The sequence below is a fragment of the Bordetella tumulicola genome, from assembly GCF_054779135.1.
Map to the genome: position 1 here is coordinate 1 of NZ_BAAGYU010000005.1, position 57,671 is coordinate 57,671.

General features: G+C 60.4%; 50 protein-coding genes (1 of these 50 running past the window's edge). 29 read left to right on the forward strand and 21 right to left on the reverse strand.

Going from position 1 to position 57,671, the window contains the following annotated elements; genetic code table 11:
- Positions 1–245: 245 nt before the first annotated feature.
- From ACYVDM_RS03285 to mpl, 8 genes are all read right to left on the reverse strand, one after another.
- Positions 246–1,088 carry a symmetrical bis(5'-nucleosyl)-tetraphosphatase gene (locus ACYVDM_RS03285; RefSeq protein WP_415792232.1) on the reverse strand — a complete coding sequence of 281 codons (843 nt, stop codon included), beginning with the start codon at positions 1,086–1,088 and terminating at the stop codon, positions 246–248.
- Positions 1,085–2,263, reverse strand: a complete 1,179-nt coding sequence (gene lptG / locus ACYVDM_RS03290; protein ID WP_415792304.1) for an LPS export ABC transporter permease LptG — start codon at positions 2,261–2,263, stop codon at positions 1,085–1,087. The genes ACYVDM_RS03285 and lptG overlap by 4 nt, the downstream gene beginning before the upstream one ends.
- 109 nt (positions 2,264–2,372) lie before the next feature.
- Positions 2,373–3,107, reverse strand: a complete 735-nt coding sequence (gene mtgA / locus ACYVDM_RS03295) for a monofunctional biosynthetic peptidoglycan transglycosylase (RefSeq protein WP_415792231.1) — start codon at positions 3,105–3,107, stop codon at positions 2,373–2,375.
- Positions 3,108–3,112: 5 nt separating this feature from the next.
- A complete protein-coding gene (gene aroE / locus ACYVDM_RS03300; protein WP_415792230.1) occupies positions 3,113–3,976 on the reverse strand; it encodes a shikimate dehydrogenase in 864 nt (287 codons plus the stop codon).
- A complete protein-coding gene (locus tag ACYVDM_RS03305; RefSeq protein WP_415792229.1) occupies positions 3,973–4,875 on the reverse strand; it encodes an energy transducer TonB in 903 nt (300 codons plus the stop codon). Before ACYVDM_RS03305 ends, aroE begins: the two co-directional genes overlap by 4 nt.
- Before the next feature lie 102 nt (positions 4,876–4,977).
- Complete coding sequence (locus ACYVDM_RS03310) at positions 4,978–6,873, reverse strand: ribonuclease catalytic domain-containing protein (protein ID WP_415792228.1); 1,896 nt, start codon at positions 6,871–6,873, stop codon at positions 4,978–4,980.
- A gap of 51 nt (positions 6,874–6,924) precedes the next feature.
- Entirely contained in the window at positions 6,925–7,530 is a 606-nt protein-coding gene (locus tag ACYVDM_RS03315) for a YqiA/YcfP family alpha/beta fold hydrolase (protein ID WP_415792227.1), read from the reverse strand.
- Positions 7,527–8,927 carry a UDP-N-acetylmuramate:L-alanyl-gamma-D-glutamyl-meso-diaminopimelate ligase gene (mpl, locus tag ACYVDM_RS03320; RefSeq protein WP_415792226.1) on the reverse strand — a complete coding sequence of 467 codons (1,401 nt, stop codon included), beginning with the start codon at positions 8,925–8,927 and terminating at the stop codon, positions 7,527–7,529. The genes ACYVDM_RS03315 and mpl overlap by 4 nt, the downstream gene beginning before the upstream one ends.
- A gap of 68 nt (positions 8,928–8,995) precedes the next feature.
- On the opposite strand from mpl, the gene ACYVDM_RS03325 reads away from it, so the two are divergent.
- The 8 genes from ACYVDM_RS03325 to ACYVDM_RS03360 all read left to right on the forward strand — a co-directional run bounded on the left by ACYVDM_RS03325 (position 8,996) and on the right by ACYVDM_RS03360 (position 16,047).
- Entirely contained in the window at positions 8,996–9,529 is a 534-nt protein-coding gene (locus tag ACYVDM_RS03325; RefSeq protein ID WP_415792224.1) for a TlpA family protein disulfide reductase, read from the forward strand.
- A gap of 130 nt (positions 9,530–9,659) precedes the next feature.
- A complete protein-coding gene (gene aroQ, locus ACYVDM_RS03330; RefSeq protein WP_415792223.1) occupies positions 9,660–10,094 on the forward strand; it encodes a type II 3-dehydroquinate dehydratase in 435 nt (144 codons plus the stop codon).
- Positions 10,095–10,223: 129 nt separating this feature from the next.
- Positions 10,224–10,676 carry an acetyl-CoA carboxylase biotin carboxyl carrier protein gene (accB, locus tag ACYVDM_RS03335; protein WP_415792222.1) on the forward strand — a complete coding sequence of 151 codons (453 nt, stop codon included), beginning with the start codon at positions 10,224–10,226 and terminating at the stop codon, positions 10,674–10,676.
- Positions 10,677–10,684: 8 nt separating this feature from the next.
- Positions 10,685–12,031: an acetyl-CoA carboxylase biotin carboxylase subunit gene (gene accC, locus ACYVDM_RS03340; RefSeq protein ID WP_415792221.1), complete on the forward strand. Its 1,347-nt coding sequence runs from the start codon at positions 10,685–10,687 to the stop codon at positions 12,029–12,031.
- 44 nt (positions 12,032–12,075) lie between these two features.
- Positions 12,076–12,996, forward strand: a complete 921-nt coding sequence (gene prmA / locus ACYVDM_RS03345) for a 50S ribosomal protein L11 methyltransferase (RefSeq protein WP_415792220.1) — start codon at positions 12,076–12,078, stop codon at positions 12,994–12,996.
- 25 nt (positions 12,997–13,021) lie between these two features.
- Positions 13,022–14,491 (forward strand): DUF3426 domain-containing protein, encoded by a 1,470-nt coding sequence (locus ACYVDM_RS03350; protein ID WP_460475309.1) that lies wholly within the window; start codon positions 13,022–13,024, stop codon positions 14,489–14,491.
- Between the two features lie 12 nt (positions 14,492–14,503).
- A complete protein-coding gene (locus tag ACYVDM_RS03355) occupies positions 14,504–15,445 on the forward strand; it encodes a carbohydrate kinase family protein (protein ID WP_415792219.1) in 942 nt (313 codons plus the stop codon).
- 98 nt (positions 15,446–15,543) lie between these two features.
- Positions 15,544–16,047 (forward strand): outer membrane lipoprotein, encoded by a 504-nt coding sequence (locus ACYVDM_RS03360; RefSeq protein WP_415792218.1) that lies wholly within the window; start codon positions 15,544–15,546, stop codon positions 16,045–16,047.
- A gap of 131 nt (positions 16,048–16,178) precedes the next feature.
- On the opposite strand, the gene ACYVDM_RS03365 is transcribed toward ACYVDM_RS03360, so the two are convergent.
- From ACYVDM_RS03365 to ACYVDM_RS03385, 5 genes are all read right to left on the reverse strand, one after another.
- A complete protein-coding gene (locus tag ACYVDM_RS03365) occupies positions 16,179–16,742 on the reverse strand; it encodes a YggT family protein (RefSeq protein ID WP_415792217.1) in 564 nt (187 codons plus the stop codon).
- 144 nt (positions 16,743–16,886) lie between these two features.
- On the reverse strand, positions 16,887–17,516 hold the full coding sequence (locus ACYVDM_RS03370) for a histone H1-like DNA-binding protein (protein ID WP_415792216.1): 630 nt from the start codon (positions 17,514–17,516) through the stop codon (positions 16,887–16,889).
- Positions 17,517–17,829: 313 nt separating this feature from the next.
- Entirely contained in the window at positions 17,830–19,014 is a 1,185-nt protein-coding gene (locus ACYVDM_RS03375) for a ribonucleotide-diphosphate reductase subunit beta (RefSeq protein WP_415792215.1), read from the reverse strand.
- Positions 19,015–19,041: 27 nt separating this feature from the next.
- Positions 19,042–21,966 carry a ribonucleoside-diphosphate reductase subunit alpha gene (locus tag ACYVDM_RS03380; protein WP_415792214.1) on the reverse strand — a complete coding sequence of 975 codons (2,925 nt, stop codon included), beginning with the start codon at positions 21,964–21,966 and terminating at the stop codon, positions 19,042–19,044.
- 305 nt (positions 21,967–22,271) lie between these two features.
- Complete coding sequence (locus tag ACYVDM_RS03385; RefSeq protein WP_415792213.1) at positions 22,272–25,832, reverse strand: indolepyruvate ferredoxin oxidoreductase family protein; 3,561 nt, start codon at positions 25,830–25,832, stop codon at positions 22,272–22,274.
- A 124-nt stretch (positions 25,833–25,956) separates the two neighbouring features.
- Here ACYVDM_RS03385 and ACYVDM_RS03390 point away from each other — a divergent pair, with 124 nt between their 5' ends.
- From ACYVDM_RS03390 to ACYVDM_RS03400, 3 genes are all read left to right on the forward strand, one after another.
- A complete protein-coding gene (locus tag ACYVDM_RS03390; RefSeq protein ID WP_415792212.1) occupies positions 25,957–26,418 on the forward strand; it encodes an Lrp/AsnC family transcriptional regulator in 462 nt (153 codons plus the stop codon).
- 328 nt (positions 26,419–26,746) lie between these two features.
- A complete protein-coding gene (locus ACYVDM_RS03395; protein WP_415792211.1) occupies positions 26,747–27,259 on the forward strand; it encodes a hypothetical protein in 513 nt (170 codons plus the stop codon).
- A gap of 52 nt (positions 27,260–27,311) precedes the next feature.
- Complete coding sequence (locus ACYVDM_RS03400; RefSeq protein WP_460475310.1) at positions 27,312–28,550, forward strand: MFS transporter; 1,239 nt, start codon at positions 27,312–27,314, stop codon at positions 28,548–28,550.
- A gap of 78 nt (positions 28,551–28,628) precedes the next feature.
- Here the strand turns inward: ACYVDM_RS03400 and gltX are convergent, their stop codons facing one another.
- Positions 28,629–30,026 (reverse strand): glutamate--tRNA ligase, encoded by a 1,398-nt coding sequence (gene gltX, locus ACYVDM_RS03405; RefSeq protein ID WP_415792209.1) that lies wholly within the window; start codon positions 30,024–30,026, stop codon positions 28,629–28,631.
- Positions 30,027–30,148: 122 nt separating this feature from the next.
- Here gltX and ACYVDM_RS03410 point away from each other — a divergent pair, with 122 nt between their 5' ends.
- Complete coding sequence (locus tag ACYVDM_RS03410; protein WP_415792208.1) at positions 30,149–32,602, forward strand: bifunctional acetate--CoA ligase family protein/GNAT family N-acetyltransferase; 2,454 nt, start codon at positions 30,149–30,151, stop codon at positions 32,600–32,602.
- A 47-nt stretch (positions 32,603–32,649) separates the two neighbouring features.
- Here ACYVDM_RS03410 and ACYVDM_RS03415 read toward each other — a convergent pair whose 3' ends face one another.
- Together ACYVDM_RS03415 and yjgA are read right to left on the reverse strand one after the other, a co-directional pair.
- Positions 32,650–33,336, reverse strand: coding sequence for an alpha/beta hydrolase (locus tag ACYVDM_RS03415; protein ID WP_415792207.1), 687 nt, complete (start codon positions 33,334–33,336; stop codon positions 32,650–32,652).
- A gap of 55 nt (positions 33,337–33,391) precedes the next feature.
- Positions 33,392–33,943 (reverse strand): ribosome biogenesis factor YjgA, encoded by a 552-nt coding sequence (gene yjgA, locus ACYVDM_RS03420; RefSeq protein WP_415792206.1) that lies wholly within the window; start codon positions 33,941–33,943, stop codon positions 33,392–33,394.
- Between the two features lie 70 nt (positions 33,944–34,013).
- Here yjgA and pmbA point away from each other — a divergent pair, with 70 nt between their 5' ends.
- The 4 genes from pmbA to rpsI all read left to right on the forward strand — a co-directional run bounded on the left by pmbA (position 34,014) and on the right by rpsI (position 37,724).
- Complete coding sequence (gene pmbA, locus ACYVDM_RS03425) at positions 34,014–35,381, forward strand: metalloprotease PmbA (protein ID WP_415792302.1); 1,368 nt, start codon at positions 34,014–34,016, stop codon at positions 35,379–35,381.
- 145 nt (positions 35,382–35,526) lie between these two features.
- Entirely contained in the window at positions 35,527–36,624 is a 1,098-nt protein-coding gene (locus ACYVDM_RS03430; protein ID WP_415792205.1) for a TRAP transporter substrate-binding protein, read from the forward strand.
- Between the two features lie 269 nt (positions 36,625–36,893).
- Positions 36,894–37,322, forward strand: a complete 429-nt coding sequence (rplM, locus tag ACYVDM_RS03435) for a 50S ribosomal protein L13 (RefSeq protein ID WP_415792204.1) — start codon at positions 36,894–36,896, stop codon at positions 37,320–37,322.
- A gap of 9 nt (positions 37,323–37,331) precedes the next feature.
- On the forward strand, positions 37,332–37,724 hold the full coding sequence (gene rpsI / locus ACYVDM_RS03440) for a 30S ribosomal protein S9 (RefSeq protein WP_415792203.1): 393 nt from the start codon (positions 37,332–37,334) through the stop codon (positions 37,722–37,724).
- Here the strand turns inward: rpsI and ACYVDM_RS03445 are convergent.
- Positions 37,721–37,888 carry a hypothetical protein gene (locus tag ACYVDM_RS03445; RefSeq protein ID WP_460475311.1) on the reverse strand — a complete coding sequence of 56 codons (168 nt, stop codon included), beginning with the start codon at positions 37,886–37,888 and terminating at the stop codon, positions 37,721–37,723. The two genes, rpsI and ACYVDM_RS03445, sit on opposite strands and share 4 nt — an antisense overlap.
- 45 nt (positions 37,889–37,933) lie before the next feature.
- Between ACYVDM_RS03445 and argC the strand changes: the two genes are divergently transcribed.
- The 3 genes from argC (at position 37,934) to erpA (ending at position 40,268) form a co-directional block, all read left to right on the forward strand.
- Positions 37,934–38,998 carry an N-acetyl-gamma-glutamyl-phosphate reductase gene (argC, locus tag ACYVDM_RS03450; RefSeq protein WP_415792202.1) on the forward strand — a complete coding sequence of 355 codons (1,065 nt, stop codon included), beginning with the start codon at positions 37,934–37,936 and terminating at the stop codon, positions 38,996–38,998.
- 90 nt (positions 38,999–39,088) lie between these two features.
- Complete coding sequence (locus tag ACYVDM_RS03455; RefSeq protein WP_415792201.1) at positions 39,089–39,805, forward strand: DUF6776 family protein; 717 nt, start codon at positions 39,089–39,091, stop codon at positions 39,803–39,805.
- Positions 39,806–39,899: 94 nt separating this feature from the next.
- A complete protein-coding gene (erpA, locus tag ACYVDM_RS03460) occupies positions 39,900–40,268 on the forward strand; it encodes an iron-sulfur cluster insertion protein ErpA (protein WP_415792200.1) in 369 nt (122 codons plus the stop codon).
- A gap of 28 nt (positions 40,269–40,296) precedes the next feature.
- On the opposite strand, the gene ACYVDM_RS03465 is transcribed toward erpA, so the two are convergent.
- Positions 40,297–41,436 (reverse strand): anhydro-N-acetylmuramic acid kinase, encoded by a 1,140-nt coding sequence (locus ACYVDM_RS03465; protein WP_460475312.1) that lies wholly within the window; start codon positions 41,434–41,436, stop codon positions 40,297–40,299.
- Between the two features lie 21 nt (positions 41,437–41,457).
- Positions 41,458–42,861, reverse strand: coding sequence for a M23 family metallopeptidase (locus ACYVDM_RS03470; protein ID WP_415792198.1), 1,404 nt, complete (start codon positions 42,859–42,861; stop codon positions 41,458–41,460).
- 307 nt (positions 42,862–43,168) lie between these two features.
- Here ACYVDM_RS03470 and tyrS point away from each other — a divergent pair, with 307 nt between their 5' ends.
- The 10 genes from tyrS (at position 43,169) to ACYVDM_RS03520 (ending at position 55,589) form a co-directional block, all read left to right on the forward strand.
- Complete coding sequence (gene tyrS / locus ACYVDM_RS03475) at positions 43,169–44,398, forward strand: tyrosine--tRNA ligase (RefSeq protein WP_415792197.1); 1,230 nt, start codon at positions 43,169–43,171, stop codon at positions 44,396–44,398.
- Positions 44,399–44,428: 30 nt separating this feature from the next.
- Positions 44,429–45,082 carry a YbhB/YbcL family Raf kinase inhibitor-like protein gene (locus ACYVDM_RS03480; RefSeq protein WP_415792196.1) on the forward strand — a complete coding sequence of 218 codons (654 nt, stop codon included), beginning with the start codon at positions 44,429–44,431 and terminating at the stop codon, positions 45,080–45,082.
- A gap of 497 nt (positions 45,083–45,579) precedes the next feature.
- On the forward strand, positions 45,580–46,824 hold the full coding sequence (gene glyA, locus ACYVDM_RS03485) for a serine hydroxymethyltransferase (protein ID WP_415792195.1): 1,245 nt from the start codon (positions 45,580–45,582) through the stop codon (positions 46,822–46,824).
- 185 nt (positions 46,825–47,009) lie between these two features.
- Positions 47,010–47,489, forward strand: a complete 480-nt coding sequence (gene nrdR, locus ACYVDM_RS03490; RefSeq protein WP_415792194.1) for a transcriptional regulator NrdR — start codon at positions 47,010–47,012, stop codon at positions 47,487–47,489.
- A gap of 94 nt (positions 47,490–47,583) precedes the next feature.
- Positions 47,584–48,747: a bifunctional diaminohydroxyphosphoribosylaminopyrimidine deaminase/5-amino-6-(5-phosphoribosylamino)uracil reductase RibD gene (gene ribD, locus ACYVDM_RS03495; protein WP_415792193.1), complete on the forward strand. Its 1,164-nt coding sequence runs from the start codon at positions 47,584–47,586 to the stop codon at positions 48,745–48,747.
- A 60-nt stretch (positions 48,748–48,807) separates the two neighbouring features.
- The gene (locus ACYVDM_RS03500; protein WP_415792192.1) at positions 48,808–49,428 is read left to right on the forward strand and encodes a riboflavin synthase; all 621 of its coding nucleotides are present in this window, start codon (positions 48,808–48,810) and stop codon (positions 49,426–49,428) included.
- A 328-nt stretch (positions 49,429–49,756) separates the two neighbouring features.
- Complete coding sequence (locus ACYVDM_RS03505) at positions 49,757–51,682, forward strand: PrkA family serine protein kinase (protein ID WP_460475313.1); 1,926 nt, start codon at positions 49,757–49,759, stop codon at positions 51,680–51,682.
- A gap of 12 nt (positions 51,683–51,694) precedes the next feature.
- Positions 51,695–52,954, forward strand: coding sequence for a YeaH/YhbH family protein (locus ACYVDM_RS03510; RefSeq protein ID WP_415792191.1), 1,260 nt, complete (start codon positions 51,695–51,697; stop codon positions 52,952–52,954).
- Positions 52,951–54,516, forward strand: a complete 1,566-nt coding sequence (locus tag ACYVDM_RS03515) for a SpoVR family protein (RefSeq protein WP_415792190.1) — start codon at positions 52,951–52,953, stop codon at positions 54,514–54,516. Before ACYVDM_RS03510 ends, ACYVDM_RS03515 begins: the two co-directional genes overlap by 4 nt.
- A 110-nt stretch (positions 54,517–54,626) precedes the next feature.
- A complete protein-coding gene (locus ACYVDM_RS03520) occupies positions 54,627–55,589 on the forward strand; it encodes an NUDIX hydrolase (RefSeq protein ID WP_415792300.1) in 963 nt (320 codons plus the stop codon).
- Between the two features lie 45 nt (positions 55,590–55,634).
- Here ACYVDM_RS03520 and ACYVDM_RS03525 read toward each other — a convergent pair whose 3' ends face one another.
- On the reverse strand, positions 55,635–57,032 hold the full coding sequence (locus ACYVDM_RS03525) for a DUF3526 domain-containing protein (RefSeq protein ID WP_415792189.1): 1,398 nt from the start codon (positions 57,030–57,032) through the stop codon (positions 55,635–55,637).
- Positions 57,029–57,671 carry the end of a DUF3526 domain-containing protein gene (locus ACYVDM_RS03530; protein ID WP_415792188.1) on the reverse strand. It continues 773 nt past the right edge of the window, so the window shows 643 of its 1,416 coding nt (coding positions 774–1,416); its start codon lies beyond the right edge, outside the window; the stop codon is at positions 57,029–57,031. Before ACYVDM_RS03530 ends, ACYVDM_RS03525 begins: the two co-directional genes overlap by 4 nt.

A 57,671-nucleotide genomic window follows, 5' to 3' on the forward strand; every position in this document is an offset into this window, starting at 1 on the left:
TGACGACTAACGGCTGAGGCATTTCTTTAATGCGAGTCCCCGTCAGGCTCGGCAATAGGTGCCATCGGCGTCATCGCGCGGGCTCGGCCCGTACCAGGGGCCGAGGTCCCGCTGCGCGGGACTACCCCGCGCTCAAAGACGCCGATGGCACCTATTGCCGAGCCTGACGGGGACGCCTTAAGAACGAAAACCTCAATTCAGCAAACGACCACTCCGCCGCAAAGCAGCAACACCTGTAGCTACCGCTACTTATCTGCCAACGGATCCTGAAACTGCGCACACTTGATTTGGACGAGCTTCTGATCTTGCAACCGCATGGCGGTGAGTTCGCCGCCCCAGACGCAGCCGGTGTCGAGGCAGATGACGTCGGGGCGTATGAGTAGGCCGAGCGTGGACCAATGGCCGAAGACGACGGTGACGTCTTGGGTCTGGCGGCCTTTTACGTCAAACCAGGGTACCAGGCCGGGTGGCCAAGCGCCGGGGGCGACTTTGGTGTTGAATTCCATTTGCCCTTGGGGCGTGCACAAGCGCATGCGGGTCAGTGCGTTGATGATGACGCGCAGGCGTTTGCCGCCTTTGTAGCCGTTCTTCCATTGTGTCGGCTCGTTGCCGTACATTTTTTGTAGCGCTTTTTTCCAATTCGGGCCGCGCAGCATTTCCTGGACTTCGTTGGCGAGGGAGAGTGTTTTGGTCACGCTCCATTTGGGCAGGACGCCAGCATGGACCATCAGGTGGTCATGTTCGAAGTGAGCCAGAGGGAGATGGCGCAACCAATTGATCAGGTCGTCGGCATCGGGGGCGTTCAGGATGTCATCGATGGTGTCGGATTTGGAAGGCTTGCGTACATCAGCGGCGGCGGCCAGCAGGTGCAGGTCGTGGTTGCCCAGGATGGAGGTGGCCCGATCGCCCAGCGCGATGATGCGTCGCAGGCTGGCGAGAGACTCTGGCCCGCGATTGACTAGATCGCCGGCAAACCAGAAACGGGCGTTGGGGTCGTCACTGAGGTCTGGGTGGGAAAGCAATTGCTCCAATGGCGCGCAACAACCCTGTACGTCGCCGATCATCCATATACTGCCGCCTGCTTTCATGCCGGGGTTTTTCTCCAAGGCCAGCGCGTCTGTATAAAGCGAGTCGTCGCGTGGCGATATTCCATCAGACTGAGGGCTCCCAGTGCCAGTAGCACGGCTCCTACGTTGGGTCCCAACGCGGTAAACCAGGGAGGCCATTGGCTGAGCATACCGACGTTCAGCGCTAATTGATTGAGCATGAAGAAGCCGACGCCCAGCAAGATGCCGACGAACACCTTGGCGCCTACGCCGCCGCGGCGTGTTTGCATAAAGCCGATGGGTGCGGCGATGGTGATCATGACAAGTAATGTGAACGGATAGGCGACCTTGCGCCACAGCGCGACGACCTGGCGGCTGGCGTCGAGCTGGTTGTAATTCAGGTAGGCGATGTAGTCGAGCAGAGTGCTCAAAGACATACGCTCGGGGGTGAGTACGCGTGCCAGCAGGCGGTCCGCGCTGAGTGTGGTGTCAAGTTCGCGCTGGGGGATTTTGGTGACTTGGGCGGGTGCGGAGGCAGGGGGTCTGGCGTTGGCCAGTGCTTGCGCGGCCGCATCGTCGAGACGGGTTTCGGTGACGTCTTTCAGTACGAGTTGATCGTTGCTAAACGTGCCGGTGGTGGCGGTCGACAGGCTGGTGAGCGCCAGGCCGGGCTTGAATTCGTACAGGGTTACGCCCTCGACGTTGCCGTTGGCGAGGAGTTTGCTGATGTTGATGATGCGGGTGCCGCCGTCGCGCATTGGTTCTTTGAACCAGTAGCCGCTGTCCATGCGCGAGCCACTGGCTTTGCCGCGAAACATCAGGCTGGCCTCGCCGCTTTTGATTTCGGCTGCGGGAGTGACGAACTCTGATAGCAGGGTGGCGCCGATGACGAGAGGCACGGTGATGATCCACAGCATGCACAATAGCCGTAGCCCGCTGACGCCTGAAACACGGAGAATGACAAGTTCGTTGCGCTGCGCCAGCCCGGCGAGCGCCAGGACGGCACCGATGAGCAGCCCGATGGGTAGCAGGTCGTAGAGGCGGGTAGGCAAGGCGAGCGCCTGCATATAAAGCAGGGCGAGCATGCTGAATTTGTCGCCTACGTTGTCCAGATCATCGACCAGCGCGAAGAACGTGAACAGTCCCAGCAGGGCCAGTAGCACCACTGCACAAGAGCGATAGATTTCGCGGGCCAGATAGCGGCGGGCTGTACGCATGTAAGAGTGAGTCGCGTTGGTATGCGCGTAAAACATGAAAGCTTACCAAAATCGCTCGCGACATCGACGATGTTTTGCATCGATGTGGCGAGATGGGGCTTTCGTGCGGTTAAGGAATGTCAACTTGTCGCATGCGACGGGTCAGGGTGGCGGTACGCGAATTCAGGTAGCGAGTGTTGCGGTGCTTGTCATAATAACGGGGGTTGGGCAGCATGGCCGCCAGGCGGGCCGCTTGCGAGGCACTCAGGCCATTGGCGTGGGCTTTGTAGTAGTGACGTGCCGCCGCCTCGGCCCCAAAGACGCCTTCACCCCACTCGGCGACATTCAGATAGAGCTCGAGAATGCGCTGTTTAGGCATGACGTGTTCGATCATGTAGGTCAGCACGAGCTCCTGCCCTTTGCGTGCGTAGCTGCGTGAACCCGACAGGAATAGATTTTTGGCCAGTTGCTGGGTGATGGTCGAGCCGCCGCGCATTTTGCTGCGGCCTTCTTCGGCCTGGTGCTGATTGTATTCCCATGCTTTGCGAATGGCATCCCATTCGACGCCATCGTGCTCGGTGAACTTGGCGTCTTCCGAGGCGATGACGGCGCGTTTGAGGGAGGAACTGATCTTGTCGTAGGGGGTCCATTCATACTGGAGTTCGGCATGCGGGTTGGTTTCGCGCAGGCGTGAGAGTTCTTGGCGCATGATTGAACTGCTGCCCGGGTCGCGATAGGCATACCAGACGACCTGGCAGAACATCCACAACTGGTAGATGATCACGAAGCACAGCAGTGCCATCAGGGTGGCGCCGATGACCCGGCCCCAGCGAATCCGGCGTACCGTCGAGTTGCGCGTGGCCATCCGGGTCAGCCCTTGGCCAGCAGCGCGGCGCGCAGTGTGGTCAACACCGCTGCGGCGTCGGGGCGTACCCCGTGCCAGATCAGGAAGCTTTCCGCCGCCTGGCCCACCAGCATTCCCAGGCCGTCCGCGCTGCGGGTAGCGCCATCGGCCGTGGCCTGTCGCATGAACGCCGTTGGCGCGGCGGCATACATCATGTCGTAGGCGAGAGCATCGGGGGCGTACAGGCGCGAGGGCAAGTCCGGGGCGGCACCTTGCAGGCTGCTGGCGGTGGCGTTGATGACGAGGTTCCAGCCGCCGAGGGTGCCGGCTTCGGCCAGCGAGCCTGCCGTCACGCGCGTGCGGGTCGTCGTGGGAGCGGCTACCCAAATGGCCGCCAGATCGTGGGCACGCTCGGGACTACGGTTGACGATGTGGAGTTGGGCGCAGCCTGCTTCAGCGAGAGGTTGCAGCACGCCGCGTGCCGCGCCGCCCGCACCTACAAGCAAGACGCGCGCGCCGATCAGCGTCACGCCCAGTCGCAGCAGGTCGCTCACCAGGCCGACGCCATCGGTATTGCAGCCATGCCAGGCGCCGTCTTGTAGCCATAGCGTGTTGACGGCCCCGGCTAGGCGGGCGCGTTCGCTTAAATGGCCGCGGGCCAGTTCAAAGGCCTGGGCTTTAAACGGCACGGTCACGTTCAGACCCAGGCCGCCCTGGTCGCGAAAGGCTTGTACCGTGGCCGCGAATCCATCGAGGGGCGCGAGCAGAGGCTCGTATTGCAGGGGTTTGCCGGTCTGTGTCGAGAACAGAGCGTGAATCTGCGGTGAGCGGCTGTGCGCCACGGGGTTGCCGATGACGGCGTAGCGGGGCAGTGGGCTGGACGAAGTCATGGCGCCTCGGTTTTTAGGGAGTCGTTGACGAAATGCCAGGTGCGGGTGATGACCAGGATGTCGGTGTCGCTCGCGATGTCGTCAGGCAGGGGCGGAAAGGGTGCCGCCAGTTGCACAATGCGTCGTGCAGCACGGTTCAGGACGGCATGTTCGGAGGGTCGGTCGATCTCGACATCCGCCACGCGACCATCTGCGTGGATCGAGACGGTGATCTGCAGCGAGCCGTACAGACGGCCGCTTGCCTGCTGTGGGTAATGCTGGGTGCCGGTGGCTTCGATGCGCGCGCGCCAGGCGTCCAGGTAGGCGGCATAGTGCGACGCCTGCGCGGACGGGGCCACGAAGGTTTTGCGTGGTTGTGCGTTATACGACTGGATACGGCTGGCCAGTGTGGCGATCTGGGCATTCTGGACGATGCCAGGTTGCTCGTGCACGTCTTCGCCCTGAACGGTCGCGTCGCGCCAGGGATAGACGGCCTGGCGTTCTGCTCCCACCTGGAACTGTGCCTGCAACTGCGTGAGCAGCCGCATTTGTTCGGCCTCGAGTTGCGCTTGGCGGCGGCGCATGGCCTGTAACACCAGCGTCTCGGAGGCCTCTCCCGTACGCGGTAGCGGTGTGGCGGCGACGCCTTGATCCGCATTCCCGCCACCGTCTACCTGGCTTTGCGCAATGACTTGCGCCTGGACAGGGGCCGTTTTGGTGTGGGCATTGACGAGTGTGATTTCCAGCGGCGCCGGCACGGAGATTTGAGTGGGCGAGGGCGCGCTCAGGCGCCACGCCAGCGCGCCGGCGTGCAGAAGTAGCGAGATCGCCAGACCGATCCGTAAATAGTGCTGGGCGGGCGCACTTAACCAGTGCAGCCACCCGCCTGGCGTCGAGTGAAAATCAGCAGAATGTTGCACACGCGCATTTTAGACGTCTGGACGCAGGTTCGTGGTGATCCGCTATCCAGTGGAGCCCCGGTTGTGCACGCAGGAATGCGGCTATAACCGGGCCGAGACAGATTATGAGTCCGTTGCGTTAACCAGTCCGACGTACCGGCAATCGAGCTCCAGCGCCAATTCGTCAAAGCCCAGAATATCCAGCTCGACGGCGGCGCCGCGCTCCAGTTCCGGCAGTCCGCCCACGCGAGTCACCAACGGTGCGTTGCTTAAGCGAACCAGATCGTCTCGCAACACGTGGCCTACAACGCGCGTGATGCCCTGTTGCTGCAGCCAGCGCAGGCACCAGTAGCGCTCCATGCTGTTCTGGAATTCGTTCCAGGCGGCGTACTGAGCATCGAATGCGCCGATGATGGCAAAGAGATCAGCGTCGCGCGGCTTGTAGGGCGCAACCAACCGCGCCGACACGCCATTGTCCACCGCGGCAATCAGTTGCCATTGATTGACCAGATCGACATAGCGTCGTAGTGGCGAGGTGCTCCAGATATATTGGGGCACGCCGATTGCTTCGTGAGGCAGCGCCTGGGTGCTCATGCGTACGCGGCCCGCCTGTTGCGAGCGATAAATGCCCGGCACGCCATGTTGATGCAGCAAGCCGCCCCACAGGTTGTTGGCCAGAATCATGTATTCGGCCACAAGGCGGTCTAGCGGCGCATTGCGTTGGCGGGGAACCAGGCGTACGGGCGTGTCCGGATTATCCGGATTGCCGTCCAGATAAAAGCTGTATTCCACTCGAGAATTGTTCTCGGGCTTGCCGCGCACCTCGTCGCGCCGTGCCGACAAGGACATGGCCAATTGCCAGAGCGGGCGCAGCCAGTGCCCATAGGGCAGCGGTGTATCGGGATCGCTCAGGGCGGCCTCGGTTATCTGGCCGTCCAGTTCGTTGTGGCGTAGATTGGCCCGCAGTACGACACGTTCAATACGCGTGTCGGACTCAAAGATTTCACCCGTGGCGGGGTCGGCCGTGACATACAGGGACAGGGCGGGGACTTCGCGCCCCGCGTCCAGCGAAAACGCCTGGATGACATTGTCTGGTTGCATCGGGATTTTCTCGCCAGGCATGTACACCGTGGACAGGCGGGCGCGGGCCAGCTTGTCCAGATCGCTGTCGCGCGTGACACTCAGCCCGGGGACCGCCACGTGAATGCCGACTCGAACGCGTCCGTCGGGCAATGACGTGACGGATAGAGCGTCATCAATCTCCGTGGTAGTGATGTCGTCCACCGAGTAAATTTCTGCATCGGCCAACGGCAGTTCGCGGTCCAGGGGCGGGACGGGAGTCTGCGGGAAGCCCGTGCCGCGAGGAAAGTGCGTGGCCAGAAAGCGGCGCTTGTGCAATGCCAGTGCATGCGGCCAGGCGCCCAGTTCGAGCAGCAGCCGGTCGGGGCTCTTGTGCAGGCGGGCGCATGCTGCGTCCAACGCCTTCCAGGGCATGCTGTTCTTGTCCGGCCGGATCAGCAGCGTTTCGGCAATCTGGGCGATTTCCTCGGGCAGGCGGCCCTCGGCCATTTCGTCCACCCAATGTTGCTGCTGTTCGGCCTGCTTCTGCTTCTTTTCCAGCGCGGCCAGGGCGGCCGCCAGGATATCGGGCGGGGCAGGGCGATAGGTGCCTTTACCGCGTCGATGAAAATAGGCCGGTGCGCCGTGCAGGCGCATCAGCAGAGCCGCGCGTTCGACCGCGCTGGGGGCATGACCGAAATAGTCGGCGGCGAGTGTGGCCGAGTCGAAGTCTTCCTGTGGCGCGCATTCCCACAGAAACTGCAGGTCCAGGGCCTCGGCGTCCTCTGCGGCTTGGTTGAGCAGAGCGCTGGGCGCGGGATCGGAAAACGTAAACAGGACGTTGGCGCGCTTGAGCTTGCTGCGCTTGCCAGATTCCGACTCCACCTGCAGGCTGGCGTCGGTTTCCGACATGATATTGCCAGCCTTGAAGCCGCCGTCTTCTTCGTAAAACACGTACATAATCAGTCCATCGAGGGCGCGATAGTCGCGCAGGCCCGCCAGAGTGGGGGGCTAATTAATTGAGTTTGAATCCGTTTGAGCGAAATCCAGCACCTCGGGCAGCCACTGCGCAAAGTCCGACAACCCATGGTCGCTACCCGGCACAATCCGCTGACGGCAGCCCGTGTAACAGTCACGCATTTCGCGCCAGTCCAGGACTTCGTCGCCTGTGGCCGCGATCAGGAAATAGCGTTCGGGCCGAGTGATGGCGGCCACCTGCGCGGCGGCCAGCTCATCCACATACTCCGCCCGGAACTCGAATGGCGCGTCGGAATGATACATGCGGTGCTGGCCCACCTGTGTGGCCAAATCGCGCGGGGCGTGAACGGCAGGATTGAGCAGCACGGCCTTGCAGTCTAATTGCTCGGCGAGCCACGTGGCATAGTAGCCCCCCAACGATGACCCAATAACGGTCAGGGCGCGGGGGGACGTCGCCGTTGCTAATTGACGATGCGCCAGGCTCATCGCCAGCGCCATCGCCGCCTTGGGGCTGGCGGGCAATTGGGGGCATTGCCAGTCGCGTTCGCTTGCCAAGCCGCGCTCGGCCAGGGTCTGGGCCATCAGGCGTGCTTTGAACGAGTCAGGCGAGGAGCGAAAGCCGTGCAGGTACAGGATCATGATACGTTTGCGTCCGGGACAGGGGCGCCGTTTTGCCGGGCCAGCGCATCGAGCAGCTTGCCATGCACCCCGCCAAAGCCACCGTTGCTCATGACCAGCACGTTATCGCCGGGGCGGGCCGCCTGGACGACGGCGCGGACTAGCGCGTCCAGGTCGTCGTAGCTGCTCGCTCGCTCGCCCAAGGGAGCAAGGACCTCGTCAGGGTTCCAGCCCAACGCGTGCTTGCCGCTGCGCGCGCCAAAGCAGAATACCTGGTCGGCCAGGCGCAGCGACTCGGGCAGGCGTGCGGCCATGGCGCCGAGCTTCATTGTGTTCGAACGGGGTTCCAAGACCGCCAGGATGCGTGCCTGGCCGACTTGTCGGCGTAAGCCCTCCAGCGTGGTCTCGATCGCCGTGGGATGGTGGGCGAAATCATCGTAGACCTTGATGTCATGGATGGTGCCGCGTAACTCCATGCGTCGTTTGACGCCGCCAAACCGGCTGAGCGCGTTGATGCCATCGATGGGGCTGACGCCGGCATGCTCGGCCGCGGCCAGCGCCGCCAGGGCGTTCAGACGATTGTGTTCTCCGCCGAGCGACCATCGTACCGTGCCGAGCGGCTGCCCATCACGCAGCACTTCAAAGGCGCCTTGCGCGTCCACCGGGCCGGCTTGCCAGGCGCCATCGGCGCCAAAACTCATGGTCTCCGACCAGCATCCGCGTGCGATCACACGATCCAGGGCTTCACTGCCGGTGGGCACGATGACGCGGCCCAGGCTGGGAATAGTACGCACCAAATGATGAAACTGCGTTTCGATCGCCGCCAGATCGGGGAAGATGTCTGCGTGATCGTATTCCAGATTATTCAAGATAGCGGTGCGCGGACGGTAATGCACGAATTTCGAACGCTTGTCGAAGAACGCCGTGTCGTACTCATCGGCCTCAATCACAAAAGGACGTACCGCCGGGTCGTAGCGCGCCGAGACCTTGAGGTCGTGCGCCACGCCGCCAATCAGGAAGTTCGGCCGTTGGCCGGTGGCCTCGAGGACCCAGGCCAGCATCGCGCTGGTGGTGGTTTTGCCGTGCGTGCCGGCGACCGCAAGCACGTGGGCGCCGGGCAGAATATGGTCGCCAAGCCATTGTGGCCCCGAGACATAGGGCGCACCTGCGTTAAGAATGGCTTCCATCAGCGGGTTGCCACGGGTGACGACATTGCCGATCACGTACAGGTCGGGAGCGAGCGCCATCTGGTCTGCGCCATAGCCCTCAATCAGTTCGATGCCTTGCTCGGCCAACTGGGTGCTCATGGGCGGATAAACTGCCGTGTCGCAACCTGTGACGCGATGCCCGGCGGCCCGCGCAATGAGCGCAAGTCCCCCCATGAATGTGCCGCAAATACCAAGGATGTGCAGATGCATGAATATTCTCCTGCGCGCATTGTAGAGGCAGGCCGGTATGTGTCGTCGTCTGCGGTTATGATCGGGCCATGAACCGTCGTCTATTTCTCTACGCAGGCGCGGCCGTCGCTGCCATGGCCGCCGGTGGCTTTGCCTATCGTGAATGGGGCCATCCGCCGCCCGCCGAGCCTGGTGCCGCGGATCCGGTGGCCGCCTTGCGTGCCCTGTCCTTGCCGGATCTGGAGGGCAAGCCACATACCCTGGCTCAGTGGCAGGGGCGCCCGATGGTGGTCAATTTTTGGGCAACCTGGTGCGCACCTTGCGTGAAAGAGATGCCCGAACTGCAGGCTTTGCAAGAAAAATACGCCGGCATCCAATTTGTCGGCATTGGCGTCGATAAAGTCGAAAACATGCGGCAATTTCTGCAAAAAGTGCCAGTGTCCTACCCACTGCTGGTCATGGGGCCGGGTGCGATAGATACTTTACGCACGCTGGGTAACCCGGCCGGGGGGCTGCCATTTACCTTGATTTTCGACGCAAATGGCGGTGTTAACCGTAAAATACTAGGTCAGATACAATTCGACGATCTTGACCGTACATTGAGTACACTTGCCGCTGCTTGATTGCGCATTTCCCGGTCCATCTTCATGCGTTACTTTATGATGATTGTTGGACAAATAGTGCGGATAGGCGTAAAAAGGCGGTTTATCGATAGTTTTGCCGACATTTCGGCTAGTCTCTGGCGCGATCCTTATGGCGCAACACATCCTGGTATTGCATGGCCCCAACCTGAACCTGCTGGGTTCACGCGAACCCCATATTTACGGCAGTCTGACGCTGACTGAGATCAATCAGGGGCTGGAAGCGCTGGCCGCGCAATTGGGTGCGGGACTGACCGCATGGCAAAGCAATCACGAAGGCGCATTGGTCGACCGTGTTCAGGCGGCCCGCCAGGATGGCACCGACTTTATCGTCATCAATGCGGGGGCTTACACGCATACCAGCGTCGCCTTGCGGGACGCCTTGGCAGCGGTTGCAATTCCTTTTATTGAAGTACATTTGTCGAACCTGTATAAACGCGAGTCATTCCGGCAGCATTCTTACCTGTCCGATCTGGCTGTGGGCATGATCAGCGGCCTGGGCGTTGATGGCTACGAGGCGGCAGTGCGTTATGCGGCACGGCACTAGTCAACGTTGCATTCGCTAGTCTTGATGCGGCATCGCAGTCTCAGTATTTTCACTTATCTCATATACACATACGATGCAGCGCGACTTTGATGAAGACGCGCTGACAACATTAATCGGGAAGCAGCTTCTATGGATCTCCGAAAACTCAAGACCCTGATCGACCTGGTGGCGGAATCAGGCATCGCCGAGCTTGAAATCACCGAAGGCGAAGGCAAGGTTCGTATCGTCAAGTTCTCGCAGACGCTGCAACCGGTGGCTTACCACGCTCCCGAGGCGGGTGCCGCGGCGCCTGCCCCGGCCGCGCCCGCCAGTGCCGCGCCGGCCGCCGAGGCGGCCCCGGTGTTGCAAGGTCACGTCGTCAAGGCGCCCATGGTCGGTACCTTCTATCGTGCGCCCAATCCTGGTGCCGGGCCTTTCATCGATGTCGGCCAGTCCGTCAAAGAAGGCGATCCGCTGTGCATTATCGAAGCCATGAAGCTGCTCAACGAGATTGAGGCCGACAAGTCCGGCGTCATTAAAGAGATCCTCGTCGAAAACGGCGAGCCCGTCGAATACGGTCAACCGCTGTTTGTCATTGGCTAATTGCGCATATGTTTGAAAAAATCCTGATCGCCAACCGTGGCGAGATTGCGCTGCGTATTCAACGCGCTTGTCGCGAGCTCGGCATCAAGACGGTGGTCGTGCACTCCGAGGCCGACCGCGACGCCAAATACGTACGCCTGGCCGATGAGTCCGTATGTATCGGGCCGGCCCCCTCGCGCGAAAGCTACCTGAGCATGCCGGCCATTATCTCGGCAGCTGAGGTCACTGACTCCGAAGCCATCCATCCGGGCTATGGGTTCCTGTCCGAAAACGCCGATTTTGCCGAGCGTGTCGAGAAAAGCGGCTTTGTATTCATCGGACCGCGTCCGGACACCATCCGTTTGATGGGCGACAAGGTCAGCGCCAAGCGCTCCATGATCGAGGCCGGTGTGCCGGTCGTGCCCGGTTCCGAAGGTGCGTTGTCCGACGATCCCCAGGAAATCCTGAGCGCGGCGCGCGACGTCGGCTATCCGGTGATCATCAAGGCCGCCGGTGGTGGTGGTGGCCGTGGGATGCGCGTGGTCTATACCGAGGCCGCCCTGCTCAATGCCGTGGCGATGACTCGTTCCGAAGCCGGCGCGGCGTTCAACAATCCCGAAGTCTACATGGAGAAATTCCTCGAGAATCCTCGCCACGTAGAGATCCAGGTGCTGGCCGACGGCGGTCGCAATGCGGTCTGGCTGGGCGAGCGTGACTGCTCCATGCAGCGCCGCCACCAAAAGGTCATCGAAGAAGCTCCGGCGCCCGGCATTGCCCGCCGCTTGATCGAGCGTATCGGCGATCGTTGCGCCGACGCCTGCCGCAAGATGGGCTACCGGGGCGCGGGTACGTTCGAGTTCCTGTACGAAAACGGTGAGTTCTATTTCATCGAAATGAACACGCGTATTCAGGTCGAACACCCAGTGACCGAGTTCATCACCGGGATCGACCTGGTACAGCAGCAGATTTTGATTGCCGCGGGCGAAAAATTCCTGCTGCGTCAGCGTGATATCGCATTCAAGGGCCACTCCATCGAATGTCGTATCAACGCCGAAGACCCGTTCCGCTTCGTTCCCAGCCCGGGCCGTATCACCAACTGGCATACGCCGGGTGGCCCTGGGGTGCGCATTGATTCGCACGTGTTCAACGGCTATTTCGTACCGCCTAACTACGACTCCATGATCGCCAAGGTCATCACGTATGGCGATACGCGCGAACAGGCGCTGGCGCGTATGCGTACCGCGCTGTCTGAAATGGTGGTGGAAGGCATTTCCACCAACATTCCTCTGCATCGCGAATTATTGCAGGACGCCCGCTTTATCGAAGGCGGCACCAGCATTCATTATCTTGAGCACAAGCTGGCCCAGCGCCCTTGATGCCAGGCGGGCCTTCGGGCCCGCTTTTGCCGGAATACATCGTCATGCGTGAACTCGTCCTTCATTGCCTTGAGGCGCAGGCCGAGGCACTCTCCGAGGCACTGCTCGAAGCCGGCGTCTTGTCCGTGTCCGTCGAGGATGCCGACTTGGGCACCGACGCCGAGCGTCCCTTGTTTGGCGAGCCCGGCACCGAGCCCGACGTGCAGGCCTGGGATCGCAATCGCGTGGTCGCGTTGCTGCCCGATGGCGCCGATCCGGCCCAGATCTACGAGCAAGCTACCGCCGAGGCGGGGCTGGATCCCATTCAGTTGGGCGGTTGGTCGCTGCGCGAGGTGCCCGATGCCGACTGGGTGCGGCTGACGCAGTCGCAGTTCGGCCCGATTCACATCGGCGAGCGTATCTGGATCGTGCCTAGCTGGCACCGTGACGATCCGGCTGTTTCGGCCGCCGAGACGCTTGCCGACGACGCCATCCATATCGAATTGGACCCCGGCTTGGCCTTTGGTACCGGCAGCCATCCCACCACGCACTTGTGCCTGGCCTGGCTAGAGGCCGAGTTGCCGGCAGGAGCGACGGTGCTCGACTATGGTTGTGGTTCGGGCATTTTGGCCATTGCGGCCCGTAAATTAGGTGCGGGCCCGACGGATGCGGTCGATATTGATCCCCAGGCGGTGCAATCGACAGCCGACAACGCCCAGATCAATCAGGTACAGTTACAGGCGTTGCTGCCCGATGGCTTGAACGATGGGGCTTATCAAGTCGTTGTGGCCAATATTTTGTCTAACCCCCTCAAAGTGTTGGCTCCCATGCTGGCGGGACGTGTGGCGCCGGGCGGCCAATTGGTGTTGTCAGGCGTGCTGGAACGCCAGGCCGAAGAAGTCGCCGCGGCGTATGCGCCCTGGTTGACGATGTCGGTATGGCAATCCCGGGATGGCTGGGTTTGTCTGCACGGGCGCAAGGCCTGAGGCACCACCAATCGGGGAGAGCTTCATGGCCATGACCACTCGCTGCCCGCAATGCAGCATTACATTCAAGGTCGTGCCTGATCAATTGCGGGTACGTAATGGTTTGGTGCGCTGTGGAGAGTGCGCGACCGTGTTCGACGGTCGCGCTTGCCTGGTCGCACAGATTCCCGAGCGTCTCGAAAGCACAGACGTTGCGCCAGCGGATTCGACTCCTTCCGTCTTGCCCGAGACCCCCCAGGTATCCAAGGCCCCTCCTATCCCGGAGTCTCTCCAGGCATCCAGAGGACCCGATACCCCCAAGCCTTTCCAGGTATCCGGAGAGCCCGCTATCCCCGAGTCTCTCCTGGTATCGAAGGATCCCGATATTCTCGAGACGCCCGTTGTCCTGACGGCGCCCTCCGGCCCTCCGTCCGAGCCGTTTATTGCCGCGCCCGCCGCGTCGGCGTCGCCGGCCGTACTGCGAGGGCGATCTCACATCGCCAGGCAAGATCCCTACCTGGGTGAGACGATCGAGCAAGACGATAGCGATGAGCTTGAGGCGGATGATCCCTATGTCACGGCCCGCACGACGCATCCCGGCAGCGGCCCGAGTGCCGCCGCTGACACGCGCGCCGTCGACGAACCGGACGACGCCGAAGATGAACACGGCCGAGGCGAACACGACCTGGACGAACACGACGTCGACAAGCATTACGTCGACAAGCATTACGTCGACGAGCGCTACGTTGGCGAGCGCTACGTTGGCGAGCGCTACGTTGGCGAGCGCTACGTTGGCGATGACGCGGATGCCGATCATCGCGATGCCGACGATCATTGTGACGCCGTCGGCGCCGACGACGATGAGCACGCGCGCGTCAGCTACCACGCCCGTGATCACGAAGATCGCGACGAGAATACTCCCGTTATTCTGGGTGAGGCGCGCACGCGCTATCACGGCGAGACCGATGTCGGCCGCACGCCTCCCGAGTTTCTGGACCCGGATCACCAGGCGCGTCGCTCCTTCTTGCGTAGCTTGTGGGGTTACGCGTGTGTCATCGGGTTGCTGGTGCTGGCCGCTCAGTTGATTTTTGTCTACCGCTCGGCCATCGCCGGTATGTCGCCTGAGCTACGCCCCACGCTCGAGCGCCTTTGCGAGCCGTTGGGCTGCAAAATCGGTTATCCCCGACGCATCAAAGATATCGCGATCACGTCTTCGTCATTGCAGCCGCCGCGGGGCCGGGCGGGTGCTCCGGAGAATGGCCGCAGCGTGCTGGTGCTGCGTGCGTCGCTACGTAATCAGTATGATCAGCCGCAGCAGTGGCCTGCGCTGCGACTGGACCTGTCCGATCTTTCCGATACCGTGGTGATACGCAAGGTCTTGCTACCCTCGGACTATTTGCCCGCGGATCAGGCCGATCGGCCCTTTGAACCCGGCGCCGAGCTGAATATTGCGGTTCCTATCGAAATAGCCGGCGCACATGTCAACGGCTTTCAACTCCATAAGTTTTTTCCCTGAAGGATGACAGGCATGACGGCTTCTGTTCTGGTGTGTGGTTCGATGGCGTTCGATACCATTGCGGTTTTCGAGGGGCGTTTTAAAGAGCACATGCTGCCCGATCGTATCCAGTCGCTTAGCGTGTCGTTCCTCGTCCCCAAGATGCGCAAGGAGTTTGGCGGTTGCGCGGGCAATATCGCCTACAACCTGAAATTGTTGGGTGGCCAGCCGGTGCCGGTGGCCACCGTGGGCGAAGATGCGACGGACTATCTCGAGCGCTTTCGCACGCTGCAGATCGACACGTCGCGTTTGCGCGTCATGCCCGGTACTTTCACTGCGCAGTGTTTCATCACGACCGATCTGGATGACAACCAGATCGCGGCTTTTCATCCCGGGGCGATGGAGCTGTCGGCCCAAAACGATCTGACGGGAGCCACGGCCGCCTGGGCGATTGTGGCGCCCGACTCCAAGGCCGGCATGTTCGCACATGCCGAGCGTCTGCATGCCGCAGGCATTCCGTTCGTTTTTGATTTGGGCCAGGCGATGCCTTTGTTTGACGGGGCCGATCTGGATCGTATGCTGGGCTTGGCTCAAGTGTTGACGGTCAACGATTACGAGGCCGGCATTGTCGAGCAGCGGACTGGCCGCAGTATGGCGCAGATTGCTTCGCAATTGCAGGCCGTGGTCGTCACCCGTGGCGCCGAAGGGTCGACGCTGTTGACGGACGGGGCTACGATGCAGGTGCCTCCCGTGCAGGCCGCTGCGGTGGTCGATCCGACAGGTTGCGGCGACTCGCATCGCGCGGGTTTGTTGTATGGTTTAACCCAAGGTTGGAGCTGGTTGGACAGTTGTCGCTTGGCAAACGTGATGGGATCTATCAAGATCGCCTCGCGTGGCCCTCAGAATCACGCGCCCAGCCGAGGCGAGATTGATGCCCAGCTGCGGGCAGCGTACGGTATTGGCCTGCCAGCCTAGGTTAAAAAAGTTGCATGGTGTTTCGTGCCCATTTTTTCTTGTCCGGGCCGGAGTATTATCCGTAACATAGAATCGTGGTTACCGACCAAGGAGTCCACATGAGCCAAAATTTATCCACTTCTGTTCTCGCGCCTCGTACTGGCCGTTGGCTGGCGGTGGCTGCCGTTGTCACGTCGATGGCTGTGTTGGGCGGATGTGCCAATCACAGCGCTTCCAGCTCTGTGTATAACTACGATCAGGCGCAACGCGAGCAGATCGTGCGCAATGGCACGGTGACCAGCGTACGCCCCATCACCATCGAAGAATCCAAGTCCAGTGGCGTCGGCATGATTGCGGGTGGCGCGCTAGGTGGCGTAGCCGGCAACGCAGTCGGCGGCGGTACGGGCCGTGCACTGGCGACGGTGGGGGGCGCTCTGCTAGGCGCGTTGGCAGGTAATGCTGTCGAAAACCGTGCCGCTCGGGCTTCTGGCCTGGAGATCACCGTGCATCTGGATAACGGCGAAACCCGCGTGGTCGCCCAAGAAGCCGATGTGCCGATCAGCGTGGGTCAGCGCGTGCAGGTGATCAGTGGCGCCGGCCCCACTCGCGTGACGCCCTATTGATTTGCGTTGTTCGCGTTCAGTCAGGTGTGAAGCGGCCAGGATTGATCCGTCCGCTTCGCCCTGATCACGGATAACCGACAGCGGCAGGTACCCTTAAACGCCCATCCTCGGATGGGCGTTTAGCATTGGGATTAGATACCCAGCAAGCTGAAGGTCAGGCGAGACAGCATCATTAATACGATTTGCGCCAGAATCAACAACACCAGCGGTGAAAAATCGATGGCCGAGCGCCGGGGCAAAATGCGGCGAATGGGCTCCAGCATGGGGGCGGTCAGCGTCTGCAACAGGGGCATCAAGGGCGACAAGGGACTGATCCATGACAGCACCGCTTGTAGCAGGGTCAGCCAGATGATCAGGTTCAGTGCCCACTTGACCACCATCAACAGTGATGTTCCCAATGCGGCGGGCAGCATCGCGGCCGGGATCAGCGCACCCATAGAAACCAGCCACATCAAGATCAAATAGAGCAGGGCAGTGAGCCACGCCCCTACCAAGCTGGGCCAGTCGATGGCGTTGCCAGAGGGGATGAGCTTGCGGATGGGCAGGATCAGCCAGTTGGTGAACTGATAGATACCTCGTGCCAGCGGATTAAAGGGGTGTAGCCGTACGGCGTGGATCCAGGCGCGGGCAATCAGCGCGGCGCCAAACAGCGTAAAGGTGATTTCGAACAGAAAGCGGAGAATATCGCCGAGCATGTGTGAACAGTCGCCAAAGAGAATGATTTTAATTGTCGCATGACCACATGATCATGGCGTGCGTATCGCGACAGGCAACGCAAAAAGCCGCCAGGCCGAAGCCGGGCGGCTTTGAGGGTACTGCAGTGAACGACTCCGCCCGTATTACGGACGGCCACCCGTCGGGAAGGGCCACGACGCGGCGGGATTCACAGTGGTTTTTGCGCCTTGCGCCGCAGCAGCGGACGGTTTGGCAGCAGGCTTCTTGGCAGCCGCTTTTTTGGCCGGTGCTTTTTTGGCAACGGCTTTTTTAGCAACTGCTTTCTTGGCTACTGCTTTCTTGGCTACTGCTTTCTTGGCGGGTGCTTTTTTAGCAACTGCCTTTTTAGCAACGGCCTTTTTAGCAACCGCTTTCTTGGCTGCTGCTTTTTTGGCCGGTGCTTTTTTGGCAACGGCCTTCTTAGCAACGGCTTTCTTGGCTACCGCTTTCTTGGCCGGTGCTCTTTTAGCAACGGCCTTTTTGGCTACTGCTTTTTTAGCGACGGCTTTTTTGACGGCTTTCTTGACTGCTTTTTTAGCAACGACTTTTTTGACGGCTTTCTTGGCCGCTTTTTTCGCAACGACTTTCTTCACGGCTTTTTTCGCAGCCGGTCTCTTGGCTGCGACTTTCTTTGCCGCGACTTTTTTCACTGCGACTTTCTTTACGGCCTTTTTGGCCGGGGCTTTCTTAGCCGGGGCCTTCTTGGCTGCGACTTTCTTCACCGCTTTCTTGACGGCTTTCTTGGCTGTTGCCATGGTTATGCTCCTTAAGTTCAGGGGTCCCAGAACGTGAACCCGTGCAATGCCCCGTTTATTAACGAAGCATGCCCGGGCTATTCATCGGCGCATGCCGCTGTCCCTGCGGGCGACAGCTACTACGGTTTGCGCTAATGAATTCGGCACAGCCATTTGATATGGCCCCCGCAATCTCGCGAGCCATCTCAAATGGCGCCAGTAGGCAACCTTCTCAGGTTGCCTACTGCTTGGTAATGCGTATTCGAATACCTGGCCGACGGAGCTTTCATCGGATCATCGTGCAAAGCCACAGTGCGCGATGGTCCTATGTGCGTCATTCCCAGCTGAGCGTGCCGCCAGTCTGGTATTCAATTACGCGTGTTTCGAAAAAGTTGCGTTCCTTTTTGAGGTCGATCATTTCTGCCATCCACGGGAAGGGATTTTCTTCCTGTGGGTACAACGGCTCGATGCCGATTTGTTGGCAGCGGCGATTTGCGATGAAGCGTAAGTAGGATTTAAACATAGGTGCATTTAATCCCAACACACCACGCGGCATCGTGTCTTCGGCGTAAGCGTACTCGAGTTCTACCGCCTTTTGGAACAATGCGCGAATTTCTTCGCGAAATTCCGGCGTCCACAAGTGCGGATTTTCCAGTTTGACGGTGTTGATCAGGTCAATACCGAAACTGCAGTGCATGGATTCATCACGCAGGATGTACATGTACTGTTCCGCTGCACCCGTCATTTTGTTCTGACGGCCTAGCGCCAGAATCTGCGTGAACCCAACATAGAAGAACAGGCCTTCCATGAGGCACGCAAACACGATCAACGACTTCAGCAGTGTTTGATCGGCTTCGGGCGTGCCCGTTTTGAAGTTGGGATCAGCGATGGCATCGATGAACGGAATCAGGAACTGGTCTTTGGCGCGAATCGAAGGGACTTCGTTGTAGGCATTGAAGATCTCGGATTCGTCCAGGTCGAGGCTTTCGACGATGTACTGATAAGCGTGCGTGTGGATGGCTTCTTCGAATGCCTGGCGCAGCAGGAACTGGCGGCACTCAGGCGCGGTGATGTGGCGATAGGTGCCCAGTACGATGTTGTTCGCGGCCAACGAGTCGGCCGTGACGAAGAAACCCAGGTTGCGCTTGACGATGCGGCGTTCGTCTTCGGTCAGCCCGTTAGGGTTTTTCCAAAGCGCGATATCGCGCGACATGTTGACCTCTTGCGGCATCCAGTGGTTGGAGCAAGTGGCCAGGTATTTTTCCCAAGCCCATTTGTATTTGAACGGCACCAACTGATTAACGTCGGTCTCGCCATTGATGATGCGCTTGTCTGCGGCCTTGACGCGATGCGCCGTGGCGGTATCGCTCGCTGGTGCTGCCGCGGCGGCTGCGACCGCAGGCGGCAACGCCGAATCGGCGAACGCACCCGTGGCCGGGCGCACGGCTTGCCCGCCCGCTGCGGGAGCGGGCGATTGCGCCGGTTGCGTTGCGAGGTTGTCGTTTTCCCAATTAAGCATGAATGAATTCTCCGGAAGCGGTGGTGATTACTGGCAGGCTTCGCATTCTTCGAAACCAGGATCACCTGGACGCATCGTGCAAACCGCCCCGAGAACTTCGGGTTCCGGCAAAGCAGTAGCTGCCGCAGCGACTACCGCAGTCGTCTGGCCATTGCTGACAGCGTTCAACTCGCCGCCACGGCCCGTGGATTTTTCAGCGCTGGTGGCGCCGAGCGTGCGCAGGTAGTAGGTGGTCTTCAGGCCACGCTGCCATGCCAGCTTGTAGGTGTCGTCCAGCTTCTTGCCCGACGCGCCCGCCATGTAGATGTTGAGCGATTGTGCTTGATCGATCCATTTCTGGCGACGCGATGCGCACTCGACCAGCCAGTGCGGTTCGACTTCGAACGCAGTGGCGTAGAGTTCGCGAAGTTCGGAAGGCGCGCGATCGATACGGGACAGGCTGCCGTCGAAGTACTTGAGGTCGGCGACCATGACTTCGTCCCAGAGACCGAGTTTCTTCAGGTCACGAACGAGATAATCGTTAACGACCGTGAACTCGCCGGAGAGATTCGATTTGACGTACAAGTTCTGGTAAGTAGGTTCAATGCACGCAGATACACCAATGATATTGGAAATTGTCGCTGTTGGGGCGATTGCGATGCAGTTGGAGTTGCGCATGCCGTGTTCTTTGATGCTTGCGCGCAACGTATCCCAATCAAGTGTGCTCGAGTTATCGACTTCGACATGACCACCGCGTTCATCACGCAACATCGCAATCGTGTCTTGCGGCAAGATGCCGCGCGACCACAACGAGCCTTCGTATGAAGGATAGTGACCACGTTCTTGTGCGAGTTTGTTCGATGCCGAGTAGGCGTGATAGCAGATGGCTTCCATCGAGCGATCAGCAAATTCGACAGCGGCTTGCGATGCATAAGGAACGCGCATCATGTGCAGGCAATCCTGAAAGCCCATGATGCCCATGCCAACGGGGCGATGACGCTCGTTCGAATCCTTGGCTTTCTTGACGGCGTAATAGTTGATGTCGATCACGTTGTCGAGCATGCGCATCGCGGTGTCGACCGTGCGCTTGATCTTGTCGTGATCGAGTTCGAAACCACCGGTTGCCGTGGGTTTCATGTGAGCGACCAAGTTGACCGAACCCAGGTTGCACACGGCGATTTCCGAATCGTTGGTGTTCAGCGTGATCTCGGTGCAGAGGTTCGAGCTGTGCACCACACCGATGTGTTGTTGCGGCGAGCGGATGTTGCACGGATCTTTGAACGTGATCCACGGGTGGCCGGTTTCGAACAGCATCGACAGCATTTTGCGCCATAGCGACACGGCGGGCATCTTCTTGAAGAGCTTCAGTTCGCCGCGGGCGATCTTGGCTTCGTAGCCCAGATAGGCTTCTTCGAAAGCCTTGCCGTACTTATCGTGCAGGTCGGGGCAGTCGGACGGCGAGAGCAGCGTCCATTCGCCGTTTTCCATGACACGCTTCATGAACAGGTCGGGAATCCAGTTGGCCGTGTTCATGTCGTGCGTGCGACGGCGCTCGTCACCGGTGTTCTTGCGCAGTTCGAGGAATTCCTCGATGTCCAGGTGCCACGATTCCAGATACGTGCACACAGCGCCTTTACGCTTGCCACCCTGGTTCACGGCGACAGCGGTGTCGTTGACGACCTTGAGGAACGGCACAACGCCTTGGCTTTCGCCGTTGGTACCTTTGATGTGGCTACGCAGGGCGCGCACAGGCGTCCAGTCGTTGCCCAGGCCTCCGGCGTATTTGGCCAGGAGGGCGTTTTCTTTGATGGCGTCGTAGATGCCTTCCAGGTCATCAGACACGGTCGTCAGGTAGCACGACGACAATTGCGAATGCAAGGTGCCCGAGTTGAACAGCGTGGGCGTCGAGCTCATGAAGTCGAAGGACGACAAGATTTCATAGAACTCGATGGCGCGTGCTTCGCGATCGGCTTCGCGCAGAGCCAGGCCCATGGCGACGCGCATGAAAAATACCTGGGGCAGTTCGATGCGGGTGCCGCGGATGTGCAGGAAGTAGCGGTCGTACAGCGTTTGCAGGCCGAGGTAGCCGAACTGCAGGTCGCGGCGTGCGTCCAGCGCGGCGGCGATACGCGGCAAGTCGTAGCTGCCCAACTTGGCGTCGAGCAGGCCGCCTTCGATACCGCGCTGGATGAAGGTAGGGAAATACTCGGCATAGCGGGTCGCCATGTCGGCTTGCGAGACTTCTTCGCCCAGGACTTCCTTGCGGATCGTGTGCAGCAGCAGACGTGCCGTGACTTGACTATAGGCCGGGTCTTTTTCGACAAGCGCGCGCGCGGACAGGATCGCGGACTTGAAGACCTCGTCGACGGGGATGCCGTCGTACAGGTTCTTGACGGTTTCTTTCAGGATGGCTTCGGCGTCGATGAATTCGCTCAAGCCTTCGCCAGCCGCTTCGATGGTGGTGCGCAGAGAGATCAGGCTGAGCGGCCGGCGCACGCCGTTGTCCACCACGTTCAGGTGGCTTTCCTCGTCTTGGGCGGGGGCGGCGGCATGATCTTGCACTTGCGAGGCGGCGCGTTCTTGTGAGCGTTTTTCGCGGTACAGCACATAGGCGCGTGCGACGTCATGCTCACCCGAGCGCATCAATGCCAGCTCGACCTGATCCTGGATGTCTTCAATATGAAAGGTGCCGCCATTCGGGCGGTTGCGCACCAGGGCGTTGACGGATTGGGTGGTCAGCGTTTCGACGAGTTCGCGTACGCGCGCCGACGCGGCGCCCTGGCCACCATTGACTGCCAGGAACGCTTTGGTCATGGCGATGGCGATCTTGCCGGGTTCGAAACCGACGACCGAGCCATTGCGGCGAATGACGTTATAGCTGGCCCATTGTCCGCCGTTGGCGTCTGCAGGGGATTCGGGATTGGTGGGCGGCACGGCGGAGGGCCGGGTCACAGAGGCGATCGTTGTCTGCATGGAAGCTCCTGTGGAAATAACGTGAAAGAGCACGGGAGGCCCCGTGCCGGATGCTGAATGTATCTGAATGTTTGAGGGTCTAGCTGCGCAGGGCATACGCCCGATTACGCTCGGCGGAAGGCAATCCACACTGGCTTTTGACCACTATATATAGTGTACCACCCCTCGTCTTGCACTAATTCTAGTAATCAAATGGCAATTGAGACAAGAAGAAGTGACAGAGGGAGTATGAATAATTCGTGACAAAATGCGTACGACGCGTCAATCAGGCGCATACGGCGTAGTGTTTGCTCTCACTTACTATTTTACGCGCGCTTGCGCCGCAAAATCTCCGTAGCCGCTTGCGGGCCGTAGTGTTGCATTTCTTGTTGCAGTGCAGCGCGGTATTTGGCCACGTTGGCTGACTTGACGTGTCCAAAGCCGCGAATTTGGTCGGGTAGGGCGGCGATTCTGGCTGCCTGGGCCAGATTGGCGGCCGTGAGATGTTCGAGCAGTGTCTCGATGATTTGGCGGTACTGGTCGATCAACGCGCGCTCCTCGCGTCTTTCGGCGCTGCGGCCGAACAGATCCAGCCACGTACCACGCAGGCTCTTGCCACGCGCAAGGACCCGCAGGGCGGTCAACGTCATGGGCCCCATGGCGATCTTGCGAGGGACGCCGGTGCGGGGGTCCTTGCGTGCCAGCAGCGGCGGGGCCATATGGAAACGCAAGGTGTAATCGCCTTCAAATTGCTCGCGCAATTGCTGCTGAAACGTGCCATCGGTGTAAAGCCGCGCAACCTCGTATTCATCCTTGTACGCCATCAGTTTGAACAGATTGCGCGCGACCGCCATAGCCAGTCGGGGTGGTCGCGTCGAGGGGAGCAGTTCGCGTTCGCGTTGCGCAACGCGCTCGACCCATTGCAGATACTCGCGCGCATAATCGGCATTTTGATAGGCGGTCAGGTCACGAACGCGTCGTGCCACGACGCGATCAAAGGACTCCGGGACGTGCAGTTGGATCACTTGCCCCGCCGGGCGCAGTGCGGCTTCCAGCGCTTTGGGGTGATGTGCGGCTAATCGGCCGGCCTCGAAAGCATCGCGGTTGGCTTGTATGGCGACGCCGTTCAGTTCGATGGCGCGGACCAGCGCCGCGTGCGAGAGCGGCACATGATTGCACTGCCATGCATAGCCCAGCATGAACATATTTGACAGGATGCTATCGCCGAATAGCGTTTGTGCGGCGTGGTGGGCATCGAGCGCGGCCGTGTGCGTGGCGCCGACCGCATGGTGAATCTTGGCAAGCAGGGCGTCGGGCTGTAGCGCGGCATCGGGTTGGCGCGTGAACTCGGAGACCGGTGCGACGTAGAGATTGACGACGGCTCGTGTGTGTTGGTGGCGCAAGGCACCCAATGCGTCGGGCGAGGTGGCGGCAACCGGGTCACACAAAATCGCGGCATCCGCTTGTTGCCAGTCCAATCGTACCGGACCATCCGCGGCTTGTTTGGGTGCAAGCCGAATATGGCTGATGACCGCGCCGCCTTTTTGTGCCAGTCCGGTCAGATCCAGCACCGAGGCAGACAAGCCTTGCAGGTGCGCGGCCATGGATACGATGGCACCGATGGTAATCACCCCGGTGCCGCCCATGCCGGCGACCAGCAGGCGGTAGGGGTGCGCAGGCGGTTCGATGGCGGGCATGGGTAATGCCGCCAGGTGATGGCGCCAGTCGGCCGTCGCGGTGCCGGATGACGGGCGGGCCGGGGCATCGGATGTGCTTGGGGTGCGCGCGGATCGTTGCCGGAGTTTGCCTCCCATCACGGACACAAAGCTTGGGCAGAAGCCTTCGACGCAGGCGTAATCCTTATTGCAACTGGACTGGTCGATGGCGCGTTTGCGGCCGTAGGGCGTCTCCATTGGCACGATCGACAGGCAGTTGGACTGCACGCCACAATCGCCGCAGCCTTCGCACACGGCGCTGTTGATAAACAAGCGCCGCGCCGGGTCGGGGAACTGCTGTTTCTTGCGACGCCGGCGTTTTTCGGCGGCACAGGTCTGATCGTGAATCAAGACGGTGACGCCCGCGGTGTCACGCAACTCACGTTGCAGCGCATCGAGTTCGCGTCGATGGTGCACGGTGACGCCCGTTGGCAACGCGACGCCTTGGTATTTGTCGGGTTCGTCGGTGGTAACGACAATGCGCGCGACGTTCTCGCCGCGCAGTTGCTGGCATATCTGCGGAACCGAAATCGGTCCGTCCACCGGTTGCCCGCCGGTCATGGCGACGGCATCGTTAAACAGGATCTTGTAGGTAATGTGGGCGCGTGCCGAGACGGCTTGCCGGATCGCGAGATACCCCGAGTGGTAATACGTGCCTTCCCCCATGTTCTGGAACACGTGCGGCATCTCGATATAGCGAGAGAGCCCGATCCAGTCCGCGCCTTCGCCGCCCATCTGCGTCAGGCCGGAGGTGTTGCGATCCATCCAGGTCGCCATGTAATGGCACCCCACACCGGCCAGCGCCTGACTGCCTTCGGGGACTTTAGTCGAGGTGCTGTGCGGGCAGCCCGAACAAAAGTAAGGGCGTCGTCGCATGCCATCGGCCGTATTGGATAGGGGCGTTGGACAGGTCAGTGTCGCGGGGACAGACAGGTGACGCAGTCCCGCGGCATGGCTCAGCCACGCAGCTAGCGGAGCGGCCAGCAGCGACGGACGTAATTGACCCGTTGAGGGAATCAGGGGTTCGCCATCCAGATCGGTTTTGCCGATCACAGTGGGGCGCTCGGAACGGTTGTAGAGCAGATCCTTGATCTGGCTTTCGACGACGGCGCCTTTTTCTTCGATGACCAAGATGTGCGACAGGCCTCGCGCAAAATCATAGAGGCGCTCGGCATCGAGCGGCCAGGTCAGGCCGGGTCTGTAGATGCGGATCGGGCCATCGGCGGCGTGCGGATGGATCCCCAGATGGGTCAGGGCTTCCATCGCGTCCAGGTGTGCCTTGCCTACCGTGACCAGGCCCACCGTGGCGTGCTGTGCGGGGCAGACCAATCGGTCGATGCTATGGCGGCGCGCAAACGCTCGCACGGCTTTGATCCGGGTTTGCATGCGATGTTCGACTGCGGGCGACAGAAAGTCGCGCGCGGTGTATTCCAACGCCTCGGGCGGCAGTTCGGGATTGGCCGGCATATCGTAAGACGTGGTCGAGGCGGGCGTATAGGACTGGCCACTTTCAATGGTTTCCGACACGGCTTTGAACGCCACCCAGGTGCCGCTGTAGCGCGATAGCGCCCAACCCCACAGCGCAAAGGTTTCGTATTCGTCGACCGAGGCCGGGTGCACGATCGGCATTTGCCAACCGATGAGCGAGGCTTCGCTGGCATGCGGAATGGACGATGAGACGGCGGTATGGTCATCGCCGACCACGACGAGCACGCCACCCTGGCGTGAGGCGCCGGCAGCGGTGCCATGATGCAGGGCGTCGCCCGCGCGATCCACGCCGGGGCCTTTGCCGTACCAGAGCGCAAAAACGCCATCGACCTTGCGGTCTTCACGCACGCCGGCTTGCTGTGTACCCATGACGGCGGTGGCGGCCATGTCCTCGTTGATGCCCGGCAGAAACGTAATCTGGTGGTCGTCGAGGACCGCTTTGGCCTTCCACATGGCCATATCCACGCCTCCCAGCGGTGAGCCACGGTATCCCGACACAAAGCCCGCCGTGTTCAACCCGTGTTCGCGATCTCGGCGGCGTTGGGCGATCAGTATCCGTACGATCGCCTGGGTGCCCGTCAGAAAAACCGGGCCGTCTGTGCGCGTGAGATTGTCTTGCAGCTGATAGTCCAGGTCGAGCGCCGGTTCGGCGGTCGGGGAGATATCTCGCGGAGTACCGTCCATAATGCTCGCTCCTTGTCATTAAGATCATGATAGGGGCGCTGGGGTGGCGATTTATTGCGTTATTGGATCGTGTAATCCCTATAATTCGAAATAAACATTTCGTTTTGAGTAAAAGGAAAGGCAAATGGACAAGACCGACATAGGCATCCTGCGCGCCTTGCAAGAAGACGGCCGCGCGTCGGCACAGCAATTGTCCGAGCTGGTGGGCTTGTCGACGGCGCCGGTATGGCGTCGCGTCAAGGCGCTGGAGGCGGCGGGCGTGATTCAGGGGTACGCCGCGCAGGTTGATCGCACCAAGGTCGGTTTGCAGGGATGCATGTTTGCGCAAATCAGCCTCGAGCGGCATTCGGCCGCCACGGTGGAGCATTTCGAGCGGTCGGTACGCAATGCGCCTGAGATCCTGGAGTGCTATGCGGTGACGGGAGATTCCGATTTCTTGCTCAAGATACTGGTGGAGAACCCCGAGGCCTATGATCGGTTTCTGCATCGCTTTCTGTTCAACCTGCCAGGCATTCGCCAAACGCGTACTATTGTGGCGCTGCGCGAGATCAAGCACGAGTTTCGTTTACCGCTGGACGCTGCCTGATGCGGCGCAGCCCCTGAGGCAGGGCGGGTTGGGTACGCGTGTGGTGGCATGTCATGTCCGTCATTTTGCGGTTGTGACGTGATGTGTTTGCCAGGGGACAAGGTCATGGCTGCCCAAGTAGCACCTATTGTCTCGTAAGCTGCCCCTGTTTATTTTCCGCGCTGCCATACGATGGCATTCAACGATTGTTTCAGACTCTGTTGCTTCTACGCCGCATTCCTGAAATTGCTGCATTGCATCCTTGGTCCGTCGTCATTAGAGTCCCACCTGCAAATGTGTATGCCTAGTTTGCCCCGCAGGCGGGCGATATGCGCAGTTCGAGGATGTGATGAAGAGTGTGTGGTGGTATCGCGGTCTCGCTGTATCGGGTGCCGCGTTGATTTTGGCTGGGTGTGCGGTGCGTAAGTCGGTTCCGATCGAGCAGGCGTTGGCCGAGCCTGCCGGGATGGTGGCCGTGAAGTGCCAGCCCGCCGAGGCGGGCAGCAAACTGATCGGTACATGGCAATCCAATACCCGACCACGCGGCGTGGCCGGCGATTTCCGGGCGCTGATCGTGTTGGCCGCTGACGGCTCTATGGCCTATGACTCGCAAGTGAAAGTCGGTAAACGTATTCGGCCGGGCCTGCGCGAAGCCGGTTGCTGGCAAATGGCAGATGGTGTCCTCACCTTGCAGACGACGAAGTCCTATGGTGAGCCGGTCGATACCGAGGATCCCATTTATCAGAATCGCTATCGCCTCGAAAAGGCCGAACCTGCGCGCTTGACGCTGCGCGAGTTGCGCAGTGGCGGACAGGTCATCACGGCACGGCGGATGCAACCGGGTTATCGTTTGCCCGATTAAGGCGGTATTGGGCCGCATAGTGAGTTTCTGACATGGACATAACGCGGCACGGATGGCCTCTCTAAGCGCTCAAAACCGATCGATTCTCTTGCTGGCGCTGGCGTCTTTCGCCAGCGCCACCGCCATGCGTATCTGTGATTCCATGTTGCCTCGCCTGGCGGCCGAGTTTGGCACGTCGACGGGACAGGCGGGCGTGACGGTCACGGCGTTTGCGGTCGCGTATGGCCTGCTGCAAATGTTCTTCGGGCCCATGGGCGATCGCTATGGCAAGTTTCGCGTGGTGGCCATCGCAACCTTTGCCTGCGCCATTGGCAGTGCAGGAGCCGTGCTGGCTTCCGACCTGGATATGTTGATCGTGTGCCGGGCGTTATCAGGTGCGGCCGGGGCAGGTATTGTGCCCTTGTCAATGGCCTGGATTGGCGACAACGTGCCCTACGAACAGCGGCAGACCACGTTGGCGCGGTTCCTGACCGGCACTATATTGGGCATGTCATTGGGCCAAGTGGCGGGCGGTGTGTTTACCGACACGATAGGCTGGCGTTGGGCCTTTGGCGCGCTGGCGGCAGGCTATGTGATCGTCGGGACGATGCTGTGGCGTGAGGTTCAGAGACAGGACGCGGCGGCGCCCGCTCAGCCTGACGAGCAGGCGGGCCCTGAGACAGCGGGCGTGCCTGTTGCCCGACATGGATTCGTGGCGCAGGTGCGTACGGTGTTCGGCGTATCTTGGGCGCGAGTGATCCTGGCGACCGTATTTCTGGAAGGCCTGCTGGTATTTGGTGCCCTGGCATTTGTGCCGACGTATTTACATGACCAGTTCGGTTTGTCGCTGACGGCGGCAGGCGCCGTCGTGGCGGTGTATGCCGTGGGCGGTTTGCTATATACCCTGGTGGCGCGGCAAGTATTGCGCTGGCTCGGTGAGCGCGGCCTCGTGAAATCGGGCGGACTGGTGCTAGGCCTGGCGTTTATGGCGTACTGGTTGGGGCCATCATGGGGATGGGCGCTGGGCGCCAGTCTGGTGGCGGGTTTTGGTTATTACTTGCTGCATGCCACGCTGCAAACGCACGCGACACAAATGGTGCCCTCGGCACGCGGGACGGCCGTCGCCTGGTTTGCCTCATGTCTCTTCTTGGGGCAGGCGGTGGGCGTGGCGCTGGCCGGTGTATTCGTGGACGCAGCCGGCGCCGCTGTCTTGTTCGGTACGTCGGCCGTCTTGTTGCCGTTACTGGGTGCGGGTTTTGCCTGGGCGTTGCAGCGGCACACGCGAGCAAAGTCCAGCGGGATAACGGCCTAAAGGCCGGCCGTCGACGCGCCGTCGTTTGCGCTGCCTGCAAGCCGGGCGGTTTGCAGGCAGCGCGCCGACTTTTATGATTTAGACAGCCGACAGACGTTGCAGCACGGTGTCTTTTCCGATCAAGGCCAGCACGGCATCGACTGCCGGTGTCTGCGTCTGGCCCACCACGGCCACCCGCAACGGGATCGCCAATTGCGGCATTTTCATGCCGCGATCCGCCAGCACGGACTTGATCAGCGCCGAGATGCCTTCGCGTGTCCAGTCGGTCGTGGCGGCGCGCTGCGCAAAGTCGGCAAGGGCCTCGCGAGCAGCCGGTGTCAGGTGTTGTTCGATCAGTTCAGCGGCCGCGGGTGCAAAGGGTTTGCAGAACAGCATGGCTGATTCGGCGAGCTGTTCCAGCGTTTCAGCGCGATCCTTCAGCAATCCCACCACGGCAGGCAAGTCAATGGCGGCGGGGTTGCCGCCACGCTTTTCAATGCGCGGTGCGACCCGGGTGGCCAACTCGTCGTTGTCCATTTGCTTGATGTAATGCGCGTTGACCCAGTTCAGCTTTTTAGGGTCCCATTGAGATGCCGATTTGGACAGATGATCGGTGTCGAACCACTGCACCAGCTGCTCGCGCGTAAAGAGCTCGTCATCACCGTGGCTCCAGCCCAGGCGGGCCAGATAGTTGATCATCGCCTCGGGCAGATAGCCTTGCGCGTCGTATTCCATGACGTTGACCGCGCCATGGCGCTTGGACAGCTTTTCGCCGTCGGGACCCAAAATCATCGGCACGTGACCATATTCAGGCAGCGTTGCGCCCAGGGCACGCAGAATGTTGATCTGGCGTGGCGTGTTGTTGACGTGATCGTCCCCGCGCAATACGTGCGTCATGCCCATATCCCAGTCGTCGACGACCACGCAGAAGTTATAGGTGGGTGTGCCGTCGGGCCGCGCAATGATCAGGTCGTCGAGCTCGCTATTGTCAAAGCTGATGGGTCCCTTGATCATGTCATTCCAGCCGGTGGCGCCCTCCTGCGGATTTTTAAAGCGCACCACGGGCTTGCGGCCCTCGGGAACGGGAGGCAGCGTTTTACCCGGCTCGGGACGCCATGTGCCGTCGTAACGCGGTTTCAATCCTTGGGCACGTGCGGCTTCGCGCATTTGCTCGACTTCCTCGGGAGAGCTGTAGCAGTAGTAGGCCGTGCCCGCTTGCAGCATCTGTGCGACGACCTCGCGATAGCGATCCATGCGCTGCATTTGATAGAACGGGCCTTCGTCAGGCTGCATGCCCAGCCAGTCCATGCTGTCCAGAATCGCCTGCACGGCCTCGGGCGTGGAACGCTCCAGGTCGGTGTCTTCGATACGCAGTACGAATACGCCCTGGTGATGGCGCGCGAACGCCCAGGAAAACAGCGCGGTGCGTGCGCCGCCCAGGTGCAGGAAACCCGTGGGCGAGGGGGCAAAACGGGTGCGAATAGGGGTCGATGTCATAGTCAGCAGAAAAAGGCGTGGCAGGTCCCGCCCAGAGGGTGGGAAACTTGGCGCGCAATCGTGGCGATCACGCAGCCGTCTTGTTACGATGGACCTATTTTAGAATAGCGCTGGATTCGCCCATGTTGAGACACGCTCTCGCCCCGCTGTTCGACCCCCAATCTCTGTTGATCGTGACCGATCGGCCCTTGCCTGTGGCCGATCATTTGCGCGCCGAATTACGCGCACGCACGACTCAGGTCGATGTACAGCCGGGGTTGGCGCCTCAATTGCCAGAGGGTTGCCAGGGCCTGGCGGCCGGGCAGCGCCCGGATTTGGCGCTGGTGTGCGTATCACCCGCCATCTTGCCGGATATCCTGCGCCGCTTGACCCCTTTGCGCCCGCGCGCGGCGATTGTGTTGCCCCACGAACTACCCGATCCTTATCCGGGCGGTACCCTGGCGTTGTGTCGTGGTTGGGCCGAAGAAACCGGCTGTGTGCTCCTGGGCCCTCGCGCGTTTGGAATACAGCGTCCGCACGAGGGGCTGAATTTCAGTCAACACCCGTCTCTCGCACGGTCGGGACGAGTCGCGCTCGTTACGCAATCACGTTCCATCACCGCTGCCGTGATGGACTGGGCGGATGACGTACATATCGGATTTTCTACGGCAATTTCGCTCGGGGACGAAGCCTCGGTGCGCCTGGCACAGGTATTGGACTTTCTGGCCAGCGACCCCCGAACCGACAGTATCGTGCTTTACCTTGAGGACGTGGGGGTGGCCCGTGAGTTCATGAGCGCACTGCGCTCGGCCGCCAGCGTCAAGCCTGTGATCGTGCTCAAGGCCGGGCGAGAGGGCCCCCCGGGTAGTGACGCCGCGCTCGATGCCGCCTTGCGGCGCGCGGGGGCGGTGCGCGTGCGTTATTTCGTGCAGTTGTTCTCCGCGGTCAAAGTGTTGGGCTACACGCGTCGACCGCGTGGCCGACAGGTGGCCATTCTGTCTAATGGCAGCGGCCCGCCGCAATTGGCGCTGGATCTCATCGGCCCCGACACGGCGATGTTGCGCGCCGAGCTGACCCCTGCCACGCGACGCTCGCTGGTAGAGCAGCTTGAGCCCGATGCGGCAACTGACAACCCCGTGATCACCTTTGTCCCACTGACTCCCCAGCGCATTCAGAGCATGCTCGATAGTCTGATTGACGATCAAGGCGTGGATGGCGTCCTGGTGTTGTTGGCGCCCGATGCCCTGGCGGATTTGTCCGCCGTTGCGCGTCAACTCGCGCAGTTTGCGCCCAAGGCACGCAAGCCGGTGGTCAGTTGCTTTATGGGTGATGCGGAAATGCGGCCGTTGCGTCGCATGCTTGACGATGCCGGGACGCCCGCGTTTCGCACACCAGAGTCTGCCGCCGACGCCTTCGGCGTGCTGTCCTCGCATTACTACAACCAGCAGCTATTGCTGCAAACGTTGCCGCCGGAGCCACCCAGTCGTCTACCGGATGTGGAGCGTGCGCGTCTTGTGCTTGAGGGTGCGCGCGCGACGGGACGGCGGAACTTGTCGGCCGCCGAATGTCGCACGGTGCTGGACGCCTTTTATGTTCCGCTGCGGGATTTTCCGCCGGGGGTGTTGCCGGGCGAACCGGAGTCCCGGCCGATGGCGATCCGCGTGCGGCGCGATCCGAACTTCGGGCCGATTATTCAGTTCGGCGCAGGGGGGCCTGATGCCTTGTTGTTCGCGGGGGCCGACCGCGGCAGGGATTTGCCGCCGCTCAATGGCTTTCTCGCGCGTCAGTTGATCGAGCGCAGTCGCGTTTGGCAGCGCGTGCTCGTCTCGCAACTCAGTATTGCGGCGGCTGAAGCCCTGCAGCAAGCCTTGGTCCATGTCTCCGAGATCATTTCTGAATTACCGGACATCGAGTCGCTGGATCTCGATCCGCTCTATGCGGGCGAGTCACAACTGCGCGCCGAGGAAGTGCGCATCACGTTGTGCTCCGATGCCGTGAGCGCCGCGCCGCAGACCAGCGGCTATCCGCATATGGCGATTCACCCCTATCCGGTCCGCTTGGTGCACCGGCGCGAGTTTGATGACGGAGCACAATGGACGATCCGTCCTATTCGTCCCGAAGACGGGCAGACGCTACAGGAATTCATTCGAGGATTGTCCGAGCGGTCGCGCTATATGCGCTTCGTGTCCATGATGCGCGAACTCACTCCGCGTATGGTCGCGCGTTATACGCAAATCGACTATCACCGCGAGCTGGCGCTCGTGGCGACGACCTTTGTGCCAAACCCTGAAAACCGGGGCCATCCGCGCGAGATCATCATCGGCTTCGCTCACTATTTACGTAATGCGGATGGGCGAGGGGCAGAGTACGCCCTGGTGATTGGAGATGATTGGCAACGCCGTCATTTGGGCGGTCAACTGATGCAGGCCCTGATCGACGCGGCGCGCGAACAAGGGCTTGAGTACATCGACGGATTGGTGTTGGCGAGCAATCGCCCCATGCTGACGCTGATGACCCGATTGGGATTCACCAACGATCCGGATCCGGACGATCCTTCGATGCGGCGCGTGTGGCTGGGTTTGGGGCCGACAGCGTGATGAGGCCCAAGCCCGCGGGCGGGATGCTTGCGGTGTGGCCGCGCCTTTTAAGCGTCGGCGGTCAACACGGTACGTAAGAACGCGGCAATATCATTGATCTCTGGCGCGCATACCGAGTGCGGCATGGGGTAGGTGTGCCACTGCACGTCGTAGCCCAGCGACTGCAGGTGCGCCAACGAGGCTTGGGCACGGGGCAGGGCGACCACCGGGTCAAAGGTCCCGTGCGCCAGGAAAATCGGTGTGTGGGCGTTGGCCTCGTGGCGTTGCGTTGCGACCGTCTCCAGCAGCGGCAGATAGCCCGACAAGCCGATCATTCCGGCCAGCTTTTCTTCCAGTCGCAACCCCGTGTGCAGTGTCATTGCGCAGCCCTGCGAAAATCCCGCCAGCACAATGCGGGACGTCGGAATGCCACGTGCGTTTTCGCGAGCAATCAACGCCCACACGGCGGCTTCGGATTGCCGGATACCGGCGGCGTCTTCTTGTCGCACGAGATCCGTGACGAGAATGTCGTACCAGGACCGCATCGCCATCCCGCCATTGATGGTGACCGGTTGCACGGGCGCATGCGGAAACACAAAGCGCACTGCCGGGCTATCAGCCAATCGCAACTCGGGCACGATAGGTGCAAAATCGTTGCCGTCGGCACCGAGCCCGTGCAGCCAGATCACGGCGTGAGTCGGATTGGGGGCAGTCTGCATTTCAAGGCAGTCCAGCAGGGCGGGGGATGCGGTCATGGCTAGAATCGAAAACGTAAGGGCGGTTGAGGGCAGGCGGCAGGGGGCGTCAGAATCAGGCTGACAACGCCTTTAACGCCTGAAACAGTGCGCGATAGTGCTTGCGCTGTGGCTCTTGTCCGGGTTGCAGGGCGGCGTTGCCCTGAGCCTCTTTGCGGGCGGCGCGAATGGTGGCGCGCAATGCCTGCGCATCGGCGTCGGGATGCGCATTGAGCAATTCCGTTAGCGCGTCGTCGTCGGTGAGCAACCGGTCGCGTAGCGTTTCCAGCCGGTGCATGGCGGCGGTTTCTTCGCGCGAGCCGTTTTCCCAGACGTCCAGTTGCGCGCGGATTTCGTCGGCCGGCGCGTCGCGCATCAGCTTGCCTACAAAATGGGTTTGTCGGCGTTTGCCTTCGCGGCTAGGGGTCCGCTGTGCCAGGCGGATCGCCTCGTACAGGCGCTCAGACAGAGGCAATTGCTTCAGACGATCAGCCGACAACTCAATTAATTGTTTGCCCAAATCGAGCAGCGCGTGCATGTCTCGCTTGATTTGAGACTTGCTGGGACGGTCGTAGCCGTTTTCGTCGAGTTCGGCCTCGGAGGCTGGATCAGGGATGGTGGAAGTCATGAGAACCGCAATAGGGAACAGCATCAACGTAGAGTTAGCTATGATAACCGTCTCTGCTCACTGGACTGCAATGGTCAATACTCCTACCTCCTCCCTTGCCCTGGCTGCGAACCACGCGCGTTTCAGCGAACTGGTCGAACAAGTCCTGGCGTATTCGCGCCAGATCGGCGCCAGCGACGCCGTCGCCGAGGTCTCCGAAAGCCTGGGGCTTTCGGTGTCGGTGCGTAAAAACGACATCGAAACCGTCGAACAAACCCGTGACCGCTCACTGGATCTGACCGTCTACGCCGGTCAAAGCCGGGGTTCGGCCTCGACCTCCGATTTCTCCGAAGCCGCCTTGCGGCAGACGGTGGAGGCCGCCTGGCACATCGCTCGCCATACGGCAGCCGATCCCGCCGCTGGCCTGCCCGATGCCGAGCTACTGGCGACCGAGATCCCCGATCTGGCGCTGCATTATCCGTGGCCCATCACCACCGAGCAGGCGGCCAAGCTGGCCTTGCGCGCTGAGCACGCCGCCGGTGCAGTGGACCGCCGTATCACCAATACTGACGGCGCGACGGTGGGAACCTACGAGGGTCAGTTCGTCATGGGTAACACCCGGGGCTTTCTGGGCGGGTATCCATACTCGCGCCATAGCCTGTCGGTAGCCCCCATTGCCGGGCGTGGCAACAACATGCAGCGCGACTACTGGTACACCTCGGAGCGCGATCCCGCCCGCCTGGCGTCACCCGAGGCGATCGGCCGTTACGCTGCCGAACGGACCTTGTCGCGCTTGTCGGCCAAGCGCATCCGTACCGGAAAATTTCCGGTGCTCTTCGAGGCGCCCTTGGCGCTGGGCTTGTTGGGCGCGTTTACCCAGGCCACGAGCGGTGGCGCCCTGTATCGCAAGGCCAGCTTTCTGCTCGATGCGCTGGGCAAACCCATTTTCCCCGAACACATCGATATCGCCGAAGATCCGCACGTGCCGGGCGGCATGGGGAGCTCGCCTTTTGATGACGAGGGGGTACGTACCCAGGCCCGCAGCGTGGTGGCCGCCGGTGTGCTCGAGGGCTATTTCCTGTCCACCTATACCGCGCGCAAACTGGGCATGGCCACGACAGGCAACGCGGGGGGATCGCACAATCTGACTTTGTCATCCCGCCTGACGCGGGCCGATGACGATTTCGCCGCCATGTTGCGCAAGCTCGGCACTGGCCTGCTGGTGACCGAACTGATCGGCCAGGGCGTCAATTACGTCACCGGCGACTACTCGCGCGGCGCATTTGGCTATTGGGTTGAAAACGGTCAAATTCAGCACGCCGTACAAGAGATCACGATCGCCGGCAATCTGGCGGACATGTTTCGCCAGATCGTGGCTGTGGGGGCCGATACCATCGCCCGTGGGACCAAGCGCACGGGCTCTATCCTGATCGAGCAAATGGCGATCGCGGGGGTTTGACGATCCATCAAGAATAGTCAAACCGTGGGTTTGCTGGCCTGTGGGGCAGGCAAACCCCTGTACAGCGCGGATATAACAACGTGTAATATCCGCCCAATATCGCCTGCGATATCCCATAACGAGTTGCCTTCGAGGAGCCAATCACATGCAACGCCGTTCCTTTTTGAAACAAGCCGGCCTGGGGGCTGTCGCGGGCAGCGCCGCGGTTGCCGCGCCGGTATTCGCGCAAGATGCGCCCACCCTGAACTGGCGCATGGCGTCCAGCTTTCCGCGCAGCCTGGATACGCTGTACGGCACGGGCGAAATCTTCTGCAAGTTCGTCAGCGAAGCCACGGGTGGCAAATTCACCATCCGCCAATTCCCCGGCGGCGAGATTGTCCCGGCTTTGCAGGTGATGGACTCCGTATCCAATAACACCATCGAATGCGGTCACACCGTTTCGTACTACTACTACGGCAAAAATCCCGCATTCTGCTTTGACGCGGCCGTGCCTTTTGGCCTGAACGCCCGTCAAATGAACGCTTGGATGTTCGACGGCGACGGCATGAAGCTGACCCGCGAAATGTTCAAGCCGCAGAAAATCGTCAACTTTCCGATGGGCAATACCGGCGTGCAAATGGGCGGCTGGTATCGCAAGGAAATCAAGACGGTCGAAGACCTCAAGGGCCTGAAAATGCGCACCGCTGGTTTTGCGGGCGAAGTCCTGTCCCGTTTGGGCGTGGTGCCCCAGCAACTGGCTGGTGGCGACGTATACCCGTCGCTCGAAAAGGGCACGCTGGACGCCGTCGAGTTCGTTGGCCCCTACGATGATGAAAAACTCGGCTTTAACAAGGTCGCTAAGTACTACTACTACCCGGGCTGGTGGGAAGGCGGCCCGCAGGTCTCGTTGTATCTGAACGAAGGTGCCTGGGGGGGGCTGCCCAAGAACTACCAGGCCATCGTCGAGGCGGCCAGCCGCGTCGCGCACGTCGCCATGACCGCCCGCTACGACGCGCTCAACCCCGGCGCCCTGCGCAAGCTGATCGCCGCCGGTGCCGAGCTGCGCCCGTTCCCACGTTCGGTCATGGACGCGTCCTATGCGGCCGCCCAGACGGTCTACAAAGAGTTTTCCGACAAAGACCCGCAATTCAAGGCTTTGTACGACAACTACATGGGTTTCCGCGACAGCATCGTGCCCTGGTTCCGTCTGGCCGAAGGGTCCTACGACCAATATCTCGGCGTGGCCATGTCGTCCAAGAAGTAATCGGATTGTCGCTTGAACACAACCGGCCCCGCGGGGCCGGTTGTGCATTATTTGAGCAGTCATGCTAGAATTGTCAGCTTTCCCTTATTCCGGTTGGTAGCACGGGCGGGTAATAACGCTTAGGCCAGCCGCGGGTCCATCAGCGAATCATCAGGGCAGGGACTTTCCCCGGTCAGGTGGCAGATGATGGCTCAACGCACAACGGAACGAGGAAAAAGTCTTGCCAGGCTCTTCTGGCAAGGGAAATTTTTACCTTTTAGGAACCAATCATGAAGACCTTTGTGGCCAAGCCGCATGAAGTCCAGCGTGACTGGTTTGTGATCGACGCCAAGGACAAAGTCCTCGGTCGTGTGGCCAGCGAAGTCGCACGTCGTCTGCGTGGCAAGCACAAACCTGAATTCACGCCGCACGTTGATACGGGCGATTACATCGTCATCATCAACGCCGCTGACATCGTCGTTACGGGTAACAAGACGCAAGACAAGAAGTACTTCCGTCACACCACCTACCCGGGCGGTATCCGTGAAACGAACTTCGAGAAAATGCAGCAGCGTTTTCCCGGCCGCGCCATCCAGAAGGCCGTCAAGGGCATGCTGCCCAAGGGTCCGCTGGGCTACGCCATGATCAAGAAACTCAAGGTGTACGCCGGTGCCGAGCACCCGCACACCGCTCAGCAGCCCAAGCCGCTGGATATCTAAGGAAACGCCATGATCGGTAACTGGAACTACGGAACCGGCCGTCGCAAAACCTCGGTGGCTCGTGTCTTCATCAAAAAAGGTTCGGGCAACATCGTTGTTAACGGCAAGCCCGTCGACGAATTTTTCGCCCGCGAAACGGGTCGCATGATCGTGCGTCAGCCGCTCGATCTCACTAGCCACCTGGAATCGTTCGACATCAAAGTCAACGTGCACGGCGGCGGTGAAACCGGCCAAGCCGGCGCGATCCGTCACGGCATCACTCGCGCTTTGATCGACTACGACGCGGCGCTCAAGCCCGCGCTGTCGCAAGCTGGCTTCGTCACCCGTGACGCCCGCGAAGTCGAACGTAAGAAAGTCGGCTTCCGCAAGGCCCGTCGGCGCAAGCAGTTCAGCAAGCGCTAATCGCCTTGTTCTTCCAGGCCGCGCAAGCGGCTCTGGTTGGCCAAACAACAAGCCCCTGTTTTTACAGGGGCTTGTTGTTTCAGGTCGGCGTATTCGCACGTTTTGGCGCGGTATACGGTCCACGGCCAGCGTTCATCCGCGATGTCTTCGGCTGATTGTGTCATGTGTTAGCGATACAATCATTTTTCGTTCTACGGAAACCCTTCACCATGGCTCACGCACCCCATTCCCGCATCAAGGTTGGCATTGTTGGCGGTACCGGTTATACCGGCGTCGAATTGCTGCGCTTGTTGTCGCAGCATCCCCATGTCGAGCTGACTGCCATTACGTCTCGCAAAGAAGACGGATTGCCTGTCGCTGATATGTACCCCAACCTGCGCGGTCATGTGAGTCTGGCGTTTACCACGCCCGAAAAAGCCAATTTGGTCGATTGCGATGTCGTGTTTTTTGCCACGCCGCATGGCGTGGCAATGGCCCAGGCACAAGAGCTGCTGGCCGCCGGCACGCGCATCATCGATTTGGCCGCGGACTTCCGTCTGCAGGACATCGCCACGTTCGAACGCTGGTACAAAATGCCGCATTCGTGCCCCGATATCCTGGCCGAGTCCACGTATGGCCTGGTCGAGCTCAATCGTGAGGCCGTCGCCAACGCCCGTGTCATCGGCAATCCCGGTTGTTATCCCACGACCGTCCTGTTGGGTCTGGCCCCCTTGATCGAAAACGGCGCCAAACTCGTCGATACGCAGACCCTGATTGCGGACTGCAAGTCAGGTGTGTCGGGGGCAGGGCGCAAGGCCGAGGTCAGCACCTTGTTCTCCGAGGCCAGCGACAACTTCAAGGCATACGGGGTGGCGGGCCATCGGCATCATCCTGAAATCACCGAGCAGCTTGAAAAACTCGCCGGCGGCAAGGTCGGCCTGACCTTCGTACCGCATCTCGTGCCTATGATTCGTGGCATGTTCTCGACGCTGTACGCGCGCATTCGCCCTGAAGCGATGGACACCGATTTTCAGGCGCTCTATGAAAAGCGTTATGCCGACGAGGCCTTTGTGGATGTCATGCCGGCGGGCAGCTTGCCCGAAACCCGGTCGGTGCGCGCGTCCAACACCCTGCGCATTGCTGTGCAACGTCCCGACAATGGCGATTTGCTCATTGTGCTCGTCATCCAGGACAATCTGGTCAAGGGCGCATCGGGCCAGGCCGTACAAAATATGAACTTGATGTTTGGCCTGCCGGAATCCGCCGGGCTCGATCAGGTCGCCATCCTGCCCTAAGCCCACGCTGGGCCGGCTCGCTGGAGTCGGTCCGGTCGCCTGATGCAATCTGCTTCCGAATCCCCACCAGAGCACCGTTCCGGCTCCCTCATGCGATGGTTCATCGTGCTCTGCACCTTGCTAATCGGCTTGGGGCTAGGCGCGGTCGCGGGCTACCAATACGCACGCCAATCCGTGATACGAGCGCCCAGCGTTGTCATCACGGCAGAGCAAATCGCCGCCCAAGACGCCGCCGTGCGCCAGAGCCAGGCAGAAAGCCGCTTTTTGCGGGCGCAGCTCGACACCGCCGATGGCGAGATTGCCGTCGAGCGCGCCGCGCGTAAAGAGCTCGAAGTCCAATTGACATCCAGCCAGGACGAGCTGGGGCGAGTTCGTGACCGTTTGGCGTTCTTTGAGCAGCTGCTGCCGCCGGGACCCGAGGGGGCTGTCGAGATCCGCGGCGCCGAAGTCGAGCGCGACGGACAGGGCCTGAAATACCGTGTGTTGTTGATGCGCAGTGGCCGCAACGGCGGGGCCCCGTTTGATGGCGCGTTGCGCTTTCAGGCAGTGGGACTGCTCAAGGGGGATACCGTTTCTGTGGATTTGGTGCCGATGCAGTTCACCTCCGCCGACGCTACCGACAAGAAAGCCGCCTCGCAGGACGACGAGGCCGCCGAAGGCGGCTCTCTGGCCCTGAAATTCGAGCAATACCAACGCAGCGAAGGCGTGCTCGCGCTGCCCGAGGGATTCGTCCCCGATACCGTAACCGTCAGCGTTCTCGAGGGCACGACCGTGCGTGCATCCCGTACGATCAAACTAGCATTTTGAACCCTGGGCGTGTGTGCGCTACTATGGACCCATCATGGCGCTAGGTGCGCCGACTTAATATGTGATTTGGCCGTTCCCGGCCAGGAGCTCCACCATGAACGCAGTAACCGAAACCGTCGATCTCCAGGCGCCGCCGACGCCGTTGATTTTCACTGATTCCGCGGCAGCCAAGGTCAAGGACCTGTTGGCCGAAGAAGGCAACGCCGAGTTGAAATTGCGCGTATTCGTGCAAGGCGGCGGCTGTTCGGGCTTTCAGTATGGCTTCACCTTTGACGAAGCCGTCAACGACGACGACACCGTGTTGGACAAGGATGGCGTCCAATTGCTGGTTGATCCCATGAGCTTCCAGTACCTGGTAGGTGCAGAGATCGACTACAAAGAAGATCTCGAAGGCGCCCAGTTTGTGATTCGCAACCCCAACGCCAGTACCACCTGCGGCTGCGGTTCGTCGTTTTCGGTATAAGTCTCGGCAGGCGGCCCGCCTGAGACCATCAGGCGGGATACAGCGCGCCCAGTACACGGGGGCCTCGCGCGCCCGTGACGTCCGGCACTCCCGCCGGAATTCGATCCAGAAAGGCCTGTGCCAGCCATGCAAATGCCATGGCTTCGACCCATTGTGCGGGTACGCCGACGCTATCCGTGGTCTGCACGGGTCGTTGCAAGCAGATCGCCAATTCGCGCATCAATCCCGGATTGCGGGCGCCGCCGCCGCACACCAGTACATCGTGTGTGGCGGGCGCACTGGCCTCCAGCGCATCCACCACGGTACGGGCGGTAAAGCGTTGTAGCGTCGCCTGCACATCCTGTGGCGCGATTTGGCCGTCGCTATCGTCACTATGCAGGCGTTGATCCAACCACGCCGCATTGAACAGATCGCGACCCGTCGATTTCGGGGGCGAGAGCGCCAACCATGGTTCGCCAGATAGCAAAACCTCCAACAATGCGGGCTGCACCTGTCCTGTCGCGGCCCACCGGCCGTCGGCATCGTATGGCTGTCCGGTATGCCTTTGGCACCACATATCCAGCAAAACGTTAGCCGGGCCGGTATCAAACCCACGAGGGGGCTCGCCTGGCGTCAGCAGCGTTAGATTGGCAATACCGCCAAGATTCAATACGGCACGTGGGTGCGGCGATGTGAACATCGCCGCATGAAAGGGTGGCACCAGCGGGGCACCCTGGCCGCCAGCGGCTACGTCCCGACTACGAAAATCCGCCACCACATCTATACCCGTCAACTCGGCCAGCAAGGCCGGCGCATTGAGCTGCGAGGTATAGCCCAGCTCTGGTCGATGGCGCACGGTTTGTCCATGCGCGCCAATCGCGGCGATGGCCGTGGAGGGCTGTTGGGCCTGAGCCAACAAGGTGTGCACTGTGTCTGCGTATAGCTTGGCCAGCCCCTGGCTGGCCAACGCGGCCCGGTGCAATTCGTTATCCCCACATTGGTTCAGGGCGAACAGCTCTCCGCGCAGTGTGTCCGGCATGGGCAGCGAGGCCGTCGCCAGGACATTGGGGCGCTGCCCGGACGCCAGTTCGACCAGCACGCCATCCGCGCCATCCATGCTGGTGCCAGACATCAGGCCCACAAACAGGCGGCTGGACGTGGGGGAGTGCGAGCCGCGGGGTTCAGGCATAGGTAAAGCTCAAGGGCCGCGTTAGCGGCTGGCGACATTGGTGCTGGATTCGGGTAACGTCTGCTGCAAATGCGTCAGCAACTGAAGTTGCTGCTTGTAGACCTGGGTCGCTGCCTGGAACTGGCGCGCTTCCTCGGGCTCGAGCGGTCGGGAAATCGGCAAGTCGGCGGCCAGCGGGTCGACGGGTTGATCGTCAATACGGAATTCGTAATGCAAGTGCGGACCTGTCGCCCAGCCGGTAGATCCTACATAGCCGATCAATTCGCCTTGCGACACCTTGACACCCGGTTTGACGCCGGAAGCAATACGGCTTTGGTGTGCGTACAAGGTCGAATACTCGCCGTAGTGCTTGACGATGACGACATTGCCATAACCATTTTTCCAGCCCGCGAACTCCACCGTGCCATCCGCCGTCGAGTGCACAGGAGTACCCGTGGGTGCCGCGTAATCCACGCCCTTGTGCCCCGTCCACGTCTTGTGAATCGGGTGCATGCGCATGCCAAAAGTAGAACTGATCCGCGAGAACTTCAGTGCCGTGCGCAGAAAAGCGCCGCGCAGGCTGACCCCGTCAAAGCCATAGTAATTGCCTGACTTGCCGTCCGCGCTGAACCATACCGCGTTATGTATCTTGCCCTTGTTTATGAACTCTACCGCCAGCAAGCGTCCCGCACCGGCGTAGCGGCCCTGATGCGACCGAGCCTCGTACACCACGCGGAACTGGTCTCCCGGGCGAATATCGCGCAGAAAATCGATCTTGGCGCCTAGCACATCCGCCATCTGTTGCGTGACCGAGTCAGGGATGCCTGCCTCATCGGTCGCGCCAAACAACGAAGAACGAATCGTGCCCACGGCGACACGGGTTTGCATATCCGTGCTGTCGCTGATCTCGCGGGCCGCGTAAGTGTCCTGCGTGGGCGTCACCAACAGCATTTTGGTCGTGACCTGACCGTCGTTTTCTTCGCCGGGGGTGTGGATATAACGCAGCCAGGCCAACTTGCCCTGGGCATCGGTGGCGGCCTGAACCGCGCGGCCGGGATACAGCTTGTAAATACTGCGGGCACTGCGCTCGCGGGTCAAAAACTGCAGCAAACCGGGGGAGTCGATATCCAGCCGTCGCAGAACCGACGCCAGCGTGTCACCAGAGCGGATACGTGTTTCGCTGATAAATGGCGCAGCGCTCGTGTCAGTGCTGACGTGAACCTGGTTGGCGCTCAGCGGCATGAGACTTTGAATCTGACGCGCAGCCGGCAAATCGGCGCGGTCGGGCTTGACCATACCTAAAGCGGCAGCGCCTGCGAACAATCCAATGGTGGTAACCAGCAACGTGCGGCGCAAGAGACCGACGCGGCCGGACGACTCGGGGCGAGACAGGGCGGCGGCGCTACTTGCGGAGCGATCAGCCGGACTGTTAGAGCCACGATCCATCAATATAAAACCTTTCTTTCGGGGGTGTTTCCAGGATGCTTGCACGTAAACCGCACCTGCGCCTGGACGTACAAGAAATACACAGCACGCCGGCGCCTCGAGAGGCATCTAGTAAACAACGGGTGTTTTGCCGGGTCGCAACTGCAATAAACGTCATAATGCATGCAGTTGCGTATGATTAGCGTCGTATCCTAGCTGATTCAGCTAGAATTTTCGACTGATTTTCAGGCTAAGTTGTTAGTTTTTACAGGTTTTTTGCAACTTTCCGTCTTCCCCTGGTCTTTTTTTTGCCCGTCCGGCCCCTGACATGTCCCAACCCGAAGCCCCCATTACCCCCGAAGTCGAAGCCGACCTGCGCGTCGCCAAGCGCGGATGTGACGAATTGCTCGTCGAATCCGAGTTCGCCCGCAAGCTGGCCAAGAGCCGTGCGACCGGCGTACCGCTGCGCATCAAGCTCGGGTTGGATCCCACCGCGCCCGACATCCACTTGGGCCACACGGTGGTGCTGAACAAGATGCGTCAACTGCAGGACCTGGGCCACAACGTCATCTTTCTGATTGGCGACTTCACCTCCACCATTGGTGATCCCAGTGGTCGCAACTCGACCCGTCCGCCACTTACGCGCGAACAAATCGAAACCAACGCCAAAACCTACTACGCCCAGGCCAGCCTTGTCCTCGACCCGGCCCGTACTGAAATTCGTTACAACTCCGAGTGGTGCGACCCCCTGGGTGCGCGCGGTCTGATTCAACTCGCCTCGCGCTACACCGTCGCCCGCATGATGGAGCGCGACGACTTCACCAAGCGCTTCAAAACCGGTGTGCCTATCGCCGTACACGAATTCCTGTACCCCTTGATGCAAGGCTACGACTCCGTTGCCCTGAAATCCGACCTCGAACTCGGTGGCACCGACCAGAAATTCAACCTGCTCGTCGGCCGCGAATTGCAAAAAGAATACGGCCAGGCCCCCCAGTGCGTCCTGACCATGCCACTGCTCGAAGGCACCGACGGCGTCGAAAAAATGTCCAAATCCAAGGGCAACTACATCGGCATCTCAGAAAGCCCCGACTCCATGTTCGGCAAACTGATGTCCATCTCCGACGTCCTCATGTGGCGCTACTTCGAGCTGCTCTCCTTCCGCTCGCTCGACGACATCGCAGCCCTGAAAGCCAGCATCGACGCCGGCGCCAACCCGCGCGACATCAAATTCGCCCTGGGCCAGGAAATCGTCGCCCGATTCCACTCAAAACAGGCCGCCGAATCCGCGCTGGCCAACTTCCAGGCGCGCTTTCGTGATGGCGTCGTGCCGGAGGACATGCCCGAAGTCAACGTCGCCGGCGCTCCGCTTGGTATCCTTAAAGTTCTGCGCGAAGCCGGACTCGTCGCCTCCGGCGCCGAAGCACAGCGTAACGTCGAACAAGGTGGCGTACGCGTCAACGGCGATCGGATCGAAGACAAATCGTTGCAATTACAAGCCGGTTCTTATGTCATCCAAGTAGGCAAGCGGAAGTTCGCTCGTGTTAACTTGGCTGGGTAAGAAGCGCCCAACGCCTTGCTGGAGTACGACATGAAACTTTCGAGTTTATCTTTTTCCGATAACGAGTCGATTCCCGATCGCTACGCATTCGGCAAGATCGACGACCAGTCGCACGTCGCCCTCGCGGAAAACTTCAATCCCCAGTTCTCCTGGGGCGAGGTTCCCGACGGCACCCAATCGTTCGTCCTGATCTGCCACGATCCCGACGTGCCCTCCAAACCCGACGACGTCAATCTGGAAGGACGGACCGTTCCCGCCAGCCTGTCGCGCGTAGACTTTTTCCATTGGGTCCTGATCGACCTCGACGCCGAGCTGCGCGAAATCGGCGAAGGCACCTTCTCCAACGGCATCACACCGCGCGGCAAAGGTGGCCCCCTGGCTCCCAACGACGCGCGCCAAGGGATCAACGACTACACCACCTGGTTCGCCGCCGACCGCGACATGAATGGCGATTACTTCGGCTACGATGGCCCGTGCCCCCCTTGGAACGATGAGATCCTCCATCGCTACGTCTTTACTCTGTATGCCCTGGATGTCCCCAAACTCGGCGTACAAGGCAACTTCAACGGTAACGACGTCCTAAAGGCCATGCAGGGCCACATCCTGGCCCAATCCAGCCTGACCGGCACTTACACCCTCAACCCCGACCTGGCCCCCAAACAGATCGGCAGCACCGCCACCTGACAATCAACACATTGCCCGTCAGGCAAAGCATGCCTTCCCCAGGCATGCTGCGGTCGCAGCACAGCGGCGAGCTGAGGTAGAGAGCACAAGGCAAACACCAGCAGTGAGCCCGGATCGAGCACAAGGAGGCAAGCAATCACTGTGAGTTTCTGTCGGGTGTAAAGGCTACGCTGGCCCAATCGCGTCGGCTCGGCCCAACCAGGGGCCTCGGCCCCGCTACGCGGGGCTGCCCGACGCTCAAAGGGCCAGCGTAGCCTTTACACCCGACAGAAACGCCTTACAGAGAGAGACAGCCTCCCCCGCGTCAAATCCTCTGCATGAAATCTCCTCATACTCAAATTGAGCCCTCCCGCAAGTCGATCGACATTGCCCGCTATTGACGTCTCTCCCAGCCGGATTTTGCGGAAAATCAACAGGCTAGGCCAGAACGCAAGCACTCCTGTCGCGGTAAACTACTAGTCATCCGTCATTCCCATCCTTACGCCTCAGGAACCTCCATGTTCGACCGCAAACTGACCCTGTCCCAGGTAGACCCCGACGTCTGGGCCGCTATCCAGAAAGAAGACGTCCGCCAGGAACAGCATATCGAGCTGATCGCTTCGGAAAACTACGCCAGCCCCGCTGTCATGCAAGCCCAAGGCACGCAACTGACCAACAAATACGCGGAAGGCTACCCGGGCAAACGCTACTACGGTGGGTGCGAATACGTCGACGTGGTTGAGCAACTCGCGATCGATCGCCTGAAAGAAATCTTTGGCGCCGAAGCCGCGAACGTCCAGCCCAACTCCGGCTCCCAGGCCAACCAGGGCGTCTACATGGCCGTCCTCAAGCCGGGCGACACCGTGCTGGGCATGAGCCTGGCCGAAGGCGGTCACCTGACCCACGGCGCCTCCGTCAACGCCTCCGGAAAACTGTACAACTTCGTCTCCTACGGTCTGGACGCCGACGAAGTCCTCGACTACGAACAAGTCGAACAACTCGCCAAAGAACACAAACCCAAGCTCATCGTCGCTGGCGCATCGGCCTACGCCCTGCGCATTGACTTCGAGCGCATGGCACAGATTGCTCACGACAATGGCGCGCTGCTGATGGTCGACATCGCGCACTACGCCGGTCTGGTCGCCGGTGGCGTCTACCCCAATCCCTTCCCGCACGCCGACTTCGTCACCTCCACCACGCACAAATCCTTGCGCGGCCCGCGTGGTGGCGTGATCATGATGAAGGCTGAATACGAGAAAATCATCAATTCCGCGATTTTCCCCGGCATACAGGGCGGCCCTTTGATGCACGTCATTGCCGCCAAGGCCGTCGCCTTCAAGGAAGCCCTCCAGCCCGAATTCAAACAGTACGCCGAACAAGTCGCCAAAAACGCCAAAGTCCTGGCCGAAACCCTGGTCAAGCGTGGGCTGCGTATCGTGTCAGGTCGCACCGAAAGCCACCTCATGCTGGTCGACCTGCGCCCCAAGGGCATCACCGGCAAAGAAGCCGAAGCCGTACTGGGCCAAGCACACATTACCGTCAACAAAAACGCCATCCCCAACGATCCCGAAAAACCCTTCGTGACCAGCGGTATTCGTCTGGGCACGCCGGCCATGACCACCCGTGGTTTCACCGAAGCCGACGCGGAGCTCACCGGCAACCTGATCGCCGACGTGCTCGACAATCCGCGTGACGAAGCCAACATCGCTGCCGTCCGCGCCCGCGTCAACGAACTGACCGCGCGTCTGCCGGTATACGGCTAAAAAGCGCTCGCTGGCGCCCGCTTAAACCCGGCGCCACAGCCTTGGGCCAAGCTGAACCATCCGCCAAAAGCGGACCCGGCCAGCTTGGCCGCGTCGTCTCCTGGCGTATATTTGCATCGCTTGCACCGCATAACCCTGCAAGCGTCATTACAATACGGCGACTGAGTTGAGCTGGGGGACGCATCATGAAATGCCCATTCTGCGGCAATGCCGATACCCAGGTGGTAGATAGCCGGGTATCCGAAGAAGGCGATACCATTCGCCGTCGCCGCCGTTGTCCGGCCTGTGACAAACGCTTCACCACCTACGAGCGCATCGAGTTGGCTATGCCGTCCGTGGTCAAGCGCAACGGCAGTCGTAGTGATTACGACGCCTCCAAGCTGCGCGCCAGCCTGTCCCTGTCCCTGCGCAAACGCCCCATCAGCACCGGCGAGGTCGACAGCGTCGTCGCCCGCATCGAAGAAACCCTGCTTGCCAGTGGTCAGCGCGAGATCTCGACCGAGCGCATTGGTGAGCTTGTCATGGTCGAGCTCAAAAAACTCGACAAAGTCGCCTACGTGCGCTTTGCCTCCGTCTACAAAAATTTCGAAGACATCGGCGAATTCGTCGAAGCCATTCGAGAAATGCAGGGCCCCATGCTGCCTGGCAAATTGCGTCGCAAATAATCCGGCCGACGCCCCGAGCGCGGCACGCCGTATCGGGACACAGCGCACCGTGTAGATTACACACGCCGAGCATACAATTGCAGGCGTGACTTCAATGACCGACACCGACGACATCAAATGGATGCGCCACGCGCTGGCGCTGGCCCGCGGCGTGATGAACACGACGACCCCCAACCCCAGGGTGGGCTGCGTCATCGTGCGAGACGGCCGCATCCTTGGCGAAGGGGCCACTCAGCCCCCAGGCGGGCCGCATGCCGAGATCTGCGCCCTGCGCGACGCCGCCGTACGCGGCGAATCTGTCCGGGACGCCACGCTATATGTGACCCTTGAGCCGTGTAGCCATTTTGGGCGCACGCCACCCTGTGTCGATGCGGTGATCGCTGCGCAGCCCGCTCGCGTCGTGATCGCCATGGGTGACCCGAACCCTCAAGTCAACGGCCAAGGCCTGGCGCGTTTGCAAGCAGCCGGCATCTCCGTGATCACGGGCGTTTGCACCGAAGAGTCCCTGGAAATCAATGCGGGATTTGTTGCCCGCATGAGCCGTGGCACGCCCTGGGTCTGGGTCAAAATGGCTGCATCGCTCGATGGGCGCAGTGCCCTGCATAACGGTGTATCGCAATGGATTACCGGTGAAGACGCCCGTGCCGATGGCCATGCCTGGCGCGCACGCAGTTGCATCGTCTTGACAGGAATGGGGACACTGCTCAAAGACAACCCGCGACTCAACGTACGCAGTGTGTCCACCACGCGTCCCCCTCGTCGGGCGATTATCGATGGGCGTTTCGAGGTTCCCGAAAATGCCCTGTTGTTTGACAGTGCCCATGTCGACGGGGTGGAAACGCTGATCTTCACCGCCCAGCCCGATGCCGCGTCGTCCGGTAAAGCCGCACGCTTGGCCCAGCGCAATGTACGCGTCATTGCTCTGCCTTCGGCAGTGGCCGATCGTGTCGACTTGCCTGCCATGATGCATTGGCTGGGCCGTCACGAGATCAACGAAGTGCACGTCGAGGCCGGTGCCGGTCTGGGTGGGGCGCTCGTCTCGGCAGGTTGTGTTGATGAGTTGCTGGTGTATCTCGCACCCGTATTGCTGGGTGACGCGGCGGGCATGCTCAAATTACCGATGATCGAACATCTGGATAGCGCGCGCCGGTTTGCTTTCACCGACGTGGCGCGCGTCGGTGCGGATCTACGCCTGCGTGCACGAGATGCCGCACGCTGGCAGGCCCTGCATCATGCGATCATGAGTCAAAAAGCATAAGGCGTTAACGCACTGACGAGCTACAGGGGTAAATCCCCATACTGAAGGAAAACCCATTCTATGTTTACTGGTTTGGTCGCGGCGGTTGGCCGCATCGTTCACCTGGCGCCTTTGGCAGACACCCAACAAGGGGGTGTACGGTTGGATATCGAGGCGGGCGAGCTTAATCTTGATGATGTGGGCATTGGCGATTCGATCGCCGTGCAAGGGGCCTGCATGACCGTGGTTGCGTTGCAAGCGCGGCGTTTTCAGGTCGACGTTTCGCGAGAAAGCCTGAACCTCACTGTCGGCCTGGATCGCGCTGGCGACGTCAATCTCGAAAAGTCACTGCGCGTCGGCGATCAGATCGGCGGCCACCTCGTATCGGGTCACGTCGATGGCATGGGTGAGGTGCTGAGCTTTGATAAGGTGGGGGAATCCCGAGAGCTCGTGATTCGCGTCCCCGCGCATTTGGCGCGCTTTCTGGCCTATAAAGGGTCGATCACCGTCAACGGTATCAGCCTGACCGTGAATCGGGTCACCGATGTGGTCGATGGCTGCGACATCAGTATCAACGTGATTCCGCATACGCAGGCCGTAACGACACTGCGCACGGTTAAATCAGGGGATCGCGTCAATCTCGAAGTCGATACGATTGCGCGCTACGTGGAACGCATGCTGAGCGCCAAACCGCAGACCTAATGCGCTATGGCCGCACCATCAGCGCGCGTCGCGTGCGCTGATGGTGCGGCGACGTCCTTCATGCGCCCATTTTGATATGCACTGAAACGTGCATTACCTGCGTTCACATGATTTTGATGATTCTTTGCTTGATTCAAGGAACTTGTTCCGGGATGCTATAGCCTAACCGTAAACGAGCCCATCAACCCCATTCTATGGTGTGTGGCGAAAGCAACATATCAAGATGATGTGCATAACTCCATTACGATAAAGTCTAGCGACTTTGGAAAATGAGGAACACAATGGGATAACGGACTCGTTAACAGACATGCGCTGTAGGAGGTTATCCGTGCAAAACATCGTCGAAGGCTTCAAGTCGCTATACGCGCAAGACCAGGAAACCGAGCTTTCCCTTGAGGAATATCTTGAGCTGGTCAGAAGCGATCCCATGTCTTATGCCAGCCCTGCCGAACGCATGCTGGCGGCGATAGGCGAGCCAGAACTCATCGATACCCGCAACGATCAGCGGTTGTCCCGGTTGTTCTCCAATCGGGTCGTGCGGCGCTATCCCGCTTTTAAAGAGTTTTTCGGGCTCGAAGAAGTCGTCGACCAGATCGTGGCTTTCTTCAAGCATGCGGCTCAGGGCCTCGAGGAACGCAAGCAGATCCTATATCTGCTCGGACCCGTCGGTGGTGGCAAATCCTCCATCGCCGAGCGTCTGAAAGTACTGATGGAAAGCTATCCCATCTACGCACTCAAGGGGTCGCCCATCCATGAGTCTCCGCTGGGCCTGTTCCATCCGGATCGATTCGGCGACATGCTCGAAACAGAATACGGCGTGCCGCGCCGCTATCTCAGCGGCATCATGTCGCCCTGGGCAATCAAGCGCCTAAAAGAATTTGACGGCGATATTTCGCAGTTCCGCGTGGTGCGCCTGACGCCATCGGTCTTGCGCCAAGTGGCGATCGCCAAGACTGAGCCCGGCGATGAAAATAACCAGGATATTTCTTCCCTGGTGGGCAAGGTCGACATCCGCAAGCTTGATCGCCATTCACAAGACGACCCTGATGCCTACAGCTACTCAGGGGGCCTTTGCCTGGCGAACCAGGGTTTGCTCGAATTTGTCGAGATGTTCAAAGCGCCTATCAAGATGTTGCATCCGTTGCTGACCGCGACACAGGAAGGTAACTTCAAGGGCACCGAAGGGTTCTCCGCCATTCCGTTTAATGGGCTGATTCTCGCGCACTCCAACGAATCCGAGTGGCAAACCTTCCGCAACAACAAGCACAACGAGGCATTCCTCGACCGTATCTATATCGTCAAGGTGCCGTACTGCTTGCAGGTGACCGAAGAAATCGAGATCTACAACAAGCTCTTGCGCAATAGCTCGCTGGCGAAGGCGCCGTGCGCGCCCGGCACGCTGGACACGATGGCGCAGTTCTCGGTATTGACCCGGCTGAAAGAACCCGAAAACTCCAGCATCTATTCCAAGTTGCGGGTGTATGACGGCGAGACCCTGAAAGACGTCGATCCCAAAGCCAAGGCGTTGCAGGAATACAAAGACTACGCCGGCACCGACGAAGGCATGACCGGGGTTTCCACCCGCTTCGCCTACAAGATCCTGTCCAGCGTCTTTAATCACGATCAGACCGAGATCGCGGCGAACCCAGTGCACCTGATGTATGTGTTGGAGCAACGCATCGCTCGCGAAGACTACCCCGAGGACGTCCGCCGTCGTTATCTGGATTTCATCAAGGGGTATCTGGCGCCGCGCTACGCCGAGTTCATTGGCAAGGAAATCCAGACTGCTTACCTGGAATCTTATTCCGAGTACGGACAAAATATTTTCGACCGCTATGTCACCTTTGCCGACTGCTGGATTCAGGACGAGGAGTTCCGCGACCCCGAAACCGGCGAGAGCTTTGATCGCAGCGCATTGAATGACGAGCTCGAAAAAATCGAAAAACCCGCGGGTATCGCCAACCCCAAAGATTTCCGCAACGAGATTGTTAACTTCGTATTGCGGGCGCGTGCCAATAACGCGGGCCGCAATCCGACCTGGACCAGCTACGAAAAGCTGCGCGAAGTCATCGAGAAAAAAATGTTCTCGAACACCGAAGACTTGCTGCCGGTTATCTCTTTCAACGCCAAAGCTTCTGCCGAAGACAGATCCAAGCATCAAAGTTTTGTCGACCGCATGGTGGATAAGGGCTATACCGAGAAACAAGTGCGCTTGCTGTGCGAATGGTACCTGCGAGTGAGGAAATCTTCCTGAGCGAGGTGAATCATGAATTCACTGATCGACCGGCGTCTAAATGGCCGCAATAAAAGCGCGGTCAACCGGGAACGCTTTCTCAGGCGATACAAAGACCAGATCCGCAAGGCCGTGCAGGATATGGTGCGCGAGCGGTCCATCGAAGACATGGACCAAGGCGGGGAAATCAACCTGCCCGCTCGCGATATCTCCGAGCCCCATTTCAGGCACGGCCAGGGTGGCGATCGCGAACTGGTGCATCCGGGCAATCGCGAGTTTGTCAAAGGCGACACGTTCCAGCGGCCTAGAGGCGGGCAGGGCGAGGGCGGCTCCGAGCCGGGCGAAGGTGAGTCGGTGGATCAGTTCACCTTTAGCCTGTCGCGCGCCGAGTTCCTGAACCTGTTTTTCGAAGACCTGGAGCTGCCGCACTTGATACGCACCCAGCTGGGTGATGTCGAGCAAAGAAAATGGCAGCGCGCGGGCTACACCACTACAGGCTCGCCGAGTTTGCTGAGTGTCAGCCGTACCCTCAAGGCGTCCTTGTCTCGCCGCGTGGCGCTCACGGTTGCCGCCCGTGCCGCGCTCGAGGCCGCCCAGGCCAAGCTGGATGCCGCCATTGCGGCCAACGCCCCGCAAGCCGAGATTGATGCCCTCACGCAGGAGGTCGAGGACTGCCAGAAACGGTTGGATAACGTGCCCTTTCTCGACGATCTGGATCTGCGCTACCGCAACCGGATATCCGTGGCAATGCCCATGGCTCGGGCGGTGATGTTTTGCTTGATGGATGTCTCGGGCTCTATGGACGAGGGTAAGAAGGATCTGGCCAAGCGCTTCTTTACGCTGTTGTACCTATTCTTGTCGCGCAAATATGAGCACGTCGATGTGGTGTTCATCCGTCATACCGACAATGCGGAGGAAGTCGACGAACAGACATTTTTTTACGACCCCAAGAGTGGCGGCACCATTGTGCTGTCGGCGCTCGAGTTGATGCATGAGATCGTACAGAAACGCTACCCGCCCAGCGCCTGGAATGTGTACGGCGCGCAGGCCAGTGATGGTGACTCGTTTGGGGCTGACGCCGGGAAAAGCGCGCGGTTCCTGGCCGACAACCTGTTGCCGGCGACGCGCTATTTTGCCTACATCGAAGTCCCCGATTCACCCGAGGCCCGAAAAAGCAGTCTATGGGCAGAGTACGAGCAAAAGATGGCGGAGCATTTCGTGATGCGCCGGATCTGCGACCGCGGAGAGATCTATCCCGTGTTCCATGATCTGTTTAAAAAGGAGCCAGCATGAACGCGATCGCAGGTTCTCGTGCCGAGCTGGAGGCTCTCAAAGGCGGTGGGCCCATTTCTGACGGGTCCGAATGGACCTTCGAGTTGATCCAGCGCTATGACGAAGCCATCTCCGAGGTGGCCGAAGAGTTCGGCCTGGACACATATCCCAACCAGATCGAGGTCATCACCTCCGAGCAGATGCTGGACGCGTACGCGTCTGCAGGGCTGCCTATCGGCTACGCACACTGGTCATATGGCAAGGAATTCATCCGCAACGAGCAGTTCTATCGTCGCGGTATGCAAGGGCTGGCCTATGAAATCGTGATCAACTCCAACCCCTGCATTGCCTATTTGATGGAAGAAAACTCCATGCCGATGCAGGCGCTGGTGATTGCGCATGCCTGCTATGGGCACAACTCGTTCTTCAAGGGCAATTACCTGTTTCGCCAATGGACCGACGCGGACAGTATCCTGGATTATCTTGTTTTTGCGCGCAAGTACGTGATGGACTGCGAAAGCCGCTACGGTATCGATGCGGTCGAAGCGCTGCTGGATTCCTGCCATGCTTTGATGCCGCACGGGGTCGATCGCTACAAGCGTCCCGCGCCGGTCTCCTACAAAGAGGAAGCGCAGCGTCAGGCCGAGCGGGCGGAGCATGCGCGTTTGCAATACAACGATCTGTGGCGCACGCTGCCGCGCGTCGAGGCGGATCCGGCAGAGGAAAAACGCCGCGTGGTGTTTCCCCCCGAGCCCGAAGAAAACCTGTTGTATTTCATCGAGAAACACTCACCCAAGCTCGAACCGTGGCAGAAAGAGCTTGTGCGCATCGTTCGTAAAATCGCGCAGTATTTCTATCCGCAGGGACAAACCAAAGTCATGAACGAGGGGTGGGCCACTTTCTGGCACTACACCATTCTGAATCGCCTGCACGAAAAGGGCCTGGTGACAGACGGCTTCATGATGGAGTTCTTGCAAAGCCACACCAACGTGGTCAGCCAGCGCGGTTTCGACGAGCGCGGTTATAGCGGTATTAATCCCTACGCATTGGGCTTTGCCATGATGCAGGACATCCGCCGCATCTGCGAGTCCCCCACCGAAGAGGACCGCAAGTGGTTCCCCGACATTGCGGGCAGCGACTGGATCAAGACGCTGGACTTTGCCATGCGGAATTTCAAGGACGAGTCCTTCATCTCGCAATACCTGTCGCCGCGTCTGATCCGTGAATTCCATTTCTTTGCCATTGCCGATCATGAGGCGAATCCTGTGCTCGAGGTCGCCGCTATTCATGACGATGAGGGCTATCGTCAGATTCGCAAATTATTGGCCGAGCAACATAATCGCGACAATCAGGTGCCAGATATCCAGATCGTGCGTTATCGCCGCGAATCCGATCGTTCGCTCGTGCTGCGGCACCTGCGTGCCCGGGGGCGGCCATTAGTCGCCGAAGACGCGGATCAGGTCATGAAACACCTGAGCCGCTTGTGGGGCTTCAAAGTGCGGCTCGAGGACACTGAACCCGACGGCACCGTGAATTCATACCGCGAGCTGGGAGCGGCATCTCCGTATCGCGAGACAAACTGAACGTTTGGTCCGTTTGTCACGGGGCACCCCTATAATCCGGACCAGTCTTGCGTTTGCTTTGTCATCGCACGCAGGCAGGCCTGTCGCCCGCTTGCGTACCGGAGTTGCTATTGCCCGAATCCGCCGAAAATTTCGTTTCCGCCGAACTGGTTGCCGTCATCGTGGCAGTCACCCAGGGAGAGCCACGTGTCCTGGTACGCACGGCCGATCCTGCCAACGGCGCGCGTGCGAAATTCGGTGGCTTGCCGTCGGGGGCCTTTCAGCCAGGCCATCGATCCTTGCAGGCGGGTATGCGCACCTGGGTAGAGACGCAGACGCACCATCCCCTCGGCTATGTCGAGCAGTTGTACACCTTCGCCGACCACGATCGTTTCGACGACGCGGGCCCGCGCGCTATCTCGGTCAGCTATCTCTGCCTGACCAGAGAGGGTACAGCGACGGGCGCGACGCCTGCCGCGTGGCAGGATTGGTATCGCTACTTTCCCTGGGAGGACAAGCGCGTCAACGAGCCTGCCGTGCTGACCGACGTGATCGTGCCGCGCTTGCGCGAGTGGGTCGCCAATACGCGAGATAGCGAGTTGCGTGCATTGCGCGTGCAGCGCCTGGCGCTGGTGTTTGGGCTGGATGGCGCACCGTGGAACGAAGACATGGTGCTGCAACGCTACGAACTCATGTACGAAGCCGGGCTGGTGACCGAGGCCGCACGGCATACGCCTGCGGCGGCACGCGATGCCGTGCCGGGCGACGCCATGCGCAATGATCATCGCCGTATTCTGGCCACCGGCATCGCGCGTTTGCGCGCCAAGATCAAATATCGACCGGTGGTTTTTGAACTATTGCCTCCCGCGTTCACTTTGCTGCAGCTGCAGCAAACGGTCGAGGCCCTGGCGGGACGCGACTTGCACAAACAAAATTTCCGCCGCCAGGTAGAGCAGCAGGATCTGGTCGAAGAAACCGGCGAGATGGCGGTCGGCACGGCGGGCCGGCCCGCTAAATTATTCCGGTTTCGTCGCGATCTGCTAGCCGAACGCGCGATCGCGGGCAGCAAGTTGCCGCTCTCGCGGCAGGCCTGAAGAAAGATAAGGGCCCGCATCCAGTCAGAATCGGGCATCGCAGCTCTAGAACTGGACCATGCGCCGGCGAGCCTGCCACAGCAATGCCATCAGTACGCCGGTTACTGGCAGCAGGTTACCCAGCAGCACCGGCATCGCGCTGGCTGACAAGGACGAAACCATACGAAACAGCGGAATCTGCGCGTAATCTTGCGGCGCGAGCCCGCGGTAGCTCATGACGCGCGGGACGAAGAAGTCGCGCCATGTTTGTTCGTAGTGGTCCACTGCGTCCATGAAGGCCGTATGATGCGCCGCGCTGATGCCGGCCAGATAATCGGAAGCCTGCAGCAGTGCCATGGGTGGCGACAACCAGGCCCAGCGCTCCAGAAAAGCTGCCTGCGCCAGCCGCTGCTGGTCGAAGCGGCGCATGAAGGGACGGATTTGTTCATCCTGGTACGCAAACCGTGGCAGGAACGTCACCGGCCAGGTGTGCCCGCTGGCAACCCGCGATGCCGCATCGGGATGGTCGGCATACCAGGCCTTGAGGAGTTCAGGCATGCGCACTTCTGCATCCTGCTGGGCCCGTCGTAGTTCCACAATCGCTGCCAGGCGCGAAGGCATCGGATGCCGCGCGGCGGCCAGCGTTTCCAGGCCGGCGGGCACGGCATAGGTCAACAACAACCAGACGATCAGGCCGGTCAAAAGCGATGCGGCGGATGAAATCGGCCATCGCGCAAGCGCGCCGCATAACGCTATCCAGAATCCCGTGTAGGCAGCCAGGCACAGCGTCCACCACAGCACGCCCTGCCAGGCAGCCAGGCCCGCATCACTGGTCATGGCCAAGCCACATGCCAAGCCGGCGGGCAGCCACAATGCGGCCGCACGAATAGCCAGTGCGGCATGGAAGGCTTGCCATGGGCGTGCCGTCTGGGCACACGACGTGCGCCAGATGCCGCGTTCGCGATCTTCCTGTACCGCGCCAGCGCACCAGCCGATCGCCATCAGGGGTATCAGCAGCGCCACCACCGCCGCCAGATCCAGTGCGCCGTACTGTGCCAGCATCGGGTTCGATAGTGTGTCGCTGCGGCGTCCGTCCGCATAGCGGCTTTCCACGGAGACGGCGATGCGGGTGTTCAGCGTGTGGTACGGTGACAGGCTGAGCGCCAAACCCGGACCGGGAGGCAACTGGGCTCGCCCGGCCATGGAACGGCCCAAGGAGAAAGCCTGCATAGCGGCGCGTTTGGGGTCGGTGGTAGCATCGTCGCTCGCGGTGTCGCTCCGTGCTTGCTGAATCAGGACGTTGCGCGTCGTGGCGTCCTGGGCATTGGCTTGCCGCTGTTCTTGGGCGCCATGGGTGGACCATAGCGCGCATAGCGCCAGGACGGCGCAGTAGACGATCAATATCGTTATGGTCGCGCGGCTACGACGAAAGCGTAGCCACTCGGCCCAGAAGATCAGCCTCATGGTTGCCACCGTCGCGCTGCCACACCCAACAGGCCGATGGCGGCCGCGGTCCAGCCCGCTAGCAGTATAAGGTCCGGCCAAGCGGTCCGCATGGTGAATCCTATCGATGGCGGGGTGTAGCGGAACGGGCGCACACTTTGCCAGATCGAATCGGCCGCATACTGGGTTTCATACGAGACTTGTCCGTGCGTATGGGTCATGTCCCATTCATCGATTGCCGTATTGAAGGCTTGGCGGTATTGCTCGGCCTGCTCTTCAAAGTGGCGTTGATGGGCCAGCGACGTGCCGGATAGTGCCGCCGACGTTGCCGCCAGCGGGATGGCCGGGCTGAATACACTGGCCCAGCGCAGTAGACGCTGTTGCCGCATATAGCGTGTCCATAGTGCATCGAAATGATGGGCGTGCACCTTGTCCGCATAAGCATCGCGCAGCAGGCGCCGCGCGGCGTTCACACCAATCGGTACTTGGCTCAGCGATGCAACGCCATACTGACGCAGCAGGCCGGCTTCGAACTTGCGCACCTGGGTGGGCAGATCGGGATCGCCCGGCAAGCCATGCTTATAGTCATGTGCAATGGCGGCCCAGAACTGGCTGGCAGAAGGCAGGGGAACGCTCCCTTTCGCGATAGCGCTGGCCGCG

Excerpts from the sequence above, each read along its gene's own strand:
- ACYVDM_RS03430 (WP_415792205.1), top strand. The coding sequence starts at position 35,527 with ATGCAACGCCGTTCCTTTTTGAAACAAGCCGGCCTGGGGGCTGTCGCG.
- rplM (WP_415792204.1), top strand. The coding sequence starts at position 36,894 with ATGAAGACCTTTGTGGCCAAGCCGCATGAAGTCCAGCGTGACTGGTTT.
- rpsI (WP_415792203.1), top strand. The coding sequence starts at position 37,332 with ATGATCGGTAACTGGAACTACGGAACCGGCCGTCGCAAAACCTCGGTG.
- aroE (WP_415792230.1), bottom strand. The coding sequence starts at position 3,976 with ATGACTTCGTCCAGCCCACTGCCCCGCTACGCCGTCATCGGCAACCCC.
- ACYVDM_RS03480 (WP_415792196.1), top strand. The coding sequence starts at position 44,429 with ATGAAACTTTCGAGTTTATCTTTTTCCGATAACGAGTCGATTCCCGAT.
- erpA (WP_415792200.1), top strand. The coding sequence starts at position 39,900 with ATGAACGCAGTAACCGAAACCGTCGATCTCCAGGCGCCGCCGACGCCG.
- ACYVDM_RS03385 (WP_415792213.1), bottom strand. The coding sequence starts at position 25,832 with ATGGACGGTACTCCGCGAGATATCTCCCCGACCGCCGAACCGGCGCTC.
- ACYVDM_RS03390 (WP_415792212.1), top strand. The coding sequence starts at position 25,957 with ATGGACAAGACCGACATAGGCATCCTGCGCGCCTTGCAAGAAGACGGC.
- ACYVDM_RS03470 (WP_415792198.1), bottom strand. The coding sequence starts at position 42,861 with ATGGATCGTGGCTCTAACAGTCCGGCTGATCGCTCCGCAAGTAGCGCC.
- ACYVDM_RS03380 (WP_415792214.1), bottom strand. The coding sequence starts at position 21,966 with ATGCAGACAACGATCGCCTCTGTGACCCGGCCCTCCGCCGTGCCGCCC.
- ACYVDM_RS03315 (WP_415792227.1), bottom strand. The coding sequence starts at position 7,530 with ATGATCCTGTACCTGCACGGCTTTCGCTCCTCGCCTGACTCGTTCAAA.
- ACYVDM_RS03455 (WP_415792201.1), top strand. The coding sequence starts at position 39,089 with ATGCGATGGTTCATCGTGCTCTGCACCTTGCTAATCGGCTTGGGGCTA.
- pmbA (WP_415792302.1), top strand. The coding sequence starts at position 34,014 with ATGGTCAATACTCCTACCTCCTCCCTTGCCCTGGCTGCGAACCACGCG.
- ACYVDM_RS03445 (WP_460475311.1), bottom strand. The coding sequence starts at position 37,888 with ATGACACAATCAGCCGAAGACATCGCGGATGAACGCTGGCCGTGGACC.
- ACYVDM_RS03510 (WP_415792191.1), top strand. The coding sequence starts at position 51,695 with ATGAATTCACTGATCGACCGGCGTCTAAATGGCCGCAATAAAAGCGCG.
- ACYVDM_RS03285 (WP_415792232.1), bottom strand. The coding sequence starts at position 1,088 with ATGAAAGCAGGCGGCAGTATATGGATGATCGGCGACGTACAGGGTTGT.
- accC (WP_415792221.1), top strand. The coding sequence starts at position 10,685 with ATGTTTGAAAAAATCCTGATCGCCAACCGTGGCGAGATTGCGCTGCGT.
- tyrS (WP_415792197.1), top strand. The coding sequence starts at position 43,169 with ATGTCCCAACCCGAAGCCCCCATTACCCCCGAAGTCGAAGCCGACCTG.
- mtgA (WP_415792231.1), bottom strand. The coding sequence starts at position 3,107 with ATGGCCACGCGCAACTCGACGGTACGCCGGATTCGCTGGGGCCGGGTC.
- ACYVDM_RS03525 (WP_415792189.1), bottom strand. The coding sequence starts at position 57,032 with ATGAGGCTGATCTTCTGGGCCGAGTGGCTACGCTTTCGTCGTAGCCGC.
- ACYVDM_RS03325 (WP_415792224.1), top strand. The coding sequence starts at position 8,996 with ATGAACCGTCGTCTATTTCTCTACGCAGGCGCGGCCGTCGCTGCCATG.
- yjgA (WP_415792206.1), bottom strand. The coding sequence starts at position 33,943 with ATGACTTCCACCATCCCTGATCCAGCCTCCGAGGCCGAACTCGACGAA.
- aroQ (WP_415792223.1), top strand. The coding sequence starts at position 9,660 with ATGGCGCAACACATCCTGGTATTGCATGGCCCCAACCTGAACCTGCTG.
- ACYVDM_RS03410 (WP_415792208.1), top strand. The coding sequence starts at position 30,149 with ATGTTGAGACACGCTCTCGCCCCGCTGTTCGACCCCCAATCTCTGTTG.
- ACYVDM_RS03400 (WP_460475310.1), top strand. The coding sequence starts at position 27,312 with ATGGCCTCTCTAAGCGCTCAAAACCGATCGATTCTCTTGCTGGCGCTG.
- ACYVDM_RS03415 (WP_415792207.1), bottom strand. The coding sequence starts at position 33,336 with ATGACCGCATCCCCCGCCCTGCTGGACTGCCTTGAAATGCAGACTGCC.
- mpl (WP_415792226.1), bottom strand. The coding sequence starts at position 8,927 with ATGCATCTGCACATCCTTGGTATTTGCGGCACATTCATGGGGGGACTT.
- accB (WP_415792222.1), top strand. The coding sequence starts at position 10,224 with ATGGATCTCCGAAAACTCAAGACCCTGATCGACCTGGTGGCGGAATCA.
- ribD (WP_415792193.1), top strand. The coding sequence starts at position 47,584 with ATGACCGACACCGACGACATCAAATGGATGCGCCACGCGCTGGCGCTG.
- ACYVDM_RS03395 (WP_415792211.1), top strand. The coding sequence starts at position 26,747 with ATGAAGAGTGTGTGGTGGTATCGCGGTCTCGCTGTATCGGGTGCCGCG.
- ACYVDM_RS03500 (WP_415792192.1), top strand. The coding sequence starts at position 48,808 with ATGTTTACTGGTTTGGTCGCGGCGGTTGGCCGCATCGTTCACCTGGCG.
- gltX (WP_415792209.1), bottom strand. The coding sequence starts at position 30,026 with ATGACATCGACCCCTATTCGCACCCGTTTTGCCCCCTCGCCCACGGGT.
- ACYVDM_RS03360 (WP_415792218.1), top strand. The coding sequence starts at position 15,544 with ATGAGCCAAAATTTATCCACTTCTGTTCTCGCGCCTCGTACTGGCCGT.
- prmA (WP_415792220.1), top strand. The coding sequence starts at position 12,076 with ATGCGTGAACTCGTCCTTCATTGCCTTGAGGCGCAGGCCGAGGCACTC.
- ACYVDM_RS03375 (WP_415792215.1), bottom strand. The coding sequence starts at position 19,014 with ATGCTTAATTGGGAAAACGACAACCTCGCAACGCAACCGGCGCAATCG.
- glyA (WP_415792195.1), top strand. The coding sequence starts at position 45,580 with ATGTTCGACCGCAAACTGACCCTGTCCCAGGTAGACCCCGACGTCTGG.
- nrdR (WP_415792194.1), top strand. The coding sequence starts at position 47,010 with ATGAAATGCCCATTCTGCGGCAATGCCGATACCCAGGTGGTAGATAGC.
- ACYVDM_RS03370 (WP_415792216.1), bottom strand. The coding sequence starts at position 17,516 with ATGGCAACAGCCAAGAAAGCCGTCAAGAAAGCGGTGAAGAAAGTCGCA.
- ACYVDM_RS03515 (WP_415792190.1), top strand. The coding sequence starts at position 52,951 with ATGAACGCGATCGCAGGTTCTCGTGCCGAGCTGGAGGCTCTCAAAGGC.
- ACYVDM_RS03365 (WP_415792217.1), bottom strand. The coding sequence starts at position 16,742 with ATGCTCGGCGATATTCTCCGCTTTCTGTTCGAAATCACCTTTACGCTG.
- ACYVDM_RS03310 (WP_415792228.1), bottom strand. The coding sequence starts at position 6,873 with ATGTACGTGTTTTACGAAGAAGACGGCGGCTTCAAGGCTGGCAATATC.
- ACYVDM_RS03355 (WP_415792219.1), top strand. The coding sequence starts at position 14,504 with ATGACGGCTTCTGTTCTGGTGTGTGGTTCGATGGCGTTCGATACCATT.
- ACYVDM_RS03350 (WP_460475309.1), top strand. The coding sequence starts at position 13,022 with ATGGCCATGACCACTCGCTGCCCGCAATGCAGCATTACATTCAAGGTC.
- lptG (WP_415792304.1), bottom strand. The coding sequence starts at position 2,263 with ATGCGTACAGCCCGCCGCTATCTGGCCCGCGAAATCTATCGCTCTTGT.
- ACYVDM_RS03465 (WP_460475312.1), bottom strand. The coding sequence starts at position 41,436 with ATGCCTGAACCCCGCGGCTCGCACTCCCCCACGTCCAGCCGCCTGTTT.
- argC (WP_415792202.1), top strand. The coding sequence starts at position 37,934 with ATGGCTCACGCACCCCATTCCCGCATCAAGGTTGGCATTGTTGGCGGT.